This is a genomic window from Pseudomonas sp. PD9R (assembly GCF_019200975.1).
Classification (GTDB): Bacteria; Pseudomonadota; Gammaproteobacteria; order Pseudomonadales; family Pseudomonadaceae; genus Aquipseudomonas.
The window spans coordinates 55,825-113,008 of record NZ_JAHTMR010000002.1 but is presented as its reverse complement, the minus strand read 5'-3'; the positions used below and the strand labels follow the sequence as shown (position 1 = coordinate 113,008).

Sequence of the window (57,184 nt, the reverse complement as noted above, 5' to 3'; positions counted from 1 at the left end):
TTGCCTGAAAGCGACCTGCGGCGAACCGCCAAATCTGAATACGAACCCTGTAGGAGCTGCCGAAGGCTGCGATCTTTTGACGTCGATCTTAAAAAAAGAATCAAAAGCTCGCAGCCTTCGGCAGCTCCTACAGGGGCTTAGCCGGCCCTGGTTTCGTCTTTGTCTTTTACGCAGGCGAAGTCTTCTTCGCGCAGTTCGGGTAGATCCTTGGCGCAGTAGCTGCTACCCAGATCCTTCAGCGCCCCGCACATACCCTCCAAACGACCGTCGACCGCTTGCAGATGGTCAAGCAACTGATTAATGGCACGCGCCACCGGATCGGGCATGTCTTCAGTTACACCGTACGCGTCGAAACCGATTTTCTCGGCCATGGCCTTGCGCTTGGCGTCCTGCTCTTCGTCGGGCTTGACGATGATTCGTCCCGGAATACCCACCACCGTGGCACCCGGCGGAACCTCTTTAGTCACCACGGCGTTAGAGCCAACCTTGGCACCCGCACCAACAGTGAATGGCCCAAGCACCTTGGCACCGGCACCGACAACAACACCATCACCCAGCGTTGGGTGGCGCTTGCCTTTATTCCAGCTGGTACCACCGAGGGTCACGCCCTGATAAATCGTCACGTCGTCGCCGATCTCAGCGGTTTCACCAATGACAATGCCCATTCCGTGGTCAATAAAGAAGCGGCGACCGACCTTGGCTCCCGGGTGGATCTCGATTCCGGTTAACCAGCGACCAAAGTTCGACACCAGTCGCGCCAGCCATTTCAGATCCGCCCGCCACAGCATCGCCGATAAACGATGGATCCAGATGGCATGCATGCCGGGGTAGCAGGTCAGGACTTCAAAAGCGTTACGCGCCGCCGGGTCTCGGTGGAATACGCTCTGGATATCTTCACGCAAACGCTCGAACATCATTAATCCTTCCGCTTAAGGAGCTCACCACGGGCCGCTTTTTGGGTTTCCGTGAGGATGCCACGCAATATATTCATTTCCGCCCGGCTGACCAAGCTGCGTCCGTACAACCGGCGCAGGCGCGCCATCAAGTGCCGTGGCTTTTCCGGATCGAGGAACTCAATGGCCACCAGGGTTTGCTCCAGGTGCTCATAGAATCGCTCCAGCTCATCCATGGTCGCCAGCTCAGCGCTTTTGACGGATGCCACTTCTTCCTTCTCGACCTTGCTTGGCCGACCTTCGGACGCCAGCCAGGACATGCGCACTTCATAACTCAACACCTGCACCGCCGCCCCAAGGTTCAGCGAACTGAACTCAGGGTCTGATGGGATGTGCACGTGATAATGACATCGCTGCAGCTCTTCATTGGTCAGGCCGGAATCTTCACGACCAAACACCAGCGCAATCTCAGCGCCAGACGCCGCTTCCTCGACCACTTTCGTGCCGCATTCGCGCGGATCGAGCAGTGGCCAGGGAATGCGCCGGTCGCGGGCGCTGGTGCCGAGCACCAGATTGCAGCCGACCAAGGCATCTTCCAAGGTGGCGACGACTTGCGCTTTTTCAAGGATGTCACCGGCACCGGAGGCACGGGCGTCGGCCTCGTGATGCGGGAACAATCGAGGTTCAACCAGCACCAGCCGCGACAGGCCCATGTTCTTCATGGCACGAGCAGCCCCGCCGATATTGCCCGGATGGCTGGTATTGACCAAGACGACACGAATGTTTTGCAGCAAGGGAGGCGCTCTCGAACACAATAATCGGGAGCAGAATCTTACAGCGCTGCCTACCGTTAAGCTATGAAAGCGAACGTCGTCCTTCACCTGTAGAAACTTTCTGATAGAATGCTCGGCTTTCTTTAACAACCTTAGGTGACACATCCATGCAGCCCATGCTGAATATCGCGCTGCGCGCCGCCCGCAGCGCCAGTGAATTGATCTTCCGCTCCATCGAGCGCCTGGATACCATCAAGGTCGACGAAAAAGACGCCAAGGATTACGTTTCCGAGGTGGATCGCGCCGCCGAACAGAAAATTATCGACGCCCTGCGCAAGGCTTATCCGAATCACTCGATCCGCGGTGAAGAGACTGGCCTGCACGCCGGCACCGGCATCGAAGGCGAAGAGTACCTGTGGATCATCGATCCGCTGGACGGCACTACCAACTTCCTGCGCGGCATTCCTCACTTCGCTGTCAGCATCGCCTGCAAATACCGCGGTCGCCTGGAACACGCTGTAGTTCTGGACCCGGTTCGCCAGGAAGAATTCACCGCCAGCCGTGGTCGCGGCGCCCAACTGAACGGTCGTCGCCTGCGTGTAAGCGGTCGCACCAGCCTGGACGGCGCCCTGCTGGGTACCGGCTTCCCGTTCCGTGACGACCAGATGGACAACCTCGACAACTACCTGGGCATGTTCCGCGCCCTGGTTGGCCAGACCGCCGGCATCCGCCGCGCTGGCTCGGCGAGCCTGGATCTGGCCTATGTGGCCGCCGGCCGTTTCGACGCCTTCTGGGAGTCGGGCCTGTCCGAGTGGGACATGGCTGCTGGCGCCCTGCTGATTCAAGAAGCAGGTGGCCTGGTGAGCGACTTCACCGGCGGTCACGACTTCCTTGAAAAAGGCCACATCGTTGCTGGCAACACCAAATGCTTCAAGGCAGTACTGACGGCGATCCAGCCGCACCTGCCAGCCTCGCTGAAGCGCTAAGCTTCCAGCGACAGAGAAAGCACCCTTCGGGGTGCTTTTTTATGCCTGGAATTCAATCCAGAAAACACTGAAATCTCTGTAGGAGCGAGCCCGCTCGCGAAAAACCCGAGAGCGCCGCGGGGCATCAGACTCGCAGCGTCATCGATGACGACCATCGCGAGCAGGCTCGCTCCTACAGGGAATTGCGGTGGCGCATAAATCACCGCACACAAAAAAGCACCCCGCAGGGTGCTTCTTTTTTAACCTGATTTCAGCAGATCACTGACCCGACTGAGCCTGCGACAAAATCAACTTACCTTCCTTGTCGACAGGAATCTGGTTACCAGGATCGCGATCCATTCGCACTTTCCCCTCTTTGCCATCCAGCGAGTACCGCACGTCATAACCCACGACCTTGTCACTGATGTCATTCACCGTATTACAACGGGTTTGCGTCGTGGTGTAGGTGTCACGCTCCTGCATGCCCTCCTGAACCTTGTTACCGGCGTAACCGCCACCGACAGCGCCTGCGACCGTGGCAATCTTCTTGCCGGTGCCGCCGCCGATCTGGTTACCCAGCAGGCCGCCTGCCAATGCACCTACCACCGTACCGGCGATCTGATGCTGATCTTTCACCGGCGCTTGCCGGGTAACCGCTACATCCTTGCACACTTCACGTGGAGTCTTGATTTGCGTCTTGACCGGCTCAACAGCTAGCACCTGAGCAAACTCAGGACCGCTTTTTTTAACCAGGCTGTAGGTGGCCACAGCACCCCCGGCAGTCACACCGACAGCACCCAGTACCGCACCAACCAGCATCGACTTGTTCACATGAACCTCCTGACCATCACATGCGGGACATGCCCGCGCTTCTCCCAGCCTTGGAGCACAAAAAAAGGCGCGAGTTCAAAACTCGCGCCTTTCTTCTGACCACTGGAAAAACGATGGCCGTTATGGACGGTCGTCGACTTCCTTTTCAGTGTTAGCAGGAGGAATCAGATCCTCGGTGCTCAGGTTCAGCCAGATCAGCACCACGTTAGCGATGTAGATCGACGAGTAAGTACCCGCCAGCACACCGATAAACAGCGCAATGGAGAAGCCGAACAGGTTGTCGCCACCGAAGAACAGCAGTGCCGAGATCGCCAGCAACGTGGAGATCGACGTGGCCATGGTCCGCAGCAGGGTTTGCGTAGTCGAGATGTTGATGTTCTCGATCAGGCTGGCCTTGCGCAGTACCCGGAAGTTCTCACGAACCCGGTCGAATACCACGATGGTGTCGTTGAGCGAGTAACCGATGATCGCCAGCACCGCCGCCAGCACCGTCAGGTCGAAGGTGATCTGGAAGAACGACAGGATACCGATGGTCACGATCACGTCGTGGATCAGCGAAACAATGGCGCCAACCGCGAACTTCCACTGAAAGCGGAACGCCAGGTAGATCAGGATACCGCCCAGCGCCATCAGCATGCCGAGGCCGCCCTGGTCGCGCAGTTCTTCACCGACCTGCGGGCCCACGAACTCGACACGTTTGACGCTGGCCGGGTTGTCGCCGCCGACCTTCTGCAACGCGTCAGCCACCTGGTGACCCAGTTGCGGGTCTTCGCCAGGCATACGCACCAGCAGATCGGTTGTTGCACCGAAGTTCTGCACGATGGCTTCGTGATAACCAGCCGTAACCAGTTGCTCACGTACCTTGGTGACGTCGGCCGGACGCTCGTAGGTCAGCTCGATGAGCGTACCGCCGGTGAAGTCCAGGCCCCAGTTCATGCCCTTGTGGAAGACGCTGAAAATGGCCAGCGCGGTAAGGAACAATGTGACGCCGAACGCAAAGTTGCGAACGCCCATGAAGTTGATTGTACGTAACATGGCAGCCCCTTAAATCCACAACTTCTTGAAGTCACGACCGCCGAAGATCAGGTTGACCATCGCGCGGGTCACCATGATGGCCGTGAACATCGAGGTAAAGATCCCGAGGGACATGGTCACTGCAAAGCCTTTGACCGGGCCGGTGCCCATTGCAAAGAGAATCCCGCCGACCAACAGTGTTGTCAGGTTGGCGTCGAGAATCGCGGTGAATGCCCGACCGAAGCCTTCGTTGATTGCCCGTTGTACGGTCATGCCCGCAGCGATCTCTTCACGAATCCGCGAGAAGATCAGGACGTTGGCGTCGACCGCCATACCCATGGTCAATACGATACCGGCGATACCCGGCAGGGTCAGCGTTGCACCCAGCAGCGACATCAGGGCCAGCAGCAGCACCATGTTCACCGCCAGCGCGACGGTGGCGATGATGCCGAAGAAGCGGTAGATGGCGATGATGAACAGCGAGACGAACAGCATGCCCCACAGCGATGCATCGATACCTTTGGTGATGTTGTCGGCACCCAGGCTTGGGCCAATGGTGCGCTCTTCAGCGAAGTACATTGGTGCAGCCAGACCACCGGCACGCAGCAGCAGCGCCAGTTCGGACGACTCGCCCTGGCCGTTCAGGCCAGTGATGCGGAACTGAGCACCCAGCGGCGACTGGATGGTCGCCAGGCTGATGATCTTCTTCTCTTCTTTGAACGTTTGAACCGCGACGTCTTTCTCGACACCGTCGACCAATTGTTTGGTGTAGGTGGTGACAGGACGCTGCTCGATGAAGATCACCGCCATGCTGCGACCAACGTTGCTGCGCGTCGCACGACTCATCAGTTCGCCGCCGTGACCATCCAGATGGATGTTCACTTCTGGCGTGCCGTGCTCGCCGAAGCCAGCCTTGGCGTTGGTGACCTGGTCACCGGTGATGATCAGGCCACGCTCGATCTGTGCTGGCGGACGCTTGCCTTCACGGAACTCGAAAGTTTCGGAAGTGGCTTTCGAAGCACCTGGCTCAGCGGCCAGACGGAACTCAAGGTTGGCCGTCTTGCCGAGGATACGCTTGGCTTCTGCGGTGTCCTGCACGCCTGGCAGCTCAACCACGATGCGGTTGGCGCCCTGACGCTGAACGATCGGTTCGGCAACACCCAGTTCGTTGACGCGGTTACGTACCGTGGTCAAGTTCTGCTTGATGGAGTATTCACGGATTTCCGCCAGCCGAGCCGGGGTCATCGCCAGACGCAGTACCGGTTGGCCATTGAGGTCGGCCGGAACAATGTCGAAATCGTTGAAGTTCTTGCGGATCAGTGCACGGGCAGTTTCGCGGGTTGCTTCATCAGTGAAGCCCAGCTGAATGGCACCGCCCAGTTGCGGCAGGCTGCGATAGCGCAGCTTCTCTTTACGCAACAGGCTCTTGACGTCGCCTTCGTAGACTTTCAGGCGTGCGTCGAGGGCTTTGTCCATGTCCACTTCCAGCAGGAAGTGCACACCACCGGACAAGTCCAGACCCAGCTTCATCGGGTGCGCGCCCAGGCTGCGCAGCCATTGCGGAGTGGTTTGTGCCAGGTTCAGCGCAACGACGTAGTCGTCACCCAACGCCTTGCGCACAACGTCTTTGGCTGGCAACTGGTCTTCAGCCTTGGTCAGGCGAATCAGACCGCCCTTGCCATTGGCCGACAGCGTGGCTGCCTTGACGTTGATCCCGGATTCATGGAGCGCTGTGCTCACACGATCCAGATCAGCCTGATTGACCAACAGCGCAGTGCTTGCACCGCTGACCTGAATAGCCGGGTCATCAGGATATAGATTGGGAGCGGAATAAATCAGACCGACCGCCAGCACCGCCAGGATCAGAATGTATTTCCACAGAGGGTATTTGTTCAGCATCACGCCGCCCGCTTATGACGCGGGGCGCCTTGCGCGCCCCGTCGATTGAGTAGAAGTTGAAACTTAGATCGCTTTCAGCGTGCCTTTTGGCAGCGTGGCGGCAATGGCACCTTTCTGGAATTTCATTTCGACGGTGTCGGAAACTTCCAGAACGACGAAATCGTCGGCCACTTTAGTGATCTTGCCGGCGATACCACCGGTGGTCACAACTTCGTCGCCTTTTTGCAGGCTACCCAGCAGGTTCTTCTGCTCTTTGGCGCGCTTGGCCTGTGGACGCCAGATCATCAGGTAGAAGATGACCAGGAAGCCGACCAGGAAAATCCACTCAAAACCGCCACCCATTGGGCCGGCAGCAGCAGGTGCAGCAGCGTCAGCCATGGCATTAGAGATAAAAAAGCTCATTTAGCACTCCAGTTGCAAATGTTGAATCTTGGGGTCAGAAAACTCAGTCCAAAGGCGGAACAGGTAACCCGCGTTTGGCGTAGAAGGCATCGACAAAGGCGGCCAATGTACCCTGTTGAATAGCCTCACGCAAACCAGCCATAAGCACTTGATAATGACGCAAGTTATGGATGGTATTGAGCATGCTTCCCAGCATTTCGCCGCACTTGTCCAGGTGATGCAGATAAGCGCGGGAGAAGTTCTGGCAGGTGTAGCAATCGCAGGTCGGATCGAGCGGCGAATCATCATGGCGATGGAACGCGTTACGGATCTTCAGCACGCCGGTATCAATGAACAGATGCCCATTGCGGGCATTACGGGTTGGCATCACGCAATCGAACATGTCCACACCGCGGCGCACACCCTCAACCAAGTCTTCCGGTTTGCCAACGCCCATAAGGTAACGAGGTTTGTCAGCCGGCATCATGCCCGGCAGGTAATCCAGCACCTTGATCATTTCGTGCTTGGGCTCGCCCACCGACAGGCCGCCGATGGCCAGGCCATCGAAGCCGATCTTGTCGAGGCCTTCCAGGGAACGCATGCGCAGGTCCTGGTGCATGCCGCCCTGAACGATGCCGAACAGCGCCGCCGTATTCTCGCCATGGGCGTTTTTCGAGCGCTGGGCCCAACGCAGCGACAACTCCATGGAAATGCGGGCAACGTCTTCGTCAGCCGGGTACGGCGTGCATTCGTCGAAAATCATCACGATGTCGGAGCCGAGGTCTCGCTGGACCTGCATCGACTCTTCCGGGCCCATGAACACCTTGGCGCCATCAACCGGAGAAGCGAAAGTCACGCCCTCCTCCTTGATCTTGCGCATCGCGCCCAGGCTGAACACCTGGAAACCGCCGGAGTCGGTCAGGATCGGGCCTTTCCACTGCATGAAATCGTGCAGGTCGCCGTGCTTCTTGATCACTTCGGTGCCAGGACGCAGCCACAAGTGGAAAGTGTTGCCCAGAATGATTTCCGCGCCAGTGGCGACGATATCCCGTGGCAGCATGCCCTTGACCGTGCCGTACGTGCCCACCGGCATGAAAGCCGGGGTCTCGACGGTACCGCGCGGGAAGGTCAAACGACCGCGACGAGCCTTGCCATCAGTGGCAAGCAGCTCGAAAGACATACGACAGGTGCGACTCATACTGTTTCCTCTGGGCCCGATTCTTTAGGGGCAGTCGGCGCAGGATTACGTGTGATGAACATCGCATCACCGTAGCTGAAAAAGCGGTAACCGTTGTCGACGGCGGCCTTGTAGGCGGCCATGGTTTCGGGATAACCGGCGAACGCCGAAACCAGCATCAACAGCGTGGATTCAGGCAAATGAAAGTTGGTGACCAGGGCATCGACCACATGAAACGGCCGGCCCGGGAAGATGAAAATGTCAGTGTCGCCACTGAACGGCTTGAGCACGCCATCGCGCGCAGCACTTTCCAGTGAACGCACGCTGGTGGTCCCCACAGCCACCACTCGCCCACCGCGAGCGCGACAGGCTGCGACGGCATCCACCACGTCCTGGCCGACTTCCAGCCATTCAGTGTGCATGTGATGGTCTTCGAGTTTCTCGACGCGCACCGGTTGGAACGTGCCCGCGCCGACGTGCAAGGTCACGAACGCGGTTTCGACGCCCTTGGCGGCAATCGCCTCCAGCAGCGGCTGATCGAAATGCAGCCCCGCTGTTGGCGCCGCCACCGCGCCCAGGCGCTCGGCGTATACCGTCTGATAACGCTCGCGGTCCGAGCCTTCATCCGGGCGGTCTATATAAGGAGGCAACGGCATGTGCCCGACGCGGTCGAGCAGCGGCAACACTTCTTCGGCAAACCCCAGTTCGAACAACGCGTCATGGCGCGCCAGCATCTCGGCCTCGCCACCGCCGTCGATCAAAATCATCGAACCAGGCTTGGGCGATTTGCTGGAACGCACATGGGCCAGCACGCGATGACTGTCGAGCACCCGCTCCACCAGGATTTCCAGCTTGCCGCCGGAAGCCTTCTGGCCAAACAGCCGCGCCGGAATCACCCGAGTATTGTTGAACACCATCAAATCGCCCGGGCGCAAATGCTCGAGCAAATCAGTGAATTGACGGTGAGCCAGAGCGCCGCTGACCCCATCAAGGGTCAACAGGCGACTACCGCGACGCTCGGCCAAAGGGTGGCGAGCGATCAGCGAATCAGGGAGTTCAAAAGTAAAGTCAGCAACGCGCATGATGGGGTTCGTCTAGCAGGGCCGGGAAGTCTAGCGGAAATATCAAAAATTCTCCATGTACCTGATTGACCGAAGGTTATCACCTCTCTATACTCCGCGGCCATTGAGCCCTGATGGCGGAATTGGTAGACGCGGCGGATTCAAAATCCGTTTTCGCAAGAAGTGGGAGTTCGAGTCTCCCTCGGGGCACCAAAATTAAGAAAGGTCTTGCTTTGCAAGGCCTTTTTTTTCGTCTGTAGAAAAGTGACCAAGCCCCACAACCGCGTAGGAGCTGCCGAAGGCTGCGATCTTTTGATTTTGTCTTTTCGGTGCTACAGCCCCAAACCGCTCGCTAACGAATCAAGGATTCACACAATGGAATTGCCACTGGAAACCGTTGCCCTTTTCGCCCTCAAGCTGGTTTATGAGCGGGAAGGAGAAAGTCCGATTCTGCGGGATGATCCGATCATGAGTGACTATGAGCGGGAGGTGTTTGGGTTGCTGGTGCGTCGGGGGGATGTTGAGGGTATTCAGTTTAGAGTGGCGCACTGTGTAGGTTTGGTGCTGGGTGCTATAGGCGGTGTCGACACGCCGCTAGGGCGTGAACTGCATAGGTTGTCTACTGATTTCAGCAATGCGCGGACGATGGAAGAACTAGATGCGCCGCTAATTGCGCTTAGGGATTACTTGAAAGATATTCAGTGAGTAATAACGCTGCCCGAAGAGGGGAACACTCGTCCAGGGACCGCGCCTGGACGACGAGTATTGGCGAAAATGAATCTGTCACCTTTTCATGCATTGACGCTTCTAGGGCGATAGCTAGTACCCTAAGAGACGAGCAACGTAGACGCTTGCTTTGTCGCACCAAAAAAAGTGACCCTCCTCCCCTGCATTCATCTTGGCTTGATGGGCTAGACATATCGCCCGAAGAACGGTAGCGTCCTGCCACTACACACTAAAATGCATAAAAACTAGGATCTAGCAGAAATGGAATTCGATTTCTCGATACTGTACGACTCTGATGAGAAAAAGTTTGATGGCCTCGACATGTATTATGGTTCCCGTTCCCTGCAAGGAGTCGCCGAAACAATCGTAATTGCTACTCACGGCATCGTTAATGAGAAATACATATCCAAAACAAACGCCGCAAAAGGCTTTAAAAGCACTTTCAAGTCCAGTTTCGAAGGTTCATTCAAACAAAGATTTAAAATCACGTTCACCAACCCTAAAACCATTAGCAAAATCGTCACCATCACACCAAAGAGCTACATCGAACTGTTGAAGCATTCTATCCACGAAGCTATTGGCACGCCTACCGAGTTAACTCGACGAGGCTCTAAAAAAACATTCGATAAAATGTACTTTAGCGAGGATATCACACACCGATTATTCCCTTCATTGAAGGAGGTTCATGCCCCTGTTAAGCAGCAAGGGTACAAGGTGACTCTATTTGCTGCTCAGACACAAATCGCTACTTTCAATAAAAGATCATTAGAATATCTTGAAGAGGAAATTGTTAGCCCCGCACGCGAGCAACTCGTAGTAGGAATCAGCCGTTTCAACGCGAGGACTGGTACAGGCAGGCTCATTACCGATATCGATGAAGAATCATACAGCTTCATTCCTGACACAAAACTATCCAAAGTAGTAAAGCGCGCACTTATCGATAGCCTGCAAGGAGTTGCTGCGGAAGTTTTCAAACCCGTAATTGCTGAAGTAACACGCGTAACGATTAACGACGGCAGCACAAAATTCTTCATCTTACATAGTGTCATACCTGCAAGATGAAGCGCGATATCGCAATATTAATATCCACACTGCTTGGCGCACTGTATTTTATATACTTCTACTTCGCCAAAGAAGAAATAAACGCAGGGTCACTTGGAACATTAGGCGACTTTATTGGCGGAAATATTAATCCGATTTTAACATTTATATCCACCATCCTACTTATTGAAACGCTATCACTACAAAGAAAAGCAACTCAGGCTGCCGAACAAAGCGCCGAAGAGGCCAAACAAACAGTAAAAGACCAAGGGTTATTGATAAGAACACAAATATTCGAAAGTTCTTTTTTCAACCTAATAAATTTATGCTTGGAAGATTGCAAAAATTCAAAATTAAGCGACAGAAAAGACGACCATTACGGATCCAAAACTTTTTACTTCATAGAAAACATATTCAGCTTACGCAAAGAACATGGAGAGAAACCTGAGGACATAATCGAAGACCTGGAACTATTGCACGGCGACATTATCTACAGCACTATAAAATCGTTTTCCACTGCTTTTGGATTCATAAATGAAAGCGCTCCGGAAGGAAAGAAGGATCATTATGTAAGTCTTGCTACAAAACTTACGCCAGTCCCAGTAATCTATCTTATATGCATTGCAAAAATTCACACGAACTGGCCAATTCTCAAACCATTCGACAAAGCCAATTTCTTTGAAAAAAATGGAATCCGTGATCTTCTTGATGGCTATCGTTAGCATGCAAGCAAAAACTCGCTGAATATTTTGCGGGCTCTCGAATAAAATTTATCAATCTTATCCTAGATTCTCGCTCACACTACCCACCATATAAAACATTACGACTAGATAGTTTATTTACAACTTATATCCAGTCGCTTTATTCGCTAGACCAAAACTCAGCAACAGTACCATTTGATATTTTTCAGCCATGAAAGTGAACTACGGGAAGATATGCTTGGCCAGTTTGAGATGCATGCCTTCTCACTCTTGATACTATCTCAGCGAACGACATCCCTCCAGAGAGAAACAGATAAAGGTGACTTGCGTCCAACAAAAGCAAAGTCGTTTTACTACCAGACGCATCTGCAATAGCAACGCTACTGTAGCCCGATATGGACACCATAATTCCCATCGTATTATCGGCCATCTTATTAACCTTGGCTTTCAACGAGTCAATATCTGTAGCATCCGATTGAGATTTGGTAAACTTCAACTCAACCAAATAAGTAGTCCCTTCATGGGTCAGCGAGCCATCAATCTGCCTACCGTCAGTTTTGTAAGGCCTACGACTAGAGACCTCGCAATAATCAAGCATTTCATAAAACCAATGCTCAAATTTGTACCCTCCATCCTGGCTTCCTACTATGGCATGCATCTCATCAAGTTGCTGCTGCAACCTCGCCCTATCCGTCAATGTTTTTTGAATACTTTGGCGCTCTGCGCGGGCACGCTCTTGAAACTCTTGTCGTTCACTTTCAGTCTTTATTTTTTCGTCTTGCACGTATAGGTATGTTTTTAGCTCTTGAACTGACTTGTGAGCCTCCTGAATTTTTTTATCCGAATCCTCCCAATTCTGCAAATCGGGAAATGTCGTTTTCTCTGAAATATTTCGTGCAATCTGAAAAATAACTGCCTTCCCACGATCAGTCGCTTGTAACCTCAAAAACATTCGATCAAGTAAATCGCGCTTTGACTCATCAGCAGTCCATGACTCTACAAACCGCTCTGCCACATGGGAGGCGAGTAGAAATTTTTGTAATGCTTTACGACGCCAGAACGCTTTGAGCACCGCTTCATAAGTGAGTTCGATCAAGCGAGGAGTTATTTTTGCAGCCAATTTTACAATCTCTTCATGAAAGACTTAATTATGGGAGCCCATCAAATTACCAGCACTTATGAATCCGCTATTAGAAATCACTTTCAGAGCCACACTTTATCTATTTAAAAAAGGACAGGCTGAACTTTACCCTCAAGAGCTTCAGATCACTCCGATACGTCGTTTATATCATATATCTCATAAAAATTAGTAAAGCCTAAATTTTCCCATCCTGGAATATCTGGGCTCGGAGCTTTTGAAGGTTGCAGGGAAATGGTCCTCACGATACCCTCCCACCGTCGCTGCCAATTCAGCGACCGGGTGTGAGAGCCCGCAACAATCAAGGCGCAAAGCGCCCCAAAACCTGTCGTGGCGTTTTTTTTCGTCTGCGATATGGCTTTATGGCGGCTGTGCGTGGGAGACCTTCGGGTCTACCGGTTGCCTTGATTGCCGGTTTCTCACCCCGCGCACGGCTGTCACCCAAGCCCGTGAGAAGGCTCGTGGCAGCTCCTCAAATCAAGGATGTTGACCATGACTAGAAAAAATCCGTACGAAATTTGGCTTTTCCCTCTACGCAATTCCCAATCGCGTAACGCCCTCCCCGACCGCCTCTCCGTCCTCGGAGGTGGCAAATGACCGATCAACCAGAACTCAAAACCATCGGCCTGACACCCGCCATCTACTGCACGGATCAACCACTCTTCCACGTCACTCGCGGCGTTCCCCTCGGTGATGCCTTATCCATGGCTTCTGACTTTCTGTTTCTCGCCAAGAAACTGAACGAAGATGCCGCCTACGCCACAGACACCGACCGCCACGCCTGGGCCGCGCATTATCTGACGGCGATGAGTAAGGCCGTGGTGGATGATGCGGTGAAGGTTCTGAATCGGGATCGGGATAATGAGCTGGCGTCTAAGCGGGCGGGGGCGAAGGCTGAAGCTTAGTGTTTGAGGCCTGTGGGTGTGGGTGGCTTGCGAGGGTGGCAGCTGATTCAGCATTTATTTTGGCTGGGCTGGCGCTATCGCGAGCAGGCTCGCTCCCACAGGGGTTGCGGTGAGCTGACAGGGATTATTTGGCCCGAATAGGTGGCGGGGTTGTCATTGCGGTGCATCTTTAGCATTGATGGTGGCTGGGCTGGCGCTTTCGCGGGCAAGCCCGCTCCCACAGGGATTGCGGTGCACCTTTAGCATTGATGTTGGCTGATCTGGCGCTATCGCGAGCAGGCTCACTCCCACAGGGGTTGTGCGTTGGCACTGCAGGGGAATACGTCAACGCATCTGCTCCGTAGAATTGCCCATGGTTCTGATGCTTCTTCCCACCTGAAATGCTTGATATACATCAGGCATCGACAGGCCCTCTGGGCATTAGGCCAGTGGGTCAACGCCCCGTGCGGCTCTCATCTAGACTTAATGAATAGTCGTAGGCAGAACCGAACACGTCGCTTTGGTGCAGTTCAATCAAAAGCGGCGTGGCAAGCTGCCCTTTATGCCCAGTAGAGGTGCGGCAAAGACCGCGCCGGGCACAACAAGATGCCCGCCAAGGGTGCCCTGGCCAACGGCCTGAAATTGCCACGATGCCGTGACGTGGTGTGAGTGCCGCAGCCGACACTTTCGGACGACCGACAACCATCTGGTTTGTCCGTGACCGTGAGGATTGCTGAATGCCTGATGAGATGTTGCACCTGCCTGTGGTCAACAGTCTGCTGGAGCGCCATAAGGGCTCTGCGGGTGCGCTGTTGCCCATCCTTCATGATATTCAGGAACGCATCGGTTATATCCCCGATGCCGCCGTCCCCGAGATTGCCCACGCCCTCAATCAGAGTCAGGCCGAGATTCGCGGGGTGATCAGTTTTTACCATGATTTCCGTACCTCTCCGCCTGCACGGCACATTCTGCGGCTGTGTCGGGCCGAGTCGTGCAAGAGTCGCGGTGCCGAGCAGCTCGCCGCGCAGTTGCGCGAACGTCTGCAACTGGATGATCACGGTAGCAGCGCCGATGGCAGCATCAGTTTGCGGCCAGTGTATTGCCTGGGTGCCTGTGCCTGTTCGCCCGCTCTAGAATTGGATGGCCGGGTGCATGCGCGGCTTAGTGCCGAGCGGCTGGATGCATTGCTCGACGCTTGCCGGGAGGACGCGTGATGCCGACTCTTTATTTGCCTGCTGATTCGCTGGCCCGTGCCGTGGGTGCGGATGAGGTCTCCACGGCCCTGATCACTCAGGCCCGGGAACGCAATCTGCCACTGGAGCTGCAACGCACCAGTTCGCGCGGCCTGTACTGGCTGGAACCGCTGCTGGAAGTGGACAGCCCGCAAGGCCGGATCGGCTTCGGCCCGCTGACTGCGGCTGATGTGCCCTCTGTGCTCGATGCATTAAAAGCCGAGCCTTCAATGCATCCACTGGCTTTGGGTCTGGTGGAAGAGTTGCCTTATCTCAAATCTCAACAACGCCTGCTTTTTGCCCGCGCCGGCATTACCCGGCCGCTGTCGCTGGATGATTACCGCGCCCATGGCGGTTTCGAGGGCTTAACACGGGCCGTCGCCATTGGTGGCGATCAGACCGCGACAGAGGTATTCGATTCAGGCCTGCGCGGCCGTGGCGGCGCGGCCTTCCCCGCCGGGATCAAATGGCGGACGGTGCGCGCTACCGAAGCGGCGCAAAAATACATCGTGTGCAACGCCGACGAAGGCGACTCCGGCACCTTCGCCGACCGCATGTTGATGGAAGGCGACCCTTTCCTGCTGATCGAAGGCATGGCCATTGCCGGCATCACCGTCGGCGCCAGCTTCGGCTACATCTATGTACGCTCGGAATATCCGGATGCCGTCGCCACACTCCGTGCAGCACTCAACATCGCCCGCTCCGCCGGTTACCTCGGCGCCAATGTCGGCGGTAGCGGATTGGCCTTCGACATGGAAGTACGCGTCGGCGCCGGCGCTTACATCTGCGGAGAAGAAACCGCGCTGCTGGACTCTCTAGAAGGCAAGCGCGGGGTCGTCCGCGCCAAGCCGCCGATCCCGGCCTTGAAAGGATTGTTCGGCCAGCCGACGCTGGTGCACAACGTGCTGACCCTGGCCTCGGTGCCGCTGATTCTGGCCAAGGGCGCGCAGTTCTATCGCGATTACGGCATGGGCCGCTCCCTCGGCACCATGCCCTTCCAACTGGCGGGCAATATTCGTCACGGCGGCTTGGTGGAACGAGCCTTTGGCCTGACCTTGCGCGAGCTGGTGGAAGACTACGGCGGCGGCACCGCGAGTGGCCGGCCGCTGAAGGCCGCGCAAGTCGGCGGCCCGCTCGGCACTTGGGTGCCACCGTCGCAATTCGATACGCCACTGGATTACGAGGCCTTTGCCGCGATGGGCGCGATGCTCGGTCACGGCGGTGTGGTGGTGGCTGACGACAGTTTGGACATGGCTCAGATGGCGCGCTTTGCGATGCAGTTCTGCGCCGAGGAGTCCTGCGGCAAATGCACGCCTTGCCGTATCGGTTCGACTCGTGGCGTCGAGGTGATCGACCGTCTGCTGGCCGCGCCTGACCAGAGCGGTCGCGATGAGCAGGCAATCATCCTCAAGGACCTGTGCGACACGATGCAATACGGATCGCTGTGCGCCTTGGGCGGCATGGCCCCCTTTCCGGTGGTCAGCGCCCTCAAGTACTTCCCTGCCGACTTCGGTCTGCCAGCCTCGGAGGCCGAGCAATGATCACTGTATTCGACCCGAAAACCGATATCGATCTGGGCACTCCCGCCCGCGAAAGCGACGTGCAGATCACCCTGAACATCGACGGCCGCAGCATCAGCGTGCCCGAAGGCACCTCAGTGATGCGCGCCGCCGCGCTGCTGGGCACCACCATTCCCAAACTGTGCGCCACCGACAGCCTGGAAGCGTTCGGCTCCTGCCGCATGTGCCTGGTGGAGATCGACGGCATGCGCGGCTATCCCGCGTCCTGCACCACGCCGGTCAACGAAGGCATGAGCGTGCACACCCAGACGCCGAAGCTCGCCACGCTGCGCCGAAATGTCATGGAGCTGTACATCTCCGACCACCCGCTGGACTGCCTGACCTGCTCGGCCAATGGCAATTGCGAACTGCAAACCGTGGCCGGCCAAGTCGGCCTGCGCGAGGTGCGTTACGGCTATGAAGGCGAGAACCATCTCGCCGACGTCAAAGACACTTCCAACCCGTATTTCGACTACGACCCGAGCAAGTGCATCGTCTGTAACCGCTGCGTGCGCGCCTGCGAAGAAACCCAGGGCACCTTTGCCCTGACCATTACCGGGCGCGGTTTCGAATCCCGCGTGGCCGCCGCTGGCGGCGATAACTTCCTTGACTCCGAATGCGTGTCCTGCGGTGCCTGTGTGCAAGCCTGCCCGACCGCGACCCTGATGGAAAAAACCGTGGTCGAAATGGGTCAGCCGGAACGCAGCGTGATCACCACCTGCGCCTATTGCGGCGTGGGCTGCTCGTTCCGCGCCGAGATGAAAGGCGACAAGCTGGTGCGCATGGTTCCGGACAAAAACGGCCAAGCCAACCACGGCCACTCTTGCGTCAAAGGGCGCTTTGCCTGGGGCTACGCGACGCACCCGGATCGCATCACCAAACCGATGATCCGCCAGCACATCAACGACCCTTGGCAGGAAGTCAGCTGGGATGAAGCGGTGACCTACGCCGCCAGCGAATTCCGCCGTTTGCAACAAAAGTACGGCCGCGACTCCATCGGTGGCATCACCTCCAGCCGCTGCACCAACGAAGAAACTTATCTGGTGCAAAAACTGGTGCGCGCGGCGTTCGGCAACAACAACGTCGACACCTGTGCGCGGGTCTGCCATTCGCCGACCGGCTATGGCCTCAAGCAAACCCTTGGCGAGTCCGCCGGCACCCAGAGTTTCGATTCGGTGATGCAGGCCGACGTGATTCTGGTGATGGGCGCCAACCCCAGCGACGCCCACCCGGTGTTCGCTTCCCAGCTCAAACGTCGCCTGCGTGAAGGCGCACGACTGATCGTCATCGATCCACGACGCATTGATCTGGTGGACACGGTGCATGCCCGCGCCGAATTCCACCTGGCACTGCGCCCCGGCACCAACGTCGCCATGCTCAATGCCCTGGCCCACGTCATCGTCACCGAAGGCCTGCTTGACCAGACCTTTATCGACGCTCGTTGCGAGGGCACCGATTTCGCTCACTGGAGAGAGTTCGTCAGCCGCGCGGAAAACTCGCCGGAAGTGCTTGGCACCATCTGCGGCGTAGAAGCTGCGGACATCCGTGCCGCCGCTCGTCTGTATGCCAGCGCTGGCAATGCGGCGATTTATTACGGCCTGGGCGTCACCGAGCACAGTCAGGGCAGCACCGCAGTCATGGGCATCGCCAACCTGGCCATGGCCACCGGCAATATCGGCCGCGAAGGCGTGGGCGTGAACCCGCTACGTGGACAGAACAACGTTCAGGGCTCGTGCGACATGGGCTCCTTCCCCCACGAGTTGCCCGGCTATCGGCACATCTCCAACGAAGTGGTGCGGGCGCAGTTCGAACAAGCGTGGAACGTCACCTTGCAACCCGACCCGGGCCTGCGCATTCCCAACATGTTCGAGGCGGCACTGGGCGGGACCTTTAAAGGTTTGTATTGCCAGGGCGAAGACATTGCCCAGAGCGATCCCAATACCCAGCACGTGACGGCAGCGTTGTCGGCCATGGAATGCATTGTGGTGCAGGACATTTTCCTCAACGAAACCGCCAAGTTCGCCCATGTGTTCCTGCCGGGCAGTTCGTTCCTGGAAAAAGACGGCACCTTCACCAACGCCGAGCGACGCATCTCCCGCGTGCGCAAGGTCATGGAACCGCTAGGCGAAAAGGCTGACTGGGAAGGCACGGTAGCGCTGGCTAACGCTTTGGGTTACCCGATGCACTACCAGCACCCGTCAGAAATCATGGACGAAATCGCCAGCCTGACGCCGACCTTCACCAACGTCAGCTACGCCGAACTGGAGCGCCACGGCAGCCTGCAATGGCCGTGCAACGCCGCCGCACCAGACGGCACGCCGACCATGCACATCGAGCAATTCGTGCGCGGCAAGGGGCGCTTCATGCTCACCGGCTATGTGCCGACGGAAGAGAAGGTCAACGGTCGTTATCCGCTGCTGTTAACCACCGGGCGCATCCTCAGCCAGTACAACGTCGGCGCCCAGACCCGACGGACCGAAAACGTTGCCTGGCATGACGAAGACCGCCTGGAAATCCACCCGACCGACGCCGAGAGCCGTGGCATCAACGAAGGTGACTGGGTCGGCATCGGCAGCCGCGCCGGGCAGACCGTGCTGCGTGCGCGGGTCACCGAACGGGTCGCCCCGGGCGTGGTGTACACCACCTTCCACTTCCCTGAATCGGGGGCCAATGTGATTACCACCGACAATTCCGACTGGGCCACCAACTGTCCGGAGTACAAGGTCACCGCCGTCGAAGTCAGCCGCGTCTACCACCCTTCGGAGTGGCAAAAACGCTTCCAGGCATTCAGTGACGAACAGGACCGTCTGCTCAAAGACCGCCGTCACGCGAAAGCGGAGGTACGCCGATGAGCACGGCCAACCTGATCAAAATGGTCAACCAGATCGCCCAGTACTTTGCCACTGAACCCGACCAGCAACTGGCCGTGCTCGGGGTGCGCAATCATCTGCAGATGTACTGGACGCCCGGCATGCGCAAGGAATTGCTGGCCTGGCAGACGGAGCATCACGGGGAAGATTTGCACCCACTGGCGCAGGCAGCGGTCAGTGGGGCGGGTTGGGAGGCTTAGGGTCACATAATTTTGAGATTGGCTGAAATCCTGTAGGAGCGAGCCTGCTCGCGATAGCGGTGCATCAGTCAACATTGATGTTGAATGTGCTGCCGCCATCGCGAGCAGGCTCGCTCCTACAGTTATCAGATCGTCGCTATTCAATCTCAATCGGGCCCTTGGTCCCGGCATCACTGTCGGTCCAGTAATCCTCTCCCGTCAGACGACGATCACCTTGAATCGTGAAGGTGATCTTGCCCTGGCGAAATTGCAGCGTGCCATCGGTGCGCTTGGCGTTTACCCGTTTGCCGTTTACCCAGACTTGCTCTTTGGCGTCGATACGAATGGTGGCAACGGTTGCGCCTGAGTCGCTTTTGGCCACCCACTGCCCGGCATAGGGTGTCTGGGCGGTCGAGCTGTCGGCGGCGGGATTGCTGAACCCGGCCTTGGCATTTTCTGCCTTGCTCTTGTGGATATCGCAGCCTTGAGTCTCGCTCACTTGCGTGCAGCCGGATTGCTCAAGTTGTTTGCGGTACTTGTCATTGATGGCGTATGCCGGGGATTGCGCCAATATCAAAATGGCCAAAGCCGGCAGGGTGATTTTGTTCATGCGTCCTCACTTTTGATCAACGCCTTCCTGAATGCCTGTAACCAGCGTTGAAGAATCACTGTAGCTCACAAGGCTTAACAGGTCGCGGCGACGACCTGAGCTATCATCGCCACCCTGCGCACCAAGAGCCTTGACCCCGGATGCCCGTACCTTTGCCTGAAGATCATCAATCCCTGCCACCCGTTCTAGCCGGCCCGCTGTTACGGCGTCTGGAGCCTACGCGCCTGGTGCTGTGGCTGGTGGGTTCGCGGTCTTTGGGGCTGACCTTGCGTTTGCAGGATCGCGCCGACATCCGCCTCGACGCCGGGCAATGCACCGTCGTTGCAGTGGGCGAGCATGCCTTCGTGCACTTGATTGATGTGCAACTGGATGTTGCCCTGCCCTGTGATACCCCGATCGAGTACGACGTGCTGATTGATGACGCACAGACCGGCATTGCTGACTGGGCACCTCATCTGTTGTATGGCCAAGCGCACCGACCGAACTTCGTCCTGCGCTCACGCATCGATCAGCTGTTGCACGGTTCCTGCCGTAAACCGCATCACCCGGCGGCGGATGGTTTGCTGTGTGTCGATGCGTTGTTGGCAAAAACGCACGAAGCCAAGTATCGCCCGGCGCTGTTGATGATGAGCGGCGATCAGGTCTATGCAGATGACGTTGCCGGGCCGATGCTGCGGGCGATTCATGCCTTGATCGAGCGGCTGGGATTGTTCGGCGAACACCTCGAAGGCGCCGTCGTCAGCGACAGCGCCAAGCTCTACGAACACCCCGCCAGTTATTACCACCGTGCGGATTTGTTACCGGCGCTGGAGAGCAACGAGACGCTGCGCGAGCGATTTTTCGGCGGGGCACGTAAGCCGATTTTCACCAGCAGCAGCGCTGACAATCATCTGGTGACCTTCGCCGAAGTCATGGCCATGTACCTGCTGGTCTGGTCACCGACCTGCTGGACGTTGATAGCTCCGCAACCACCCTCGCTGACACCCGAAAGGCTCAAGCGTTATACGCTGGAACAGACGCACATCGACGGCTTCAAGGCCGGGCTCGGCAACGTCGCACGGGCACTGGCGCACTTGCCAACGTTGATGATTTTCGACGACCACGATATTACCGATGACTGGAATCTTTCCGCGCAATGGGAGGAAACGGCCTACGGCCATCCGTTTTCCAAACGCATCATCGGCAACGCGCTGCTCGCCTACCTGCTGTGTCAGGGCTGGGGCAACAACCCGGATGCTTTCGGCGGCGTAATGGAGCAGGCCCGCTCGTTGAGCGCCACCGGGCACGACCGCTATCTCGACAGTGATGTGCAGGACGCTTTGATCGATGAACTGCTGAAGTTTCAACACTGGCATTACGTGCTGCCCACCACCCCGGCCATCGTAGTGATCGATACCCGCACCCGACGCTGGCGCAGCGAGATGAACCTCAAGCAACCGTCGGGTTTGCTGGACTGGGAAGCCCTCAGTGAACTGCAACAGGAACTGCTGGATCACCCGTCGGCGATCATCGTTTCCCCGGCGCCGATTTTCGGCGTGAAGCTGATTGAAACCGTGCAACGGGTGTTCAGTTGGTGCGGTTATCCGCTGCTGGTGGACGCGGAAAACTGGATGGCCCATCGCGGCGCGGCGCAGGTGATCCTAAATATTTTCCGACACTCGCGTACACCGGGTAACTATGTGGTGCTGTCAGGTGATGTGCATTATTCCTTCGTCTACGAAGTACTGATCCGACACCGTAAGGCCGGCCCGCGCATCTGGCAGATCACCAGCAGCGGCATCAAGAATGAATTTCCGCGCACCTTGCTGGAGTGGTTCGACCGCCTCAACCGCTGGCTGTACTCACCGCGCTCACCGCTCAACTGGCTGACCAAACGCCGACGCATGCGCATCGTTCCGCATATTCCCGAACACGCCGAAGCGGGTGAACGGCTGTGGAATTCGGCGGGGATCGGGCAGGTGTATTTCAATGAAAAGGGTCAGCCGCAAGAGATCTACCAGCACAATTCAAACGGGTCACCCAAGACCCGAATGGTTGCGCCTGAACACGACGACTGATGCTACTTGCGATAACACGCCAGGCCATTGCCCAGATCCACCGCCAGGCAATCACCCGTTACCTCCAGCTCCAGTGTTTTGAAGATGCCCGACAAGTCACGGGCACGGGATGCGTTGAGTCGCTCGTCCCACATCAGGTCGAGCGCCCGGCTATCCGCCGCGACCTCGAACCATTGCACACTCTCCTCGCTATCACTCAACTTCACGCCGAGCTTTTTCAGGGTCTTACCGGCCAGTATCGGCGTGAGTAACTGTGCTTGCCGCGAGTCGGTCCAGCGCTGCGTTACTGACGAGCCATCGTCGAAGGACCAAAAGATATCCACAGGCTTGATCGCGGGCGGCTCGGCAAGAACGCCGTAGTTCATCGTCAGCATGTAGTTTTGGTCGATCAGTGCCAGATCGTTGGAGGCGTTGCGAAAAAAACGCTGAGACTGTGCAAGGGTCAGCTCATCAGGTTTTTCATAGGTCATGTGGCCGGTTGCGCGCTCGACTTCCCAGTTCAGTGACAGGGTGCGGGTCGTCGGGTCGATGGAAAACCATTGCATCGTCTGATCGGCACCGGTCTGGAAACCGATTCGGGTGAGCGTTCGCTGGTCGCCGTACGGCAGGTAAAGCTGCCGACCCTGGGCGTTGTTCCACAGCAACTGGACTGTTGGCCCTTGATTGAACTCAAACGACACCATCACAGGGGCGATACTCGGAACGGGGGTGGATCGTGCGTAGCGCAGGTTCAAGATGTAGCTGTTCTGCGCCTGTAGGAACCTTTCACCGCCGTCGGGCCGTTGCGCATCTTTCAGTCCCACCAGACTGCGGGTACGGCTTAAATCGAACAGCAAATTTTCAGCGGGCGGCACGACGGCGTCACTGGTCAACGTCAGGGTGTTGCCGACAAGTGTCCAGCGCCCTTCAGCTGAACCTTGCGCACCGGCGTAAACGATCATGGCTTTGAAAGAGTTGTCGGGCTCCAGCAACAACTGCGAGCCGATTTCCCTGGCTTGCAGGTAGTAATGCCCAGCAATATCCGCTGGCGCAGTGGCAGCATTTACGCCCGAAGTCATGGCCAGCATCATGAGAAACAGTGATCTTACCCACAACTGATGGAGCTCCTTCCCCTTGAATAAGCGGCAATTCTGCGGGTTCTGTCGGTGGTACTCCAGCGAATGAAAATGAAATCGAGAAGCCCGCACAGATTGGACCTGACCCGAACCCTGCTCATCGGCAATTCAGGCTCGGGCAAGAGTTGGCTGGCGCAACGGCTGGCCGAGCACTTGCGGGTGCCCTGGATTGATCTTGACCGGATTCACTGGCTGTCGGACGAATACAACATTGCTCGTCCGCAAGGCGAAGCGTTAGGCATGGCGCGAATTGCGGCCGATGAGGAACGCTGGGTGATCGAAGGGATTTATGGCGGGATCGTCAGCGAAATCATTCACCGCGCCACGACGCTGATCTGGCTGTGCATCGAGGATGAAGAGTGCGTAGCGAATATTCGCCAACGGGAAGTGAACGACGACGAGCGATTGATGGCATTGCTGGAGTGGGCCGGCAGTTATCGACTGCGTGATGAGTCCAGCGGATTTGCCGCTCACCAGCGTTTATTCGAAGGGTTTACCGGTTCGAAAATTCAATTGATGGACCGGTTTGAAACCACCAACTTCGCAACACAAATCACCCCCCTGTAGGAGCTGCCGAAGGCTGCGATCTTTTGATCTTAACGATTCCGACCTTGCTGAAAATCAAGATCAAAAGATCGCAGCCTTCGGCAGCTCCTACATGTTTCATGCGGTTTTCAGTATTCGGGTTATGCCTCTGACTATCATCTCTACTTCCCGTTCATCAATCGTCAGTGGTGGCAGCAGGCGAATGGTCTGGCCGCGGGTCACGTTGATTAGCAAACCATGCTCCCGGGCGGCGATCATTGTCAGGTCGCGGATGGGTTGTTTGAGTTCGATGCCGATCATCAAGCCCTGACCGCGGATCGCCAATACGTTCGGGTCGTCTGCCAATTCCATGCGCAGTCTGGTTAACAGGCGTTCGCCCTGTTCGCGGGCGTTTTCCCGCAGGTGCTGTTCTTCGATAATTTCCAGCACGGTGCAAGCCACGCGGCAAGCCAACGGATTACCGCCGAAGGTGCTGCCATGGCTTCCCGGCGTAAACAAATCCGCAGCCTTGCCCCGCGCCAGACAGGCGCCAATCGGGATGCCGTTGCCCAGGCCTTTGGCCAGGGTCATGACGTCCGGCACGATGCCTTCGTGCTGAAAAGCAAACCACTGGCCGGTACGGCCGATGCCGGTCTGGATTTCGTCGAGCATCAACAACCAGCCCCAGCGTTTGCACAGATCGCGCACCGCTTTGAGATAGCCCGACGGCGCCAGTTGAACGCCGCTTTCACCCTGGATCGGTTCCATCAGAACCGCCACGATGCGCGAGCCATGAGCCTTTCGTACGTGCTCCAGTGCATTGAGATCGCCGAACGGAACCTTGACGAAGTCCCCCGGCAATTTGTTGAACCCCAGGCGCACGGCCGGGCCATCACTGGCGGACAGGGTGCCGAGGGTCCGGCCGTGGAAGGCGTTCTCCATGACCACCACCAGCGGTTGCTCGATGCCTTTTTTCCAGCCATGCAGCCGTGCGATTTTCAGCGCGGTTTCGTTGGCCTCGGCACCGGAGTTGTTGAAAAACGCCCGGTCCATGCCGGCCAGCCGAGTCAGCTTCTGCGCCAATTGCCGCTGCCAGTCGATGCTGTACAGGTTCGAGGTATGCAACAACAATCCGGCCTGTTCGCTGATCGCCGCGACAATTTTCGGGTGGGAATGACCAACGTTCGTCACCGCGACACCGGCGACTGCATCCAGGTACTCACGACCGTCCTGATCCCACAGTCGCGTGCCCAGGCCTTTATTGAAACTCAAGGCCAAGGGTTGGTAAGTGCTCATCAGGCAGGCGGCGGTCATGGCATCAAGCTCCATCTATGGTGGGTGTTTTTGCAGTATGGTTGGCCACCTGAGCTGGATAAACGCTGCAAAACTTCGATCATTTTAAAGCTGAGCTTGATAATGGACTTATTCCAGGCAATGACCGTGTACGTGAGAGTGGTGGAAGCCGGCAGCATGACGGCCGCCGCATCGCAGTGCGAAATGTCCACAACCATGGTAGGTAATCACCTCAAGGCGTTGGAGCAACGCCTGGGGGTGCGCCTGCTCAACCGTACGACACGGCGCCAGCGCCTGACGGAATTTGGCACCGCGTATTATCAACGCTGTCTTGACGTGTTAGGGCTGGTAGCGGATTCCGAGCGACTGGCGGAACAAGCCCTCGACGAACCGAATGGCACGCTGCGGATCACCGCACCGCTGACCTTTGGCACCGAACGCCTGGCGCCCGCGCTGAGTGAGTTCAGCTTGCAAAACCCGCGAGTGAAACTGGACGTGATGCTGACCAACGGGCGCCCGGACTTGCTGGATCATGGTTTGGACGTGGCGTTTCGCCTGGGCGCACTCGAACCTTCCAATCTGATTGCCCGCCCACTGATCGACTACACCCTGACCATGTGCGCCTCGAAGGAGTATCTGGCGCGCCGTGGCACCCCGGAGAAACCCGACGACCTGCAACACCACGACTGCCTGGCCTTCGCCTATCCCGCGGGCGATGACTGGCAAGCCGTGGCGCGGCAATGGCGTCTGAATAGCCCCGAAGGCGAAGTGTTGGTGGCGGTCAGCGGGCCGATGCTGATCAACAGTTCGGCCGGTTTGCATCAAGCAGCGCGCACCGGCATGGGCATCGTCATGGTGCCCGATGCACTGGTCGAGCAAGACCTCAAGGACGGCAAACTGGTTGCCCTGATGCCGGACTATCAACTGCCGAGCCGACCGATGCATCTGGTTTATGCCCAGGACCGCTACCGCCTGCCGAAACTGCGTCGTTTCGTCGACTTCGCCGTGCAGATGTGGGGCAAACACTAGCCGGCCCGATGCACCATGCACTAATCTGCGCGGCAGGCATTTCATTTTGATATCAGGCCGCCAGGGAGAGCAGCGATGGGTGAGGCATCGAACATCGAACCGTTGAAGTTCAACGCGTCGGACTTGAGCGACGACATGCTGCATACCATTCTGGAACTGGTCAGCGACGGCATCTGGGACTGGAACGCCAACACCGGTTTCGTCTACCGCAATCCGCGCTGGTACGAAATGCTCGGCTACCCTCCCCATTCCCTGGACAACAACGTGTTCACCTGGGAAAACGTGATCCATCCCGACGATTTCCCGCAAGTCATGGCGCAGTTTGATGCCTATCTGGCGCAACAGGCACCAGGCTATCAAGCCGAGTATCGCTGCCGCATGCAGGATGGCAGTTACACCTGGATCGAAGATCGCGGCTACATCCTGGCACGCAATGCGGACGGTTCGGTGGCACGGATGGTCGGCGCGCACCGCAGCATTGAAGACAAGAAACGCCTGCTGGAAGAACTCGAACGGCGCAATCACTCCCTTGAAGCCATCGTTGAAGAACGCACCCGAGAGTTATCCCGGGTCAATCAGCAACTGCAAATTCAACTCGAAGAAAACCGCAAACTGGCGGAAACCGACGTACTGACATCGGTCGCCAATCGTTACCGTCTGGAAAAAACACTGCCCCAGGCCTGCGAACGCTCCCAACGCTTTCGTCAGCCGCTGTCGCTGATCGCCATGGACATCGACGACTTCAAGAACATCAACGATCACTACGGCCATGCCCTCGGTGACGCCGCATTGGTGCAGGTGGTCGAGAGCGTGAAGCGTTGCGTGCACGAAGGGGATCTGTTGGCGCGCTGGGGCGGTGACGAGTTCATCGTGATCCTGCCTGACACCTCGCTAGTCGATGCCCGGCACCTGGCTGAGAGAATCCGCCACAGCCTGGAAGGTTTGCCGCCCGTGGGGGATTTCCAGATCACCATGAGTTTCGGCGTGGTACAGCGTTTCGACGAAGAGCAGCAGACCGGCCTGATGGCCCGAGCCGATCAGGCGCTGTATCGGTCGAAGATCGCCGGCAAGAATGTGATCTCCGGATAACCGTCCTCCCCTTCACATCCCCGCCTTCACCAATACCGGTTTGTCCTGATAGCGATCCGGGTACAACTGCTTGAGCTGCGCCACCTTCGGCAAATCGTTGATCACGATGTAGGGATAGGTCGGGTGATCCGTCAGGAAGTCCTGATGTTCTTCCTCCGCCGGGTAGAAACCGTTGAAGGTTTCCAGCTTGGTCACAATCGGTTTATTGAACGAATGAGCGGCGTCGAGCTGGCTGATGTAAGCCTGGGCGACACGTTGCTGTTCAGTGTTTTTGGTAAAGATCGCCGAGCGATACTGGGTGCCGCTGTCAGGTCCCTGACGGTTGAGTTCAGTCGGGTTGTGCGCCACTGAAAAGTAGATTTGCAGCAAGGTGCCATAGCTGACCTGGTTCGGGTCGAAGGTGACTTCGACTGATTCTGCATGACCGGTATTGCCGTCGCTGACCCGCTCGTATTGTGCGGTGTTGGCCGCACCACCCGCGTAACCCGAGACAGCGTTCTTCACGCCTTTGACATGCTGGAACACCCCTTGAACGCCCCAGAAGCAACCCCCGGCGAAAACCGCCGTTTCGCTGTGGGCCTGGGTGGTTTCGTCGAGGGTCGGAGGCGGAAGCAGCACCGCCTCTTCAGCACCGAACGAGAAGGCCGAGCATTGGCCAATGGCACCGGCTGCGGCCAGCGCCAACAAGGTGCGGCGCCAGGTGAATTTGGGTTTCATGGGGCTGACTCCTGAAAAATTGAATGCTGATTAACCGAAGGTGAAGGCATAGGCCGACGCGCCCGGATCAAGAAACTCGATGCTGAAGGTCCGGTCCGTCACGCCGCCGGTTTGTCGCACCAATTGATACAAGCGCTGTTCCGTCACGCTGCCGCTGCCATCGGGTGCCACGTCCATGCCATGGGCATCGCCGGGGGCCTTGCCGTCGATCAGCACCTTGAAGCGCACGGGTTTGCCATCCGCTCCTGGGCCGAGCACCAGGTGCAGGTCGCGGGCGTGAAAGCGGTAAACAATGCGGCTGGCCGGTGCACTGGCGGTGGCCCGCTCCGAACCGACGTGCCACTGTCCGCCCAGGCTCCAGTCATTGAGTGCCAGTTTTTCCGGAGGGTTGTAGGCCGCTACCTTGTCTGGCACCAATGCGGTTTCCGGTACGAAGTGCTCGGCACGCTGGTAGCCAACATAGGTTTCCGGCGATTGCACTTCGTTGCTGTCCGGGGCCAGTTGCACACCCTTGGCGTCGGCATTGATCAGGCCGTCCGAGACCTTGGTGGCGCCGGCCTCACGCAGCAGTTGCTGAATCACACGCTCCGACTCTGCGTACTCGCCTTCGCCAAAGTGGTGATAACGAATACGACCCTGGGCATCAGCGAAGTAGTGCGCCGGCCAGTATTCGTTGTTGAAAGCGCGCCAGATCTTGAAGTCGTTGTCGATGGCCACCGGGTAATTGATGCCCAGGTCCTTCATGGCTTTGGTGACATTGCTGACGTCACGCTCGAAAGCGAATTCCGGAGCATGCACGCCGATCACCACCAGCCCCTGATCACGATATTTCTCGGCCCAGGCTTTCACATACGGCAGCGTGCGCAAGCAGTTGATGCAGGAGTAAGTCCAGAAATCCACCAGCACCACCTTGCCCTTCAACGCCTGGGCATCGAGGGGTGGCGAGTTGAGCCATTGCACGGCGCCGTTCAGTGGTGGAAGGCTGCCCTCGACCGGCAAGGTGCCGGGGGTTTTGTCGGCTACTTGCATCACGCCTTCGGAGGACGGGTTCTGCGCCATCATCGTCCCATCGTCGCGCGGCGATTTGCCGGCCAAGCGCCCCACTAGTGCCTGTTCGATTCCGCCGGTGGAGGCCGATGAAAACCGCGCCAGAATCCCGGTATCGAGGCCCAGGGCAATGGCCGCCACACCGGCCAGCATCGCTGCGCCGAGGCCGCGACGCACCCACTCCCCGGCACCAATCGAGCGCTTCATTGCAGCGAAGACTTTGCCACCCAGCAGCAGCGCCACAGCGAGAGAAGTCGCGGCACCGGCGGCATAGGCCAGCAACAACAAGGTGGTCTGGATGCTCGCACCTTGCAATGCCGCACCGGTCAATAACAGGCCCAGGATCGGCCCGGCACAAGGCGCCCATAGCAAGCCGGTGGCAACGCCGATCAGGAACGATGCGCCGGGACGTGGTCGGGCATCAGCCCCCGCCGCCTCTGACAAACGACTGCCTGCTGCCACCAGCGGCCGGGTCAAGCGCTCAGACAGTTGCGGCAGCAACAGCGTCAGCCCGAACAGCGCTACGAACACCAGCGCGAGCCAGCGCCCATATTGATTGAGTTGCACCACCCAACCACCGCCCACCGCCGCCAAGGTGGCAACGAGCGCAAACGTCAGCGCCATCCCCGCCAACAGTGGCAAGCCGCTTTTCATGAACGGCTGCCCGGTGCGGGCGAAGACAAAGGGCAGTACCGGCAGAATGCACGGGCTGACAATCGTCAACACACCGCCAAGGTAAGCGAGGATCAGAAGCCACATAGCGTCTACCTGCAAAAGTCGAGTGGAAGGAATCAAGCCGTTTTCGGTTCGAACTTCATTGCCAGGCCATTCATGCAATAGCGCAGCCCGGTGGGTTTTGGTCCGTCATCGAAGACATGGCCCAAATGCCCGCCACAGCGGCGGCAGTGAACTTCTTCACGCAGCACCCCGAAGGAACGGTCCTGACGGGTGGCCACTGCCTTGTCCAACGGCTGCCAGAAACTCGGCCATCCGGTGCGGCTGTCGAACTTGGTCGTCGAGGAAAACAGCGGCAGATCACAGCCGGCACAGGCGAACGTACCGTCGCGGTGCTCGTTGTTCAGTGGACTGCTGTAAGCCCGTTCGGTGCCTTCTTCGCGAAGGATGTCGAACTGCTCGTCGCTCAAAATGGTGTGCCATTCACTGTCGCTGTGGGTCACTTCGAACACCTGCGCCGCACTGGCATCGCTGATCAGTGCAGAACTTGCGGAAAATTTTGGCAATACACCGATCGCCAGGGCCGCAACCCCCAGCCCGCCGCTCGCTACAAGAAATTGCCGTCTTGAAAACATGCTCGTCTCCGAAAAATCCTGGGGCCTTTCATGGAACACAGCCTAGGCTTGGGTTGATCGCCAAATCCTCACGGAGAGTTAAATAATTCGTGATAACTCAAGCCCCGAAAAACCCGCACAATGGGTACGACATCCACTGTAGGAGCGAGCTTGCTCGCGATGGTGTGTCAGGTACACAGGTGTCGACTGACACACCCTCGCGAGCAAGCTCGCTCCTACGATGAGCGGTATTTCGCACAATGCGCTCATTGCGCCGAAGGATTGAGCCGGATGGAACAAACCAAACGTGTCCTCGTGGTCGAGGACGACCTGCATATTGCCGACCTTATCTGCCTGCACCTGCGTGATGAGCAGTTCGAAGTGGTGCATTGCGCCGATGGCAATGAAGGCATGCGCCTGCTGCAGCAAGGCAGCTGGGATGCGCTGATCCTCGACCTGATGCTGCCCGGCGTCGATGGCCTGGAAATCTGCCGGCGCGCCCGCGCCATGGCCCGCTACACGCCGATCATCATCACCAGCGCCCGCTCCAGCGAAGTGCACCGGATTCTCGGGCTTGAACTCGGCGCCGACGACTATCTGGCCAAGCCGTTTTCCATGCTCGAACTGGTGGCCCGGGTCAAAGCGCTGTTGCGTCGGGTCGATGCGATGGCGCGCAACCTGAAAATGGACGCCGGCAGCCTGCTCATCGACGGCCTGGCCATCGACCCGATCACCCGCGAAGTGACCCTCGACAATCGCCGCCTCGACCTCACGCCGCGGGAGTTCGACTTGCTGTACTTCTTCGCCCGCCAGCCCGGCAAGGTGTTTTCACGCATGGACCTGCTCAACGCCGTGTGGGGCTACAGCCATGAAGGCTACGAACACACGGTCAACACTCACATCAACCGCCTGCGCGCGAAGATCGAGACCGATCCGGCGCAACCGGTACGCATCCTCACCGTTTGGGGTCGTGGATATAAATTTGCCACTGGCGAGGAGCCGCAGCCATGAGGCTGACCCTGACACAACGCCTGTCCCTGGTGTTCGCCGTTTTGTTGCTGGTGTGCTGCGGCACGTCGGCGTGGATGCAGGTGCGCTCCAATCAGATGCATGAACAGGAAGTGGTGCAAGGGCTGTCGCGGGATCTGGCGCAACACATCGCCCGCGACACGGTGCTGATGGACACCCAGGGCCTGATGCCCAATGCCGTGCGCGATTTGTTCAGCCAATTGATGCTGGTCAACCCCAGTGTCGAGGTGTACCTGCTGGACACCGAGGGCAAGATTGTCGGCAGTGCCGCGCCCGAAGGTCGGATTCGTCGGGAGCGGGTCGACCTGGCACCGATCCAGCGCCTGCTCAGGGGCGATGCCTTGCCGATTCCCGGTGACGACCCGCGCAGTATCGACGGCCGCAAGGTATTCAGCGCCGCGCCGCTCAAGGTCGACGGCAAGCCGGCCGGTTATCTCTACGTGGTCTTGCTTGGTGAAGACCACGACCGTATCGCTGAACGCGGTGCCACCAGCGCCGCGCTCAATACCGCCCTGTTGTCCATCGGGCTGGTGGCGTTGTTGTGCCTGATCGCCGGTCTCACGGCGTTCGCCTTGATTACCCGACCGTTGCGACGCCTGACCGAAACCGTCAGCCAGTTCGACATCGACGGCGTCCCGGTCACACCGCCACCTATGCCGGAGGGCAAAGCCGCCAGCCATGATGAAATCGCCATCCTCGATGCGACTTTCCGGCAGATGCAGGCGCGTCTCGGCGAGCAATGGCGCACCCTGACCCGCCAGGATCAGGAGCGCCGCGAACTGGTGGCGAACATTTCCCACGACCTGCGCACGCCGCTGGCTTCACTGCATGGTTATCTGGAAACCCTGTCGCTCAAGGACTCCACACTGTCCCCCGCCGACCGCCGGCGCTACCTGGGTATTGCGCTGGATCAAAGCCGCAAGGTCGGCGGGCTGGCGCAGTCTCTGCTGGAGTTGGTGCGGCTCGAACACGGTTTCGTGCAGCCGATTCTGGAGCGCTTCTCCCTGACCGATCTTGCGCAGGACATTTTCCAGAAATTCGAACTGACCGCCGAAGCACGACAGGTCGAACTGAAGGCGACGTTCGCCCCCAATGTGTCTGCTGCCTGCGCGGACCTGGGGTTGATTGAACGGGTGCTGACCAACCTGTTCGACAATGCTCTGCGCCATACGCCACAAGGTGGGGAAATCGAACTGGGCTTGCGCCCGCAAGGATCATTTATTGAAGTCACTGTCAGCGACACCGGCCCAGGCATCGCCCCCGAGCTGCGCGAAGGATTGTTCCTGCGGCCCTTCAACATTGGGGGCGCGCGGCGCGATGGCGGGTTGGGATTGCGGATCGTGCATCGCATCCTGCAACTGCATGGCCGGGAGATTCAGTTGATTGATGTTCCGGGGCGCGGCGCGACGTTCCGTTTCACGCTGGCGGTGGAAGAAGCGACTGCGTCGGCATTGGCCGTGCGTTCGATGAACCTGAACACACCGGGGCATGCCTGACAGAACGCGGTGCCTGCATCGCGGGCAAGCCTCGCTCCTACAGGAGAACCACTGTCCCTGTAGGAGCGAGGCTTGCCCGTGAAGAGGCCCGTCAATTCAATCGCGATACCCCGGCGCCACACGATCCAGCAATCTCAACAACGCCGCCCAAGCCAATTGCATGGCATCCGGGTCATTGAGTTCTGCCTCCTCCAGCGGCCGTCCCGGGTCATTGAACTGACGCTCGGTATGCGCACAAACCTCATGCGGCGGCAGCACCAACTCACCCGCTGCCTGTGCAGCCAACTGTATGTCGCAAGCCTTTTCCAGGTAATACATGCGCATGAATGCCTGGCCAACCGTCTCGCCAACCGTCAGCAAACCATGGTTGCGCAGCATCAACACCGGCTTATCACCGATGTCCTGCACCAGCCGCTGCTGCTCGCTCATGTCCAGCGCCACACCTTCGTAATCGTGGTACGCGACGCGGCCGTAGAACTCCATGGAGATCTGATTTACCGGCAACAAACCGCACTTCAACGCGGCAACTGCGCAACCGGACTTGGTATGAGTGTGCAGCACGCATTGCGCGTCTTCACGGGCAGCGTGAATCGCGCTGTGAATCACAAAACCTGCCGGGTTCACCGGGTATGGCGACGGCTCCACGGCCCGACCATCGAGGTCGATTTTCACCAGGTTGGACGCCGTGATCTCATCAAACATCAGCCCATAAGGGTTGATCAGGAAATGATGCTCCGGCCCCGGCAAACGCACCGAGATGTGGGTGAAAATCAGGTCGGTCATGCGAAAGTGCGCGACCAGTCGATAACAGGCGGCCAGTTCTTCACGCAGGCGTTGTTCGATCGGATTCATCGGCGAGCGGCCTCTTTCACTGTGCAGGCTTGCAGCCCCTGACCCAACGCTTCCCAGCCGTCAAAGCCACGGCGAGCGATAAACACCAACCGCGTCGCACTGGCCTGCCCCTCATCGGTGGCCGGCAGAAACTGACTGCGCGTGCCGACATGTTGCAACCAGTGCGCCTTGCCACCCTGCGCCAGCACCACCAGCCCTTTGACCCGGAACACATCCGCAGGCAACGCCTTCAACCAACCACGCAAACCATCGACGTCCAGCGCCGTGTTGCTTTGCCACAACCAACTGCTGAACATTTCGCTGTGATCGTCGTCGGAAACCCGCGTCAGTGGTTTCTGTGCTCGCGGCTCAAGGTCCAGATCAGTATCCAGCCACAACGCATCAGGCAATTGCGCCTGCACACTTTCATGGACCCGAGTCCTGACGCCCAATGCATCGCGCAAGCCCTGCAACTGCTGCTCGTCAACCAGATCGGTCTTGTTCAACAGCAGCAAGTCGGCGGCAGCCACCTGGGCTCTGGCCAGGCGCGCATATTCACCGTCGAGTTGCAGATGCCGGGTGGCGTCGACCACGGTGATCACCATGTCCAGTTGCATCTGGCTGCGCAGTTGCGGGTAGGCCAGGGTTTGCACGATGCGCTGCGGATCGGACACGCCGCTGCACTCGATAACGATGCGTTCAAGCCGGGGCTCCAACTGCGCCAGGCTGACCAGTTGCGCCAGCAAGTCTTCTTGCACGGTGCAGCAGATACAGCCGTTTTGCAGGCTGTACACCGCATCGGTGACTTCGGAAACGATGGCCGCATCGATGTTCAGCTCACCGAAATCGTTGACGATAACCGCCAACCGGCTGCCCTCCGCACGGCGCACCATGCGGTTGAGCAATGTTGTTTTACCGGCACCGAGAAAGCCCGAAACAACGGTCACGGCGATTCGTGGGGAAGTCATTTGGCCTTGCCCTCCAGCACCGGTGGCTCGCCCTGCCAGACCGCTTTGAGCCCCATCGACGCCAATGTCGAATGACGGTCATACACCAACTGCCCTTCGACAAACGTCAGCAGCACTTGAGTCTTGTGGATGTAATTGCGCGCCGGTTCAGCGAACAGGTCGCGGTCGATCACGATCAGGTCCGCGGCCTTGCCGACTTCCAGGCTGCCGGTGGTTTTTTCCAGGCCCATGGCGATAGCGCCGTTGCTGGTAATCACGTTTAACGCCTGTTCGAGGCTGATCGGATCACCGAAGCATGCAGGGTCGTCGTTCCACGGGTTCTGCCGGGTGACCATGGTTTCCAGCGCCAGCCAAGGGTCGATAGACGCCACCGGCCAGTCGGTACCCATGACGGCGGTGCCACCGGCTTCGAGTACGCCTTTGAAGTCGTAAATGCGCTTGAGTCGTTCCTGGCCATAACCGGAGCGCGCGCCGCTGGCGAATGGCGTCGGATACCAGGCCGCCGGGGAAAACTCGGCGATGACGTTCAGTTCCTTGAAACGCGGCAGGTTGCCTGGGTGCAGCAAGGTGCTGTGAGCGCACTGGTGGCGCACGCCACTGAAACCATTGCGGCGTCGGGCTTCGGCTACGGCATCGAGGAACACATCGGACGCGCCGTCACCGGTGCAGTGGGCAATCACGCGAATACCCTTGCGGTCCATGTCCACCACCATGTCGGTAATGTGTTCAGGCGTGAGGTTGAGCTTGCCGCGCCAGCTCTTTTCCTGCGGCCACGGGGTCAGCAGGTACGAAGATTTCGGCTCTACGGTTCCGTCGAAATGGAACTTCACCGCGTTGGCACTCAAGCGCGCACTGCGGTAGTAGTGACGCTCACCGGCCAGCAATTCCCAACGACGACGCACCGGGAAAATATCGTCCTGCCAACTGATGGCGGCTTCGATGCGGACGGTCAGTTCACCGCTGTCATCGAGCTCCTTCAACGCTTGCAAACGCTGCTCACAGACGTGCACGTATTTGCTCGCGGTGACACCGCGCGAACTCTGGAAATGCACGCCATCGCGATAGGCGCGGCGCAGTACGCTGACCGGGGTCGGCGGCATCGCGGCGTGGATCATCGCGTAGGCGCCGTCGATCATCAGGCCGGTCGGTTCGCCGGTCAGTTCGTCACGTTCAAAATAACCGTTGCGCGGGTCAGCGGTATGGCTGTCGATGCCGGCCAGCTCCAGGGCCTTGGAGTTGACCATCATGGTGCCCCACATGCGATCGAGCAGCGCCACCGGGCGGTCCGGCATGACGCTGTCGAGCCACGCCCGGCCTGGGGTCAAACCCGCCTCGCGGAAGGTGTAGCGCACCCAGTACTGACCGTAGATCCAGCCGCCACCCGGGTGGCTGTCGGCATAGGCGAGGATGCTTTCGCGCAGTTGTTCCGGGGTCGGGTCTTCGATGCCCACGTCGAGATCGTCGCTGTAGCGCGGAGCCAGCGCGAGATCAGGATGGGTGTGCATGTCATGCAGGCCCGGCATGCAGAACGCGCCTTGCAGATCATGCACCCGAGTGTTCGGGCCCTTGAACGTCTCAAGTTCGCCGAGGCTGGCGACACCGATCAACTTGCCGTCGCGGATGGCGACGGCCTCGGCCCATGGGTTCGCCGGATCCTGAGTGTAGATGCGACCGTTGGCCAGGATCAGATCGGCATAGGTGCCTTGCACGGAATGGGTAGAAGAAAAGTTGTCGGACTCAGCCATGTAAGCCACCTTTGAGTTCAGGGCAGTAGAAAGGTCCACGGTGCGTTCTGCACTTCGGGGACCTGAAAAATTGTTGTTGTTTTAGTCAGCAGCGCGAAGCGCCTGAGCACAACGGGTCATGCGTCACTTCTACGATGAAGGGCCGGACCGACCTGATGACAAGTTGGACTAGTATTGTTGAACCAACCGATACAACAATCGATTTTTTTTGGCCTGACTGTTCAATTTACGTCACCATATGTGCCACATCCACCCACAGCGGAATGATTTATGCGCTTTCCTTCGATGACAGCCCTGCGCGCGCTGGACGCGGTTGCCCGCCTGGGCAGCGTGTCGGTCGCCGCCCGTGAACTGAACCTGACCCGTAGTGCCATCAGCCATCAGATCAGCAAGCTGGAGGAATGCGTCGGTTTCGCCCTGACCGAGCGCATCGGTCGCGGCATTGGCCTGACCTATCAAGGCGAACGCTATGCCCGCGAGGTGCACGGCATTTTGTTGAACCTGCTCGATGCCGGTCAGCTCGTCGGTGACCAGGAAGTTTCCGGGCGGCTGTGCATAAGTTGTGCCCCCGGGTTCGCCACCTATTGGTTGTGCCACCACATTGGCGCGTTCCTTCGTCAGTACCCGCAGGTGCAATTGCAGCTGATTTCGCCCCGGACTCCGGACGACACCCACAACTCCAACGTCGATCTGTTCATTGCGTATGGCATTGGTGACTGGCCGGAGATGGTGGTTGAAGAGATCGCCGCATTGCGCTTCTTCCCGGTGTGCAGCCCGCGCTTGATCAATGCATTGGGCGGGTTGAAAAACCCGCAGGAGCTCAGCACCTACCCGCTGCTGCACATGACCGACTACTCGGACTGGCGCGTCTGGCTGACGGCTGCTGGCGCCTCAGGGGTCAACGCGGTCAGCGGCATTCTGTTTTCCGATGCGCATTGCGCGCAGTCGGCCTGCATTGCCGGCCAAGGTATCGCCATCGGCGACAACCTGATCAGCGGCGATGCCCTGTCCAAGGGTTTGCTGGTGCGTCCGTTCGACATCACCATCGACCTGCACCGTGGCTATTACCTGGCCGCCGACCCGCTGAAGGCTGAGCGCGCGGTGGTTCAGGCCTTCAGCAACTGGGTCAAGACGCAGCTGCAATCGTCGCATCAGACCTGGCAAGACACCCTTTAAACCCTGTGACACACCCCCTGTAGGAGCGAGCCTGCTCGCGATGAGGCCATCACATTCAACATTCATGCTGCCTGAAAAATTGCTATCGCGAGCAGGCTCGCTCCTACAGGTCAGGGCTCTGTTTCAAGGCTCTGAGGCAGTGTGAAAAACACAATCGAATTGAGTAATAAAACTAACCAATACCAGCAAAATAATTCCATTGATGTAGCGATATTTTTAACAATAATAAGCCCAAAGCCCATTTCGGATTCGCATCCGTCCTCGTACGTTTTATGGGCAATAAAAAGAGGAACTCCATAGTGTCCAGCCGTTCAGCGATTCAGCTCAGCGCACAAGGTATCAGCCAGTATTACGGTCGTTTCGCGGCGCTGGATAACGTCGATCTTGACGTTCGCCAAGGCGAATTCCTTACCCTGCTGGGTCCCTCCGGCTCGGGCAAAACCACCTTGCTGATGATCCTGGCCGGTTTCCTCAGCCCGACGTCGGGCAAGCTGATGGAGCAAGGCGTCGACATCATCAAGCGCTCCGCCGAGAAGCGGAACTACGGCATGGTGTTCCAGGGTTATGCGCTGTTCCCGCACATGAGCGTGGCGGACAACGTGGCCTACCCGCTGCGCATCCGCAAAGTCGCAGCCGACGAGCGCCAGCGTCGGGTCAAGCACATCCTTGAAGTGGTCGGCCTCGGTGCGCACATGCACAAGAAGCCTTCCGAACTGTCGGGCGGTCAGCAACAGCGCGTGGCGATTGCCCGAGCGCTGGTGTTCGAACCGGAACTGCTGCTGCTCGATGAGCCGCTGTCGGCGCTGGACAAAAACCTGCGCGAACAGCTGCAAACCGAGCTGCAACGCATCCACCGTCAGGTCGGCACCAGTTTCGTTTTCGTCACCCACGACCAGAACGAAGCCTTGGCGCTGTCGTCGCGCATCGCGATTTTCAATCACGGCAAGCTGACCCAGGTCGATACCCCGGAAAACATCTACAACCGCCCCGAGAGCCGCTTCGTCGCCGAATTCCTCGGCAAGATGAACCTGTTCCCGCTCGACAACCTGGCCCGCAACGGCCAAACCGCCAGCGGTCGCTGTGGTACCAGCGTCCTGCACGCCTTGGCCCCGAACGCCTTGAGCAATGCACCGATCGTGCTGGCCGTGCGCCCCGAGCACATGGAACTGCACAGCGAGTGCCCGACCCGGGACGGCTACAACGTGATGCCCGCACAACTCACCGACAAGGTCTATCAGGGTTCCAGCACCCATCTGGCGCTCAAGGTTGGCGGCGATACCCTGCCGATCAACCTGTCCGTGCCCGGCAATCACCCTGGCGCGCTGATGCCCAGCGGTGCGCCGGTGTGGCTGAGCTGGCCGGTACAGCAAAGCTTCCTGTTGCAGGCCTGACACCATAAAAAATTGCGTCACAAAGCTCTCTTCCAATGACAACAAAAAGGCCGGTGCCCACGCAGGCACCCGCCGACTGAGGACTTGCCCATGCGCCAGGATCACCAACAAGACTGCATCGAAGTGCTTATCGAAAAGGCCCGCGACGGCCAGATCAACCGCCGCACCTTCATCCAGGCCATGGGCCTGCTGGCGGCGGTGCCACTGGCGCTGCGCAGCGGCATCAGTTGGTCGGCGGACAAGCCGCTGGTGGTGGTCAACTGGGGTGGCGATGCCCTGAATGCGTTCCGCTCGGCGTGGACCGACACCTTCACCAAGAACACCGGCATCCAGGTGCGCATCGACGGCGCCGGCCCGACCGAAGGCGCGATCCGCTCGCAACTGGCCAGCGGTCAGCCAAGCTGGGACGTGGTCGATGTCGAGAGCTACAGCGCCCTCGTGCTGGGCCGCGAAAAAATCCTGCAACCGCTCGATTACAGCGTGATCAAGCGCGATCAGGTTGCCCCGTCGCTCGCTTCCGATTTCGGCATCGCCAGCTACCAGTTCAGCTATGTCATGGCCTGGGACAGCGCCAAGTTCGGCGACAACGGGCCGAAGACCTGGGCCGATTTCTGGGATGTGAAGAAATTCCCCGGCAAGCGCACGCTGTACAAGTGGATGAACGGCATGCTCGAAGCGGCGTTGCTGGCTGACGGCGTACCGGCCGATCAGCTCTACCCGCTGGACGTGCCACGGGCGATGAAAAAGATCGACGAGATCAAACCCCACGTGCTGTCGTTCTGGAGTTCGGGTGCCGAGAGCCAGCAACTGATGGTCGACGGCGAAGTGTCGGTCGGTGCGATCTGGCACACCCGCGCCAAGCTGCTCAGCGAAGACACCGACAATCGCGTGCGCTGGAGCTTCGACAACGGCTTCATCAACTCCAGCAGTTGGGCGGTGCTGACCGGCAACCCGGCCGGCACACAACCGGCGATGCAGTTCATCCAGCACGCGCTGCAACCCGAAGGCCAGCTCAAACTGTTTGAGTTGCTGGGCAACGGGCCGTCGAACAGCGCCACGGAAAAATTGATGTCGGCCAAGCAACTGGAAGCTAACTGCGGCTCTGAAGCGAACCTGAAAAAACAGATCGCCCTCAATGCCCAGTGGTACGCCGATAACTACTCGAAAGCCTTGGAAGAGTATCTGACGCGGTTGTCCAAGTGAGCCTTTGACCATGACTACGACCCTGACCTCAACCCTCAGCAAACCCAAGCCACGCTTCAGCTCGCCCGGGCTTGAGCGCGGTTTGCTGCTGTTTCCGCTGCCGGTGTTGCTGCTGATTTTCTACGTGCTGCCGTTTCTTGGCGTGGTCGGCTGGAGCTTCTCGCTGCCAACGCCAGGTATCGAGCAGTACCAGCGCATCGCCACGGACCCGGCGATCCACGAGATGCTCTGGCGCACCTTGCGTCTGTGCCTGACTGTCAGCTGCCTGGCCTTGTTGATCGGTTATCTGCTGGCGTACTGCTGGGTGTTCAGCCCGCCGTTCTGGCAGCGCGTGGTGGAGATCTGCATCTTCATTCCGTTCTGGATTTCCGTGCTGGTCCGGGCCTTCGGCTGGTTGATCGCCCTGCGCAGCAACGGTGTGCTCAATAACGGCTTGATGGGCATGGGCCTGATCGATCAGCCCCTGCAACTGAGCCGAAACGAGATCGGGGTGGTCATCGGCATGCTCCACGTGATGATCCCGTACGCGGTGTTCCCGCTGCTGTCGAGCATGCGCCAGCTGGACCAGCGCATTCTCATGGCCTCACGCGGCCTGGGTGCCGGTGCCTTGCGCACCTTCTGGCAAGTGCTGCTGCCGCAGACCCTGCCGGGCATGTTGGGCGCGTTCATCATGGTCTTCGTGTTCTGCCTGGGCTTCTTCATCACCCCGGTGCTGTTGGGTGGCGGGCAAACGGTGATGATCGCCGAGTACGTGTTCCTGCAAATGTTCCAGACCAGCAACTGGGGTCTTGGGGCGGCGCTCAGCGTGGTGCTGCTGGCCCTGGTCAGCGCGTTGATCTGGGTGTTGCTGAAAATGACCCGCGTGAACCGACTGGTAGGCTGAGGAAATTATGAATACTCATCGCACGAGCCTGAGTACCCGGCTGCTGGCCGTGGTCGCCATGGCCTTTATGCTGTTCCCGCTGCTGACGGTCATTCCGGTGTCGTTCACCAGCAAACGCTTCCTGTCGATGCCGGAAGGCAACTGGTCGCTGCGTCACTACGAGGCGCTGATCAGCAATCCGGACTGGTTCCATGCCATCAGCCAGAGCCTGACCATCGCCTTCGCCACCAGCATCATCGCTACGCTGCTGGCCGCCAGTTTCAGCCTGGGCATCTGGTACATGCGCTCGAAGCTGGCCACGGCGCTGATCGGCCTGGTGCTGCTGCCGATGGCGATTCCGCCGGTGATCTCCGCGCTGGTGCTGTACTTCATGGAAACCAAACTCGGCCGTTACGCACCGGGTATGGGTTACGACACCCTGACTGGCGTTGTGATTGCCCACGTGATCATGGTAGTGCCGTACGGCGTGGTGACCATGCTGGTCGCGCTCAGCCAGATAGACCGGCGCATTGAACTGGCCTCGCGCAACCTCGGTGCCAGCCTGATGCAGACCACGTTCATGGTGATTTTGCCGAACCTGAAGCTGGGTTTGGCTTCCACTGCGCTGCTGGGTTTTGCCCTGTCGTGGGAAGAAGTGGCGGTGACGCTGTTTATCACCAGCGTCAACGTCGACACCCTGCCGAAGCGCATTTGGAGCGGTCTGCGCGATAACGTTGACCCGAGCGTCGCGGCGATTTCGGTGTTGCTGATTTCGCTGACGTTGCTGGTGTTGATCGGACGGTTGGTGGTGCAACATTTGGCCGATAAACGGGCGCAGAGGTTGCTGCATCCGTAAACGTAAAAACCTTCAAGTGAAAAGCCCTGTCCTGGTGACGGGGCTTTTTATTTTCATAATCAAAAGATCGCAGCCTTCGGCAGCACCTGCATGCGCCCCCTGTAGGAGCTGCCGAAGGCTGCGATCTTTTGATTATGATTTTTAAGCAGGGTTTGCTTTGTCCGCTCGCCTGTTGGGCCGTGACAACGTCGCCGCGGTCCAATAGATTAGTCAGCCTGAAAAAGCCCCCGAGCTTTCTCGCCCCAATTCAAGTTAAAAAAGTAGTGAAATTTCAATGTCCGATTCCAACACCGCTGAATCCGTAGTCACCTTGTCGTCCAAAGCGGAATACGAAAACTCCATCAATCTTTCACAACACGTGTCCCAGGCCAAAACCATCAGCGAGATGGTCCTGGACGCTTTCCAGTCCACCCGTGAAAGCGACCAGATCCGCGAACTGCGCACCGCGATTCGTCAGGCCCACGACAGCTTCGACGACGATAAAGCCTACGCACTGATGGGCGAACTCAAGCAACTCAAGGACGCCGAAGCGGCCGACATTTCGGCCCTGGAAGACCTGAGCAGCAAATTTTCGATCAGCCGCATTCTCTCCAGCTTCAAAGACGACCCGGCGTTTCAGGAAATCGTTTATGGCTTGGCGTTGAAGGTGCTGAACCAGACGCACCAGGCCATCAGCAACCCGAGCAGCGGCAAGAGCAAGGCGGCACGGGTCAAGAAAGACGTCGAAGTGTTTACCATCAGCAAGGACGGCATGAGCGTCACCTTGCCGCTGCGCACTCCGCGTTCGCGCTTGAACGTCGACCGCGAGGCCCTGGAATTCCTCGGTTTCACCTTTGTCGGCGAAGGCGATGAGGCGGAGCTGGAAAGCGAGACGTTCCTCGACAACACCGGCGCCGAACAGGCGACCAATCGCAAGAACATCATTACCGCCCTGCAGCAACAAACCGCGTTCGACGGCTACAGCATCGCCGCGCAGTAAAGCAAACCCCTGTGGCGAGCGAGCTTGCTCGCGTCGGGCTGCGTAGCGGCCCCAAAAATCCAAGTACACATATAGATTTTTTGTGAGTGCTGCGCACTCAAGCGGGAGCAAGCTCCCTCGCCACAGAGGCCTCACCGCCTCACAAATGAGCCCCGCCATCGTGCGGGGCTTTTTATTGCCCGTGATTCCCCTCAAACCGCGATTACTCTTCCAGTATCGACGCCAGAAACACTTCCCTAACCCTTCAGCACCACGGGTCCGCCTGCGGGGAGCGTCAACTCACTTTCCAGCCCAAGACCTCGGTGGTGCGATTGCTGAGGTCATCATGAACACGACGCCCCTCTACCGTCAGTTGGCCAACCATTACCTGGACGCCATCCGCAGCGGCACCCTGAAAACCGGTGAACGCTTTCCCTCGATTCGATTGATGATGGAAAAACACGCCGTCAGCCTGTCGACTGCGGTGCAGGTGTGCCGCGAGCTGGAAGACTGTGGCGTACTGGAAGCCCGGCCACGTTCGGGCAACTACATTCGCCAGCCCGATACACCGGCCAAACCCGTTCCGGCCACCCTGCCCCCGCTGCTGGATACCGGAGTCTACGTCGGCATCCATGAACAGGTGTCCTCGGTGCTCAAGGCCAGTCAGCGGGCGACGATCAAGGTCAATTTCGCCAGCGCCTATTGCGCCCCGGAGCTGTACCCACTGAAAACCCTGCAAGACAACATGATCAAGGCGCTGCGCCACGATCAGCACCTCTTCGGTGCGGCGGGTTCGACCAGTGGCAACAGCGCGCTGCGCAACATCCTTGCCCGACGGGCGCTGACCGCCAAGGCCCACCTCACAGCCGATCGTATCGTCATCACCAACGGCGCCACCGAAGCGATCAACCTGGCCTTGCGCGCAGTCACCCGCCCCGGCGACGCGGTGGCAGTGGAATCGCCGACCTTTTACGGCCTGCTGCAAATTCTTGAAAGCCTGAACCTGCGAGTGCTGGAAGTCCCGGCCTCGACACGCAGCGGCATCAATCTGCTAGCCCTCGAACAACTGCTGCAAGGTCCTGAACGAATCAAGGCGCTGATCGTCATTCCCAATCTGCACAACCCGTTGGGCAGCATCATGCCCGACGCCAACAAGGCGCGGCTGGTACAGCTATGCACCGAATACAACACGGTACTGATTGAAGACGACACCTACGGCGACCTGGTGGACACCGAGCAACCGTTGTCGACGCTCAAACACTGGGACCGCACGGGCAACCTGATCTATTGCGCCTCGCTGAACAAAACCCTCGCACCGGGCATGCGCCTGGGCTGGATCAGCGCAGGCAAATGGCACGACCGCGTGGAAATGCTCAAGCACACCCAGTCCCGTGGTTGCGAAGCGTTGTCGCAATTAGCCGTCAGTGCGTTCATGGGGACACCGTCCTACGAACGTTACCTACGGCGATTGAGGAAAACCCTGACGCAGCAGCGCCAGCAGATGAGCGCGGCGATTACTCGCTACTTTCCCGCAGGCACTGGCGTGACCAACCCGCAGGGCGGGACGTTGCTGTGGGTAGAACTGCCGCGTGAGCATTCGTCCATGGCGTTTTTCCATGAGGCGTTGAAGGTCGGCATCCAGATTTCACCTGGGGATATCTTTTCCAATGCCAAGCGTTTTAATCACTTTGTGCGCATTGGCTGCGGGGCCCCGTATTCGCCGAGGATTGATGAAGCTGTGGCGACCTTGGGCCAAATCCTCAAAAACCAGGGCTAACCACATTCCCTGTAGGAGCTGCCGCAGGCTGCGGTCTTTTGATCTTAAAAAATCAACATCAAAAGATCGCAGCCTGCGGCAGCTCCTACAGTGGTTTAGCGGGGTGTTTGGTGCAGACAGATGATGTGCGGGTCGTCGTACCAGTGGGGGAAGCGTTCGGCGATCAGTGGGTCGTGGCCGGGGATCACGTGGTCTTCGCTGTCGGCCAGGCGATCGATTTCGATGAACGCTTCAAGTGTCTGCGCCAGATCATCCAGAATCGGAAACGGGCTGCGCTGGCGGATATTCATCCACAAATGTGCGGCGTCGGAGGCCAACACAATCCAGCCGCGCGCGGTGTTCACCCGAACCACCTGGCTGCCGGGTGTATGCCCGCCCACCGGATGCAGCGTGACACCCGGCTTCACCTCGACGGTGCCCTTGTGCAAGCGCATCCGCCCTTCGAACAACGGCGGCAACGCCGACATCACGTCCTCGACTTCGTAGGTTTTGTTGACTGTGCGATGGGCCATTTTCGGCCCGGTGCAAAAGCGCAATTCTGCCTCTTGCAGATGCACCGTCGCTCCCGGAAACAGCCCCAGATTGCCGGCATGATCCCAATGCAGATGCGTGAGGATCAGGTGCTCGACCTGCGCAGGATCGATGTCCAGTTGGCGCAGCGATTCTTCCGGCAGGCGATACATCTGACGGTTGCGTCGATCAGCCGTGGCCGGTTGAAAGCAGGTGTCGACCACGATCACCTGCTGCCCGTTACGAATGACCCAGAAGTAGTAATCCAGCGGCATCGACGCATTCGGATCACCACAGCAGGCGTCGTAAAGAAAATTCTCTTTGGCAGTGCGCTGGGCATTGGCGCCGACACGAATCGCGAACACTTCATACACAGGAACGGACATACGCACCTCCTGGTTCAGGCCGCTGCGGTGGCTTTGAGGGTCGGACGAAAATCGAAATCGATCTGCTCGCTGATGCCCAGGTCCTGCGCCAGACGATGCAGGCCGCTGTAGTCGCGCATGATCGTCGCGTTCTTGTTGTTCTCACGGGTGTCGGCAATGATCAGCGCCGCCTCCTCGACCCCCAGCTGCGTCAGAATCGCCTCCCACATCGAGTAGTCCTGGGCGATAAAGGCACTCAGCGCCACCGACAAGTTACGTGCGAAAAATTCCCGCTGGGCCGGTTGCATGTTCGCGTACATGACCTTGGCCACTTCGGCCAGCACCTTGCTATGGGCGTATTCGTCGCGGTTGTGCTGATCGGCCACGCGCCGGTTTTGCGGTTGAATCGTTTGATCGTCTGCCAGCAAGTCCAGATAAGCGTTGACGCTGATTTCGGCCACTACAGCAAAGGTGATCGCAGCCAAATCCCGCTGCCACTGCTCGGTCAGCGTTTCACGCAAGGCGATCAGTCGCAGATAAGTGACTGACGGCGGCAAATCCAGATCCTGATCGAGCGCCCGCTCAAGCTTGGTCCGCTCGATCGCCCGCAGGTGCATGAGCGTGTGGTAGTGCTCGTCGATCAGCGTTTGTTGCATAGCCTCGCGAAAATGCCAGTCGTCCTTGCCCAGGTATTGATTGGCAATGACGCTAAGCGCCGGATTGACGATATGTTCTTCGGCGGTCACGGTGCGCAGGTTGTAGCCGATCCAGCCCCAGGTCACCACGCTGCTTTTGAGTTCTTCACTCAAGGCCTGGAATGTCGGATGGTGGAAAAACGGCACCATGCACTCCGGGTAATCCGGGCGCGCCGGGTCGAACACTTCGTCGATGTTTGCCCTGTCCGGCGAGCAGACCGTGGCGCGCTTGGTCCAAGCCTGATTGAGCCGCACGATCAGTTGATGATCGACCTTGGCGATCTCGATTGCTGTTTGCATGACGCGATACCTGTAGGACGCGTACCCGCCACGGGGTACGCCAATTGAATTAGGGGCGACGGAAAATTCAAGCCAGCCAATAGCGGGTCAGGTTGCGCGCCGGGTCAGTGTATCGACTGCGCGCATGAATCATTCGCCAGTTGTCCCAAATCAGCATGCATCCGTCGGGTATCAGCACCGGAATGTTGTGCTCGACGAAGAACGCTTCACCAAGCACGGCAAACCTGGCCAGGGGTGAAGTGCTGTTGGCGACTTGGGATTGCTGCAAGGCTTCCTTCGACGGATTCACATCGCCGTAGTGAAACTGGTTGTAGCTGAAGCGGAAAATATCCCCGTCTTCTGTAGGCGTCAGGATGTATTCCTTGACCCGACGTTGCCCGGGCTCGCCGGGTTTGGCCGTGGCGACGAACTCCACCGGCGTGTCATCCAGCCATTCGCGCAGTTCTGGTTCGCTGTGCTCAAGGGATTTCAAAAACTCATAACCATCCACCAGCCCCGTATGCCCGCCCCCGCAGGCGGCCTGTTTATGGCAATGCAGCGCGAGGTAGCGTGGCGGCGGTCCATAGACTGGTGCTTCGGTGTGCGGGCCTATGCCGTTCATGCTTTGGGAATACGGCAAATCCTCATAACCCGGCTTGCGAGTAATGGCAAAAGCCATCTGCCCATTGAACTGCGGAATGACCGGGCCGAACTCGTGCAATGTGCGGACTACGTCGTGGGAAAATTCCCCTGGTGTCAGCACCGTCCAGCCTCGCACCGACAATTCTTCATGGCGATGGCCCAGTGATACGTAAGGTTTAGAGGCAACAATCCCTTGATCTGGCATGGTGAGATTCCTGGCTGTTTATCCGGCGTTTACGGTTGAGGTGTAGGCGGCAATCAACTCGGCGCAGGCGTTGCCCGGTCGATAGTGCTGCTCATCGATGCTCTGCACGGGCGTGATTTCAGCGGCGGTGCCCGTCAGAAAACACTCGTCAAAGTCGCCCAGTTGCGTAGGCAAAATCGTTGTTTCGATCACCTGGTAATCCAGGGCCCTGGCCAGTTCGATGACGGTCTGCCGGGTAATGCCGTTGAGAAAACAATCCGGCACAGGCGTGTACAAAGTCCGACCTTTGGCGAAGAACACATTGGCGCTGGTGGCTTCGGCGACATGGCCGCGCCAGTCGAGCATCAACGCATCGTGATAGCCGTAGTTTTCCGCGTCGTGCTTGCTCAGCGTGGCGATCTGGTAATGCCCGGAGGCCTTGGCTTCGAAGGGGCTGCTGTTCGGTGGCGGACGACGCCACGTGGCGGTTTTCAAGCGGATGCCGGCCATCCGCGCCGCCGGGTCGAAATAGCTCGGCCATTGCCAGCAGGCGATCGCCACGTGTACGCGGTTGAAACGCGCCGAGGTGGATATCATCTCGCTGCCGCGCCAGGCCACCGGCCGCAGGTAACCGTCGACCACATTGTTACGCTGCAGCAGTTCATAACTGGCCGCCTCCAGTTCCTCAAGCTCAAATGGGATGGCGAAATCCATCAACTGTGCCGAGCGATACAGCCGCTCGCTGTGTTCGCGCAATTTAAAGATCTTGCCGTTGTACACGCGCTCGCCTTCGTACACCGTGCCTGCGTAATGCAGGCCGTGAGTCAGCACATGCAGGCGCGCCTCGGACCACTCGACGAACTCGCCGTCCAGCCAGATCCTTCCTTCGCGTTGATCAAATGGAATACCGCTCATGTCCCTACTCCTGTGAATTGTCCTACGCCGTTTGCAGCAGCACCGGTATCAATTCCGGCGTTGCGACGGTCTCGGTCTGAAAGAAAAATGCACGCTCGCCGAAGGCTGGGCGCAAGTCATCGAACCAGGTCACGTGAGGGTCGAAGCGTGCATAGAAAGTGCGCAACACCCATTGCGGATTGCGCGCCTGGAGGAACTGCAAGACGAAGACTTTTTCCCCGGCGACGGTCTCGATGCCGTTGATCAAGACCTTGCCGTAGAAGGTGCTCATGGACGGACCGCGCACCGTACGCGCCAGCCCGGACACCGTGCGATACGCCGCCTGAAAGATCTCGAATGCCCGGGCCAATGGCATCGCGAAATAGTGGCTGGGGCCGGTGTCGCGTTCGACGAACATGTAATAAGGCACCGCCCCCAGCCGCACGCCTTCGGTCCACAACGCCGCCCAATCGGCCGGGTTTTCGTTGATGTGGCGGATCACGGGCGCCTGCATGCGCAGGGTCGCGCCGGTGGAACGAATGCACTCGACCGCCTGCCGGGCGATGTTCTGGCGAATCTCAACCGGGTGGTTGTAGTGGCCCATGATCGACAGATTTTTCCCTGCCGCGACGATGCGCTTAAACAGTTCCAGCAGCTCGGGTGCATCCTTGTCACTGACAAACCGCTGCGGCCAATACGCCACGGATTTGGTGCCGATGCGGATGTTTTGCAGGTGTGGCAGCTCCAGCAACGGTTCGACGTAACCCGCCAGCGAGCGCGTGTTCATGATCAGCGGGTCGCCCCCGGTGATCAGCACATCGGTGACTTCGGTGTGCACCCGCAAGTAACTCACCAGCTCCTGGGATTCACGGGCGTTGAACTTGAGTTCTTCTTCGCCAATGAACTGCGCCCAGCGGAAACAGAAGGTGCAATACGCGTGACAGGTCTGACCGGCACCGGGGAAAAACAACACGGTCTCGCGGTACTTGTGCTGAATGCCCGCCAGGATTTTTCCGTCGAGGGTCACGCCGTTGTGCGTCAACTGGCCTGCCGGGTGTGGGTTCATCCGCAGCCAGATTGCCTCGATCCGGCGCTTGATGGCGGCGCTGTCGTCCTGGTCAATCAGATACTTGAGTGACGCATATTCTTCCGGTAGCAACATGTCCTTGTGAGGAAAGGTCATGCGGAAAATCGGATCGTCCGGAATGTTGCTCCAATCGATCAGCGTCCCAAGAACGTATTCGTTGGTGCGAAATGGCATGACCCGAGCCACGACGGTCATGGCCTCCTGCAACGCGGGCGTCAGCTTATGCCAGTACGGTGTCTCGCGGATGGTGCGTGAGTTATAGGGTTTATATTTTTCCTGCTCCGACATTCCCTGCATGGCAGTGCTCCCGATGTGTGCTGGCCGTTATGACTGGATGGCTGGCGCTACGCGCTCTATGTCCATCCATGCCCGAACGCTGTCGCGATCCCACTGCCGACGGACATACGCCGCCAGCCGCGCAGGCACCTGATCGCCATTGGCGACCAGCCGGTTGAGCATGATGGCCAGGTCGGTGTCGGCGATGCTCCAGTCACCGAACAGATGCTCGGCACCCTCTGGCAGCAAGCGATCCGCGACAAAAAACAAACGCTCGACCGCCGCACGGGCGTCATCGGACAGCGCAGTGTCCTTTTTGCCGAAGTACACGAGATCAAACGGGCGCTCTTTGCGCACAACCAGCAAATCACTGCGCAACCAGGCCTGCAGTTGACGGGCACGGGCGCGTTGCTTGATGTCCTGTGGGAAGAGCCTGTTATGCCCTGGCGTGAGTTCGTCGAGGTATTCGGCGATGGCCGATGATTCCGACAGCGCAAAACCTTCGTGAACTAATGTTGGAATCTTGCAGGTCAGCGAAACATCACGATAACTGGCCTGATAGTTCTGCCGAGCTTTTAAATTCAGGGTGATAAATTCAAACGAAAGTTGCTTTTCCTTGAGCGCTACAAAAGCCGACATCGCAAAGGCACTGACAAAGTCCGCACCCACATAAAGTTTGAGCTTGTTGTTTTCCATAGAACACTCCATTGCAATGGCTGCATGATTAACCTGCATTGGAAGTGATCGTAGTAAGTTGATTCGAGGCTGGATAGATACAGAATTTGCTTGTTTCAATCGATACAGAAAGTTGTTTTTTGGTCTGCCGGTGGTCAGGTGATTGCCCCGCAAAACGCCAAAAAAACAAAAGGGAGCCAGCGAATGCTGGCTCCCTTGAGGGGAAAATGGAGGGGTTATGCCGGGGTGGTGATCAGCCCGTGGCTGTCGGCGAAATTCGAGAGCAGCGCCATTTGCGGCATGTTGCTCATGTTCAGCATGGCCAGTGGCGTATCCACGCTGGTGTTGACGAAGCCGTGCCTGGTCCAGGCCGGGACCAGCAACACGTCGCCGCTGCTGACGTTGACCTCATCGGCATCACCCAGGGTCAACAAACCGTTGCCGGACTGGATGACAAACAGATGCCACCAGGAATGGGCGTGCCCATTGAGTACTACACCCGGCTTCAGCCATTGCATGGCGATCGCCATGCCGGGTGTCACTTCGCAGCCTTCGATATTCTTGTCGTGGGCTAACGCAACGATATCGACCTCACTGGCCTCCAGTGCCTGGGGTAGTCCCGCCAGTTCCGCGCCCTTCCAAACCTTTGGACTTGTTGGCTGATGATGCAAACTCTGACGAAAATCCTTATATGAAAAAAACGCACCTTGAAAGTTATCCATTCGCACGTTCCTTCTTATTTTATAAACATGAACGCTGAACCTTATGTGAACGGTTCAGCGCTGTAAAGCCAAGCGATTTACTTATAACGCTGATGGACGCAGTGCCGCGATCATATCGACTTCTATCGCCGCGTTTTTTGGCAATTGATAAACACCGATGGTTGTACGCGTATGTTTCCCGGCATCCCCCAATACATGACTGAAGACATCCGAGGCACCGTTGGCCACTTCGCTGAGGTCGACAAAGTCTGCGGTGGACTTCACATACACTGTTACCCGAATCAGTGACTTGATCTTGTCCAGTGAACCAATGGCATCGACGATCAGCGCCAAGCCGCGCATCGCGCTGATGCTGGCGGCGGCTTGCGCATCGGCCATGCTGAGGTCGAGTCCGACTCGGCCAGGGTAGTGAATTTTACCGTTCATGCGCGGCACCAGCCCGCTGATATACAGCTCATCGTGGTGGCGGATCAGCGGCGCATAATGCCCGCCTGCAGTGTTTTCGCCATAGATGTCATACCCGAACTCCTGCGCCAGGGCGATGAAGCGCTCGTCGCAGGTCATGTGCTCAATCATTTACAAACCCTCTTGATCAATACTGCAAAAAACATCGATCCCTGCAATCAACCCACCGCCCTTTCAGGCGGTGCCAGGTTGGTGATCCCGATCCTTGATTCGATGGCCTCGGCCAGCCGCAACAGGTCATTGCTGAGCTGCCCGTAGTGTTCGTTGAACAACACGACGTGGCCGATAAACGAGGTGTTGTCCTGCACCAGAGCGCAGACCGAATCACCGATGCGCTTGGCCAGCACCGCTTCTACCAGTTCAATGTTCAACGACCGGGCTAGCGCCTGGACGTCTGGTACGGAGCGCAAGATGCCGCCAGCCGGGGCCCGGAGCAGACGGATGCCGCAGTAGCCGCGCGGAACCGGATCGTGCTGTTCGACCTGGCCTTCCACAGCCCAGCGGACCCAACGCTCCCACGGGTTGAAATCGAAGAACGCCCGGCGCGCCAGGTCCCAGATGTGCATGCCACCGGGGCGCATATTGGTTTCCACGGCCGACGTCAATTGATCGGCCCGGTGGAACACTTCGTTGTGCCAGGCGCCGTTGTCCTGCGACACCAGCCCGGCCATGTGGCGACCAGCAGCCATGAGTCGAGATTGCGCGTCTGCTGACAACGGCGCGGGCACCACTTGCTGGATCTCTGCGCGGTAGGCGCCTTCGGTGGTGGTCTTTTCGGTGATCCAGGTGCTGCCGGCCACGTAATCCCAGCTGTATTCACGGGCGTTCTGGACGAGTTCTTCGAGAACGATGCCGCCTTCGCGGTACGGCTTGAGCGCGTGCCAGGCCTCGTCGCATTCGGACGGGTGATGGATGACGCGACAACCGCGGCTGGCACCTTCGCAGGCCGGTTTGATGAAGGCCTTGCCACCCAGTTCAACCACTCGCTGACGCAGTTCGGGCAGGCTCTCGACGCGAGCGGAAAACACCGGGCGGTAGTCCTCGGGAGAGCTGGCGGCAGTCGCTTCGAGTTGGCGAAAAATCTGCTTGTCCAACCCGGCCCGCGCTTCAGTCGGGGTAATACCGGGCAGGCCGAAATGATTGGCCAATGCGGCACCCAACAGCACGCCGCGATCAGAGAACGGCAACACGCCGATGAGTTTCCAGCGGTCGGCGTTCAGGCAACCGACCACCAGTTCCAGGGAAGACGCCACGTCTTTCTCGGCCAGCGAGGTGCTGCAGACGTGATCGGCGACTTGATCGTCATAAGGTTGAATCTGCTCGACCAGCAGAATCAGGCGGGCGTCGTACAGCGACTTGCACAGCTCGCGCAGCTTCTGGATATCGTGAACCCGATTGCCGTTGTACCCGACCACTACTACACATGAAGTCGTATTCATACTGCCCCCGACCTGCAAAGTGAAAACCGAAACGGCGATGACTCAGTCGTGCAATGACGCATTGGATTTACGGTTCAGCCAGTACCAGGCCAGAATCCCCCCGGCACCAATGACAGCCAGAACCAACGCGTTGTAGGGCGGTGGTGCGACCCGCATGATCAACACTGTCAGGCCCGCACCGACGCCCAAGGACACTTCCTTGACGAACATGTTGTTTTGCTTGACCGAGAAGTAATCGAGGTAGCTGAACGCGCATTCGGCAATGGACAGCAGCGCCACCCAGACCAGCGCGCCAGCGAGGGTTTCGACGTGGAAAGCGGCGGGCGACGACAGCACCGCGAAGCCGCCGACGATGATCCCGATCACCGCCACCACCTTGAAGCGCCCGGTGCGTTCGATCAGCTTCATCACCGGCACCTGGGCGAAGACCACCACGGCGCTGTTGAGGATCAGCATCAGGCCGTACCAGGCCGGCAGTTCACCGGTTTTGAGCAGGATCGCTTGGGGCAGGATCGAGAACACGCCAAACAACTTGATGCCCATGATGATCCCGGCGATCACCCACGGCAGTTTGCTGCGCCAGTGGCTGCCGTCCTGGGTCGCGGGACGCGCAACCACCGGTTCCGTGGTGAAGGTCGCACCGAGGGCAATCGGCAGGCACAGCAGCACGAAACTCGCCGCGCCGAGGAAAAACATTGTCGGGGTGAGCAGCGGCGACAGCAGAATCAGCCCCGCCACCAGACTGCCCATGTTCATGGCGACGCGGTTGTACGCCGCGCCTTCCTTGGTCTGCGCCGCTTCGCTCTTGATCAGGTAACCGGCAATTGCAATGCCGTAGGCAAACAACGCGGCGGCAAACATCACCAAGCCCTGGTTGCTGGTAACCGCCAGCAGCACTAACCCGAGGGCGGCGCACAGCAGCGTGACACTCAGCGAACGGCGGCCGAGCACCAGCAAAGTCAGCGGCAACAGCAACAACAAGGCCCGATACCCGAGGGCCAAAATACTGTTGGTGGCGGTGTCGAGCCAGACGTTGGCCTTGCCCAGCACCGCGAACAGCGAGACCGCCGTGATGATTCGGATGGTGAACAACCGCAGGTTGATGACCGGTTTGGCCACCGCGACCGTTGTTTCGACACTCATGCAGCACCTCATAAACCGGGTGATGGTCGGACCGGGCAGGGTCGACCATCAGAAAAGTCTGTAAGGGCATGGTAGAGAGAGGGGGTTGTCTTGATCAGAGCAAGTTCGTATAGAATCCAACGAACTTTACTGCCGGAGAGACCAGTAAAATGCAGGTTCAACGCGCAGTCATCAAAGCGGTCGAATTCCAGCCCGGCGTACCGCTGGTGCAGCAGATCGTCGATCAGCTGTCCCAGGCGATCAGCACCGGCGGATTGCCTCATGGCGCCAAGCTGCCGCCGATTCGCGAACTCTCCGACTTGATGAACGTGGGCAAGTCCACGGTGGTGGACGCTCTCGACCGCTTGCGGGCCAAGGGTCTGGTGGTGTCGCGCCAGGGCTCGGGGCATTACGTGCATCGCGCTGCCACTTCGCTGCCGGGTGGCACCGGCCCCGATCTGCAACCCCAGGACACCCTCAGCGTGGTCCGTCGCGCCCTGTTGCTGGACAACGGCGCCCTGCGCCCCGGCTGTGGTTTCCTGCCCACCTCGTGGCTGCCGGCCGATGAACTGCTCAAAGCCGTGCGCGGTACTTTGCGCGCGACGTCGTTGCGCATGGGCGAGTACGGCGTGGCGGGTGGTTACTTGCCGTTGCGCCAGGCGTTGCGGGTCAAACTGGCGACCTTCGGCATCGAAGTGCCGGTGGACCAGATCATCACCACCGCCAACACCATGCAGGCCATCGACCTGCTGATGCGCCTGCTGGTCAAACCCGGCGACACCGTGCTGCTCGACGATCCGTGCTACTTCAACATGCACGCCAACCTGGCGCTGCATGGGGCCAAGGTCATTACCATCGCCCGGGATTGCGACGGCATGGACCTGGAGGCGTTCGAGCAACTGCTGATCGCCCACAAGCCCGTGCTCTACATGACCAACAGCACGCTGCACAACCCGACCGGGCACTCGTTCTCCCCGGCGCAAGTTTATCGTTTGCTGGAGCTGAGCCATCGCTATGGCTTTCACATTCTGGAAGACGATTTGTACTGCGACATCCAGCAACGCCGCACCCCGCGTCTGGCGGCAAGCGGCCTGGACAATGTCACCTACATCTCCGGCTTCTCCAAAACCCTCACCGCCAACAGTCGCGTCAGCTATGCGGTGCTGTCACCGCAACTGGCGGCACGGTTGGTTGCGCTGAAAATGGCCTGTGGCGGCGTGACCTCGGAACTGGCGGAGCACATCACCTGCACGATGCTCAGCGACGGCAGCTACGCCAAACATGCGCGGCGCACGGTGGATCGGCTGTATGAATCCAATAGCCGCGTAGCGGGTTGGCTGGAAGAGGCTGGGTGTTCAGCGTCGTCGTTGCCGGGCGAAGGCTTGTTTATCTGGACGCGGCTGCCGGAAGGGTTGCATGCCGAAACGTTGGCCCGCAGAGGACTGGAAAACAACCTCGTACTCGCGCCCGGCACCTTGCTCAGCAAAGGGCCTGATGCCAGTCACTACCTGCGGTTCAACGTCGCGCACAGTGATCACTTGCAAGTGCGTGAGCGCTTCTTCCGATTGCTTGATACACCCCATAAATAGCTGACCGCCCCAGAACCTGTGGGAGCGAGCTTGCTCGCGAAGAGGCCGTCACATTCAGCATTGATGTTGCCTGTCATGCAGCCATCGCGAGCAAGCTCGCTCCCACAGGGATTGCGGTGATACCCGAAACATTGGCGGCAACACGGTCCAACAGAAAAATCCAACAAAAAGCCCCGCTCTTCTCTCGAAGGCGGGGCTTTTCAATTCAGCATCTAAACCTTAAGGCGCGTAAGTCAGCAACAACTCAGTCGGCACTTTAAAATCCAGGGACATCATCACGCTCAACGCGGTAATGGTGAAGATCGAGAACACGAACAGCTTGCGTGCCCAGACCGTGTCATCCACTGCCTTGTAGCCGGTCCAGGCCATGTACAGCCAGTACATGCCCATGGCCGCGGCGACGGCGAGGTAGCTCATGCCGGCGTAGCCGCTGAAGGTCAGCATCAAGGTCGCCACGAGGAAGGCCAGGATGTAGATCAGGATGTGCTTCTTGGCCACTTGAATCCCGCGCTTCACTGGCAGCACCGGAATCGATGCGGCCAGGTAATCGTTGAAGCGGAAGATCGCGATGGCGTAGGAATGCGGCATCTGCCACAGGCTGAACATCACCAGCAGGGTCAGCGCGGCCATGTCGAAGGTGTTGCTGACGGCGACGTAACCGATCACCGGCGGCATCGCGCCCGACAGACTGCCCACCAGCGTGCCGTGAACCGACTTGCGCTTGAGGTACAGGCTGTAGAAGCCGACGTAGATGACGAAACCGATGACGGCGAACAGTGCGGCCAATGGATTAGCCACCTTGTACAACAGTGCAACGCCGGCGACACCGAGGACGGTCGCATAGATCAGGGCCAGTTTCAGGGAGATCAAGCCCTGGACCAGCACCCGGTTCTTGGTGCGCTCCATCTTCAGGTCGATGTCGCGGTCGATGCAGTTGTTGAACACGCAACCGGAGGCAACCACCAGGGACGTGCCGATCATGGCGGCCAGGAAGATGGCCAGATCAACATGCCCTTTCGAAGCAAGGAAAAATCCGCCTGCCACCGAAAGCACGTTACCGAAAATGATCCCCGGTTTGGTGATTTGGATAAAGTGCTTAAGGGACATGCGGACTTACCTCACTTCGCCATCATGAACGTGTGGATGCTGAACATGATCCACAGCGACAGACCAACCAACAGGACAATCACGATCGCGGCGAAGACAAACGCAATCACGTTGTTTCGCTGTGCGGCCGAACGGTCCAGGTGGAGGAAGTACACCAGGTGCACCAGCACCTGGATGACTGCGAACGCGACGACGACCATCAGGGTGACCGACTTCGGCAGCGTCGGGTACATCACCAGACCGAACGGGATCAGGGTCAGGATCACCGACAGGATAAAACCGATGCCGTAGGACTTGACGCTGCCGTGGCCGGCGTCGTGGCTGTCGTGGCCGTGTTGGGAATGAGCGTTAGCCATTACATAGTCCCCATCAGATAAACAACGGTGAATACGCAGATCCACACAACGTCCAGGAAGTGCCAGAACAGGCTCAGGCAGCTCAGACGGGTCTTGTTGGTCGCCGTCAGGCCGTTTTTCTGAACCTGATACATCATGATCGCCATCCAGATCAGACCGCTGGTCACGTGCAGACCGTGGGTGCCGACCAGGGTGAAGAACCCGGACAGGAAGCCTGAACGGCTAGGGCCGTAGCCTTCGGAAATCAACATGTGGAACTCGTTGATTTCCATGCCGATGAAGCCGGCACCGAAGACGAAGGTCAGGGCCAGCCAGCCCAGGACCTGCTTCTTGTTACCACGGAAGAACGCCAGCATGGCGAAGCCGTAGGTGATCGAACTGAACAGCAGC

General features: G+C 58.4%; 54 protein-coding genes and 1 tRNA gene (1 of these 55 cut by a window edge). 24 read left to right on the top strand and 31 right to left on the bottom strand.

All coding sequences use genetic code 11. The features are described from left to right. Window positions 1–137: 137 nt before the first annotated feature. Together cysE and trmJ are read right to left on the bottom strand one after the other, a co-directional pair. Window positions 138–914, bottom strand: coding sequence for a serine O-acetyltransferase (gene cysE, locus KUF73_RS05025; protein WP_218436965.1), 777 nt, complete (start codon window positions 912–914; stop codon window positions 138–140). A 2-nt stretch (window positions 915–916) separates the two neighbouring features. Beyond that, on the bottom strand, window positions 917–1,687 hold the full coding sequence (trmJ, locus tag KUF73_RS05020) for a tRNA (cytosine(32)/uridine(32)-2'-O)-methyltransferase TrmJ (RefSeq protein ID WP_218436964.1): 771 nt from the start codon (window positions 1,685–1,687) through the stop codon (window positions 917–919). A 146-nt stretch (window positions 1,688–1,833) separates the two neighbouring features. Between trmJ and suhB the strand changes: the two genes are divergently transcribed. Continuing rightward, window positions 1,834–2,652, top strand: a complete 819-nt coding sequence (suhB, locus tag KUF73_RS05015; RefSeq protein WP_016984379.1) for an inositol-phosphate phosphatase — start codon at window positions 1,834–1,836, stop codon at window positions 2,650–2,652. Between the two features lie 258 nt (window positions 2,653–2,910). On the opposite strand, the gene KUF73_RS05010 is transcribed toward suhB, so the two are convergent. From KUF73_RS05010 to queA, 6 genes are all read right to left on the bottom strand, one after another. After that, window positions 2,911–3,462, bottom strand: a complete 552-nt coding sequence (locus KUF73_RS05010; protein ID WP_218436963.1) for a glycine zipper 2TM domain-containing protein — start codon at window positions 3,460–3,462, stop codon at window positions 2,911–2,913. A gap of 120 nt (window positions 3,463–3,582) precedes the next feature. Continuing rightward, window positions 3,583–4,497, bottom strand: coding sequence for a protein translocase subunit SecF (secF, locus tag KUF73_RS05005; protein WP_218436962.1), 915 nt, complete (start codon window positions 4,495–4,497; stop codon window positions 3,583–3,585). A 9-nt stretch (window positions 4,498–4,506) separates the two neighbouring features. After that, window positions 4,507–6,375, bottom strand: coding sequence for a protein translocase subunit SecD (gene secD, locus KUF73_RS05000; protein WP_218436961.1), 1,869 nt, complete (start codon window positions 6,373–6,375; stop codon window positions 4,507–4,509). A gap of 63 nt (window positions 6,376–6,438) precedes the next feature. Further along, window positions 6,439–6,777, bottom strand: coding sequence for a preprotein translocase subunit YajC (gene yajC / locus KUF73_RS04995; protein ID WP_003185175.1), 339 nt, complete (start codon window positions 6,775–6,777; stop codon window positions 6,439–6,441). A gap of 43 nt (window positions 6,778–6,820) precedes the next feature. Continuing rightward, on the bottom strand, window positions 6,821–7,936 hold the full coding sequence (gene tgt, locus KUF73_RS04990; RefSeq protein WP_218437434.1) for a tRNA guanosine(34) transglycosylase Tgt: 1,116 nt from the start codon (window positions 7,934–7,936) through the stop codon (window positions 6,821–6,823). A gap of 14 nt (window positions 7,937–7,950) precedes the next feature. Beyond that, window positions 7,951–9,015: a tRNA preQ1(34) S-adenosylmethionine ribosyltransferase-isomerase QueA gene (gene queA, locus KUF73_RS04985; protein WP_218436960.1), complete on the bottom strand. Its 1,065-nt coding sequence runs from the start codon at window positions 9,013–9,015 to the stop codon at window positions 7,951–7,953. A 107-nt stretch (window positions 9,016–9,122) separates the two neighbouring features. Here queA and KUF73_RS04980 point away from each other — a divergent pair. From KUF73_RS04980 to KUF73_RS04965, 4 genes are all read left to right on the top strand, one after another. Beyond that, window positions 9,123–9,207: transfer RNA gene (locus KUF73_RS04980), tRNA-Leu, on the top strand. 162 nt (window positions 9,208–9,369) lie between these two features. Then, entirely contained in the window at window positions 9,370–9,699 is a 330-nt protein-coding gene (locus tag KUF73_RS04975) for a hypothetical protein (protein WP_218436959.1), read from the top strand. Window positions 9,700–9,981: 282 nt separating this feature from the next. Next, entirely contained in the window at window positions 9,982–10,782 is an 801-nt protein-coding gene (locus tag KUF73_RS04970) for a hypothetical protein (RefSeq protein WP_218436958.1), read from the top strand. Beyond that, window positions 10,779–11,483: a hypothetical protein gene (locus KUF73_RS04965; RefSeq protein ID WP_218436957.1), complete on the top strand. Its 705-nt coding sequence runs from the start codon at window positions 10,779–10,781 to the stop codon at window positions 11,481–11,483. Before KUF73_RS04970 ends, KUF73_RS04965 begins: the two co-directional genes overlap by 4 nt. A 184-nt stretch (window positions 11,484–11,667) precedes the next feature. Here KUF73_RS04965 and KUF73_RS04960 read toward each other — a convergent pair whose 3' ends face one another. Continuing rightward, a complete protein-coding gene (locus KUF73_RS04960) occupies window positions 11,668–12,582 on the bottom strand; it encodes a hypothetical protein (RefSeq protein ID WP_256345398.1) in 915 nt (304 codons plus the stop codon). Between the two features lie 611 nt (window positions 12,583–13,193). On the opposite strand from KUF73_RS04960, the gene KUF73_RS04955 reads away from it, so the two are divergent. The 5 genes from KUF73_RS04955 to KUF73_RS04935 all read left to right on the top strand — a co-directional run bounded on the left by KUF73_RS04955 (window position 13,194) and on the right by KUF73_RS04935 (window position 19,345). Further along, window positions 13,194–13,505 (top strand): DUF3077 domain-containing protein, encoded by a 312-nt coding sequence (locus tag KUF73_RS04955; RefSeq protein ID WP_218436956.1) that lies wholly within the window; start codon window positions 13,194–13,196, stop codon window positions 13,503–13,505. Window positions 13,506–14,221: 716 nt separating this feature from the next. Next, window positions 14,222–14,698: a formate dehydrogenase subunit gamma gene (locus KUF73_RS04950; protein WP_218436955.1), complete on the top strand. Its 477-nt coding sequence runs from the start codon at window positions 14,222–14,224 to the stop codon at window positions 14,696–14,698. After that, a complete protein-coding gene (locus KUF73_RS04945; protein WP_218436954.1) occupies window positions 14,698–16,257 on the top strand; it encodes an NADH-quinone oxidoreductase subunit NuoF in 1,560 nt (519 codons plus the stop codon). Before KUF73_RS04950 ends, KUF73_RS04945 begins: the two co-directional genes overlap by 1 nt. Further along, a complete protein-coding gene (gene fdhF, locus KUF73_RS04940; protein WP_218436953.1) occupies window positions 16,254–19,127 on the top strand; it encodes a formate dehydrogenase subunit alpha in 2,874 nt (957 codons plus the stop codon). The genes KUF73_RS04945 and fdhF overlap by 4 nt, the downstream gene beginning before the upstream one ends. Then, the gene (locus tag KUF73_RS04935) at window positions 19,124–19,345 is read left to right on the top strand and encodes a formate dehydrogenase subunit delta (RefSeq protein WP_133840487.1); all 222 of its coding nucleotides are present in this window, start codon (window positions 19,124–19,126) and stop codon (window positions 19,343–19,345) included. The genes fdhF and KUF73_RS04935 overlap by 4 nt, the downstream gene beginning before the upstream one ends. Before the next feature lie 136 nt (window positions 19,346–19,481). Here KUF73_RS04935 and KUF73_RS04930 read toward each other — a convergent pair whose 3' ends face one another. After that, window positions 19,482–19,934, bottom strand: a complete 453-nt coding sequence (locus KUF73_RS04930) for a hypothetical protein (protein ID WP_218436952.1) — start codon at window positions 19,932–19,934, stop codon at window positions 19,482–19,484. A 140-nt stretch (window positions 19,935–20,074) separates the two neighbouring features. On the opposite strand from KUF73_RS04930, the gene KUF73_RS04925 reads away from it, so the two are divergent. Then, complete coding sequence (locus KUF73_RS04925) at window positions 20,075–21,991, top strand: alkaline phosphatase D family protein (protein ID WP_218436951.1); 1,917 nt, start codon at window positions 20,075–20,077, stop codon at window positions 21,989–21,991. A gap of 2 nt (window positions 21,992–21,993) precedes the next feature. On the opposite strand, the gene KUF73_RS04920 is transcribed toward KUF73_RS04925, so the two are convergent. Beyond that, a complete protein-coding gene (locus KUF73_RS04920; RefSeq protein ID WP_218436950.1) occupies window positions 21,994–23,049 on the bottom strand; it encodes a hypothetical protein in 1,056 nt (351 codons plus the stop codon). Between the two features lie 132 nt (window positions 23,050–23,181). Here KUF73_RS04920 and KUF73_RS04915 point away from each other — a divergent pair, with 132 nt between their 5' ends. Continuing rightward, window positions 23,182–23,673, top strand: coding sequence for an AAA family ATPase (locus tag KUF73_RS04915; RefSeq protein ID WP_218437432.1), 492 nt, complete (start codon window positions 23,182–23,184; stop codon window positions 23,671–23,673). A 96-nt stretch (window positions 23,674–23,769) separates the two neighbouring features. Here KUF73_RS04915 and KUF73_RS04910 read toward each other — a convergent pair whose 3' ends face one another. Continuing rightward, complete coding sequence (locus KUF73_RS04910) at window positions 23,770–24,945, bottom strand: acetylornithine transaminase (RefSeq protein ID WP_218436949.1); 1,176 nt, start codon at window positions 24,943–24,945, stop codon at window positions 23,770–23,772. A gap of 102 nt (window positions 24,946–25,047) precedes the next feature. Between KUF73_RS04910 and KUF73_RS04905 the strand changes: the two genes are divergently transcribed. Together KUF73_RS04905 and KUF73_RS04900 are read left to right on the top strand one after the other, a co-directional pair. Continuing rightward, window positions 25,048–25,953 (top strand): LysR family transcriptional regulator, encoded by a 906-nt coding sequence (locus KUF73_RS04905; RefSeq protein ID WP_218436948.1) that lies wholly within the window; start codon window positions 25,048–25,050, stop codon window positions 25,951–25,953. 75 nt (window positions 25,954–26,028) lie between these two features. Next, the gene (locus KUF73_RS04900) at window positions 26,029–27,042 is read left to right on the top strand and encodes a sensor domain-containing diguanylate cyclase (protein WP_218436947.1); all 1,014 of its coding nucleotides are present in this window, start codon (window positions 26,029–26,031) and stop codon (window positions 27,040–27,042) included. 12 nt (window positions 27,043–27,054) lie between these two features. Here KUF73_RS04900 and msrA read toward each other — a convergent pair whose 3' ends face one another. From msrA to msrB, 3 genes are read right to left on the bottom strand one after another with little or no spacing between them, the layout of a single operon-like run. Then, window positions 27,055–27,759, bottom strand: a complete 705-nt coding sequence (gene msrA, locus KUF73_RS04895) for a peptide-methionine (S)-S-oxide reductase MsrA (protein ID WP_218436946.1) — start codon at window positions 27,757–27,759, stop codon at window positions 27,055–27,057. 30 nt (window positions 27,760–27,789) lie between these two features. Next, window positions 27,790–29,565 (bottom strand): cytochrome c biogenesis protein DipZ, encoded by a 1,776-nt coding sequence (locus KUF73_RS04890; RefSeq protein WP_218436945.1) that lies wholly within the window; start codon window positions 29,563–29,565, stop codon window positions 27,790–27,792. Window positions 29,566–29,597: 32 nt separating this feature from the next. Next, window positions 29,598–30,116 carry a peptide-methionine (R)-S-oxide reductase MsrB gene (gene msrB, locus KUF73_RS04885; protein ID WP_218436944.1) on the bottom strand — a complete coding sequence of 173 codons (519 nt, stop codon included), beginning with the start codon at window positions 30,114–30,116 and terminating at the stop codon, window positions 29,598–29,600. Window positions 30,117–30,386: 270 nt separating this feature from the next. Here msrB and KUF73_RS04880 point away from each other — a divergent pair, with 270 nt between their 5' ends. Together KUF73_RS04880 and KUF73_RS04875 are read left to right on the top strand one after the other, a co-directional pair. Further along, window positions 30,387–31,106, top strand: a complete 720-nt coding sequence (locus KUF73_RS04880; RefSeq protein WP_218436943.1) for a response regulator transcription factor — start codon at window positions 30,387–30,389, stop codon at window positions 31,104–31,106. Then, a complete protein-coding gene (locus tag KUF73_RS04875; protein ID WP_218436942.1) occupies window positions 31,103–32,620 on the top strand; it encodes a HAMP domain-containing sensor histidine kinase in 1,518 nt (505 codons plus the stop codon). Before KUF73_RS04880 ends, KUF73_RS04875 begins: the two co-directional genes overlap by 4 nt. Before the next feature lie 96 nt (window positions 32,621–32,716). Here KUF73_RS04875 and KUF73_RS04870 read toward each other — a convergent pair whose 3' ends face one another. Genes KUF73_RS04870 through KUF73_RS04860 form a run of 3 tightly spaced genes read right to left on the bottom strand, consistent with a single transcriptional unit; the run spans window position 32,717 to window position 36,164 of the window. Continuing rightward, window positions 32,717–33,472, bottom strand: a complete 756-nt coding sequence (locus KUF73_RS04870) for a class II aldolase/adducin family protein (protein ID WP_218436941.1) — start codon at window positions 33,470–33,472, stop codon at window positions 32,717–32,719. After that, window positions 33,469–34,419: a GTP-binding protein gene (locus KUF73_RS04865; protein WP_218436940.1), complete on the bottom strand. Its 951-nt coding sequence runs from the start codon at window positions 34,417–34,419 to the stop codon at window positions 33,469–33,471. Before KUF73_RS04865 ends, KUF73_RS04870 begins: the two co-directional genes overlap by 4 nt. After that, window positions 34,416–36,164 carry an amidohydrolase gene (locus KUF73_RS04860; protein WP_218436939.1) on the bottom strand — a complete coding sequence of 583 codons (1,749 nt, stop codon included), beginning with the start codon at window positions 36,162–36,164 and terminating at the stop codon, window positions 34,416–34,418. Before KUF73_RS04860 ends, KUF73_RS04865 begins: the two co-directional genes overlap by 4 nt. 270 nt (window positions 36,165–36,434) lie before the next feature. Here KUF73_RS04860 and KUF73_RS04855 point away from each other — a divergent pair, with 270 nt between their 5' ends. From KUF73_RS04855 to KUF73_RS04825, 7 genes are all read left to right on the top strand, one after another. After that, window positions 36,435–37,340 (top strand): LysR substrate-binding domain-containing protein, encoded by a 906-nt coding sequence (locus tag KUF73_RS04855; RefSeq protein WP_218436938.1) that lies wholly within the window; start codon window positions 36,435–36,437, stop codon window positions 37,338–37,340. A 299-nt stretch (window positions 37,341–37,639) separates the two neighbouring features. Then, window positions 37,640–38,731, top strand: a complete 1,092-nt coding sequence (locus KUF73_RS04850) for an ABC transporter ATP-binding protein (RefSeq protein WP_218436937.1) — start codon at window positions 37,640–37,642, stop codon at window positions 38,729–38,731. A gap of 90 nt (window positions 38,732–38,821) precedes the next feature. Then, window positions 38,822–39,934: an ABC transporter substrate-binding protein gene (locus KUF73_RS04845; RefSeq protein WP_218436936.1), complete on the top strand. Its 1,113-nt coding sequence runs from the start codon at window positions 38,822–38,824 to the stop codon at window positions 39,932–39,934. Window positions 39,935–39,944: 10 nt separating this feature from the next. Beyond that, entirely contained in the window at window positions 39,945–40,817 is an 873-nt protein-coding gene (locus tag KUF73_RS04840; protein WP_218436935.1) for an ABC transporter permease, read from the top strand. A gap of 7 nt (window positions 40,818–40,824) precedes the next feature. Then, window positions 40,825–41,652 (top strand): ABC transporter permease, encoded by an 828-nt coding sequence (locus tag KUF73_RS04835; RefSeq protein WP_218436934.1) that lies wholly within the window; start codon window positions 40,825–40,827, stop codon window positions 41,650–41,652. 274 nt (window positions 41,653–41,926) lie between these two features. Next, window positions 41,927–42,631, top strand: coding sequence for a hypothetical protein (locus KUF73_RS04830; protein ID WP_218436933.1), 705 nt, complete (start codon window positions 41,927–41,929; stop codon window positions 42,629–42,631). 325 nt (window positions 42,632–42,956) lie between these two features. Beyond that, entirely contained in the window at window positions 42,957–44,387 is a 1,431-nt protein-coding gene (locus tag KUF73_RS04825) for a PLP-dependent aminotransferase family protein (protein WP_218436932.1), read from the top strand. 95 nt (window positions 44,388–44,482) lie between these two features. On the opposite strand, the gene KUF73_RS04820 is transcribed toward KUF73_RS04825, so the two are convergent. The 10 genes from KUF73_RS04820 to KUF73_RS04775 all read right to left on the bottom strand — a co-directional run bounded on the left by KUF73_RS04820 (window position 44,483) and on the right by KUF73_RS04775 (window position 53,763). Beyond that, window positions 44,483–45,283, bottom strand: a complete 801-nt coding sequence (locus tag KUF73_RS04820; protein ID WP_218436931.1) for an N-acyl homoserine lactonase family protein — start codon at window positions 45,281–45,283, stop codon at window positions 44,483–44,485. A gap of 14 nt (window positions 45,284–45,297) precedes the next feature. Further along, window positions 45,298–46,257: a diiron oxygenase gene (locus tag KUF73_RS04815; RefSeq protein WP_218436930.1), complete on the bottom strand. Its 960-nt coding sequence runs from the start codon at window positions 46,255–46,257 to the stop codon at window positions 45,298–45,300. A gap of 67 nt (window positions 46,258–46,324) precedes the next feature. Then, window positions 46,325–47,083 carry a TauD/TfdA family dioxygenase gene (locus KUF73_RS04810; RefSeq protein ID WP_218436929.1) on the bottom strand — a complete coding sequence of 253 codons (759 nt, stop codon included), beginning with the start codon at window positions 47,081–47,083 and terminating at the stop codon, window positions 46,325–46,327. Between the two features lie 18 nt (window positions 47,084–47,101). Continuing rightward, window positions 47,102–47,977 (bottom strand): branched-chain amino acid aminotransferase, encoded by an 876-nt coding sequence (locus tag KUF73_RS04805; protein ID WP_218436928.1) that lies wholly within the window; start codon window positions 47,975–47,977, stop codon window positions 47,102–47,104. A 22-nt stretch (window positions 47,978–47,999) separates the two neighbouring features. Beyond that, window positions 48,000–49,340 carry a KamA family radical SAM protein gene (locus KUF73_RS04800; protein ID WP_218436927.1) on the bottom strand — a complete coding sequence of 447 codons (1,341 nt, stop codon included), beginning with the start codon at window positions 49,338–49,340 and terminating at the stop codon, window positions 48,000–48,002. 27 nt (window positions 49,341–49,367) lie between these two features. Next, complete coding sequence (gene yfcF, locus KUF73_RS04795) at window positions 49,368–50,015, bottom strand: glutathione transferase (RefSeq protein WP_218436926.1); 648 nt, start codon at window positions 50,013–50,015, stop codon at window positions 49,368–49,370. A gap of 215 nt (window positions 50,016–50,230) precedes the next feature. Then, window positions 50,231–50,716, bottom strand: a complete 486-nt coding sequence (locus KUF73_RS04790) for a cupin domain-containing protein (protein ID WP_218436925.1) — start codon at window positions 50,714–50,716, stop codon at window positions 50,231–50,233. An 81-nt stretch (window positions 50,717–50,797) separates the two neighbouring features. Next, entirely contained in the window at window positions 50,798–51,292 is a 495-nt protein-coding gene (locus KUF73_RS04785; protein ID WP_218436924.1) for a RidA family protein, read from the bottom strand. A gap of 47 nt (window positions 51,293–51,339) precedes the next feature. Next, window positions 51,340–52,620, bottom strand: a complete 1,281-nt coding sequence (locus tag KUF73_RS04780) for an acetyl-CoA carboxylase biotin carboxylase subunit family protein (RefSeq protein ID WP_218436923.1) — start codon at window positions 52,618–52,620, stop codon at window positions 51,340–51,342. A 42-nt stretch (window positions 52,621–52,662) separates the two neighbouring features. Further along, window positions 52,663–53,763, bottom strand: a complete 1,101-nt coding sequence (locus tag KUF73_RS04775; protein ID WP_218436922.1) for a hypothetical protein — start codon at window positions 53,761–53,763, stop codon at window positions 52,663–52,665. Window positions 53,764–53,912: 149 nt separating this feature from the next. On the opposite strand from KUF73_RS04775, the gene KUF73_RS04770 reads away from it, so the two are divergent. Further along, a complete protein-coding gene (locus KUF73_RS04770; RefSeq protein WP_218436921.1) occupies window positions 53,913–55,331 on the top strand; it encodes a PLP-dependent aminotransferase family protein in 1,419 nt (472 codons plus the stop codon). A gap of 219 nt (window positions 55,332–55,550) precedes the next feature. Here the strand turns inward: KUF73_RS04770 and cyoE are convergent, their stop codons facing one another. The 3 genes in view from cyoE to KUF73_RS04755 are tightly spaced (at most 11 nt apart) and all read right to left on the bottom strand, a layout consistent with a single transcriptional unit that may run on beyond the window. Continuing rightward, on the bottom strand, window positions 55,551–56,438 hold the full coding sequence (gene cyoE, locus KUF73_RS04765) for a heme o synthase (RefSeq protein ID WP_007986830.1): 888 nt from the start codon (window positions 56,436–56,438) through the stop codon (window positions 55,551–55,553). Window positions 56,439–56,449: 11 nt separating this feature from the next. After that, a complete protein-coding gene (cyoD, locus tag KUF73_RS04760; protein WP_218436920.1) occupies window positions 56,450–56,794 on the bottom strand; it encodes a cytochrome o ubiquinol oxidase subunit IV in 345 nt (114 codons plus the stop codon). Then, window positions 56,794–57,184, bottom strand: partial view of a cytochrome o ubiquinol oxidase subunit III gene (locus tag KUF73_RS04755; protein WP_218436919.1) — the 3' portion only. 236 nt of this gene lie beyond the right edge of the window; 391 of the gene's 627 nt are visible here — the last part of the coding sequence; its start codon lies off the right edge, out of view; it ends in the stop codon at window positions 56,794–56,796. Before KUF73_RS04755 ends, cyoD begins: the two co-directional genes overlap by 1 nt.

Coding starts and splice junctions, on each gene's coding strand:
- cysE (WP_218436965.1), bottom strand. CDS start 914: ATGTTCGAGCGTTTGCGTGAAGATATCCAGAGCGTATTCCACCGAGAC.
- suhB (WP_016984379.1), top strand. CDS start 1,834: ATGCAGCCCATGCTGAATATCGCGCTGCGCGCCGCCCGCAGCGCCAGT.
- secF (WP_218436962.1), bottom strand. CDS start 4,497: ATGTTACGTACAATCAACTTCATGGGCGTTCGCAACTTTGCGTTCGGC.
- secD (WP_218436961.1), bottom strand. CDS start 6,375: ATGCTGAACAAATACCCTCTGTGGAAATACATTCTGATCCTGGCGGTG.
- yajC (WP_003185175.1), bottom strand. CDS start 6,777: ATGAGCTTTTTTATCTCTAATGCCATGGCTGACGCTGCTGCACCTGCT.
- tgt (WP_218437434.1), bottom strand. CDS start 7,936: ATGTCTTTCGAGCTGCTTGCCACTGATGGCAAGGCTCGTCGCGGTCGT.
- queA (WP_218436960.1), bottom strand. CDS start 9,015: ATGCGCGTTGCTGACTTTACTTTTGAACTCCCTGATTCGCTGATCGCT.
- KUF73_RS04975 (WP_218436959.1), top strand. CDS start 9,370: ATGGAATTGCCACTGGAAACCGTTGCCCTTTTCGCCCTCAAGCTGGTT.
- KUF73_RS04970 (WP_218436958.1), top strand. CDS start 9,982: ATGGAATTCGATTTCTCGATACTGTACGACTCTGATGAGAAAAAGTTT.
- KUF73_RS04965 (WP_218436957.1), top strand. CDS start 10,779: ATGAAGCGCGATATCGCAATATTAATATCCACACTGCTTGGCGCACTG.
- KUF73_RS04955 (WP_218436956.1), top strand. CDS start 13,194: ATGACCGATCAACCAGAACTCAAAACCATCGGCCTGACACCCGCCATC.
- KUF73_RS04950 (WP_218436955.1), top strand. CDS start 14,222: ATGCCTGATGAGATGTTGCACCTGCCTGTGGTCAACAGTCTGCTGGAG.
- KUF73_RS04945 (WP_218436954.1), top strand. CDS start 14,698: ATGCCGACTCTTTATTTGCCTGCTGATTCGCTGGCCCGTGCCGTGGGT.
- fdhF (WP_218436953.1), top strand. CDS start 16,254: ATGATCACTGTATTCGACCCGAAAACCGATATCGATCTGGGCACTCCC.
- KUF73_RS04935 (WP_133840487.1), top strand. CDS start 19,124: ATGAGCACGGCCAACCTGATCAAAATGGTCAACCAGATCGCCCAGTAC.
- KUF73_RS04930 (WP_218436952.1), bottom strand. CDS start 19,934: ATGAACAAAATCACCCTGCCGGCTTTGGCCATTTTGATATTGGCGCAA.
- KUF73_RS04925 (WP_218436951.1), top strand. CDS start 20,075: ATGCCCGTACCTTTGCCTGAAGATCATCAATCCCTGCCACCCGTTCTA.
- KUF73_RS04920 (WP_218436950.1), bottom strand. CDS start 23,049: ATGACTTCGGGCGTAAATGCTGCCACTGCGCCAGCGGATATTGCTGGG.
- KUF73_RS04910 (WP_218436949.1), bottom strand. CDS start 24,945: ATGACCGCCGCCTGCCTGATGAGCACTTACCAACCCTTGGCCTTGAGT.
- KUF73_RS04905 (WP_218436948.1), top strand. CDS start 25,048: ATGGACTTATTCCAGGCAATGACCGTGTACGTGAGAGTGGTGGAAGCC.
- KUF73_RS04900 (WP_218436947.1), top strand. CDS start 26,029: ATGGGTGAGGCATCGAACATCGAACCGTTGAAGTTCAACGCGTCGGAC.
- msrA (WP_218436946.1), bottom strand. CDS start 27,759: ATGAAACCCAAATTCACCTGGCGCCGCACCTTGTTGGCGCTGGCCGCA.
- KUF73_RS04890 (WP_218436945.1), bottom strand. CDS start 29,565: ATGTGGCTTCTGATCCTCGCTTACCTTGGCGGTGTGTTGACGATTGTC.
- msrB (WP_218436944.1), bottom strand. CDS start 30,116: ATGTTTTCAAGACGGCAATTTCTTGTAGCGAGCGGCGGGCTGGGGGTT.
- KUF73_RS04880 (WP_218436943.1), top strand. CDS start 30,387: ATGGAACAAACCAAACGTGTCCTCGTGGTCGAGGACGACCTGCATATT.
- KUF73_RS04875 (WP_218436942.1), top strand. CDS start 31,103: ATGAGGCTGACCCTGACACAACGCCTGTCCCTGGTGTTCGCCGTTTTG.
- KUF73_RS04870 (WP_218436941.1), bottom strand. CDS start 33,472: ATGAATCCGATCGAACAACGCCTGCGTGAAGAACTGGCCGCCTGTTAT.
- KUF73_RS04865 (WP_218436940.1), bottom strand. CDS start 34,419: ATGACTTCCCCACGAATCGCCGTGACCGTTGTTTCGGGCTTTCTCGGT.
- KUF73_RS04860 (WP_218436939.1), bottom strand. CDS start 36,164: ATGGCTGAGTCCGACAACTTTTCTTCTACCCATTCCGTGCAAGGCACC.
- KUF73_RS04855 (WP_218436938.1), top strand. CDS start 36,435: ATGCGCTTTCCTTCGATGACAGCCCTGCGCGCGCTGGACGCGGTTGCC.
- KUF73_RS04845 (WP_218436936.1), top strand. CDS start 38,822: ATGCGCCAGGATCACCAACAAGACTGCATCGAAGTGCTTATCGAAAAG.
- KUF73_RS04840 (WP_218436935.1), top strand. CDS start 39,945: ATGACTACGACCCTGACCTCAACCCTCAGCAAACCCAAGCCACGCTTC.
- KUF73_RS04835 (WP_218436934.1), top strand. CDS start 40,825: ATGAATACTCATCGCACGAGCCTGAGTACCCGGCTGCTGGCCGTGGTC.
- KUF73_RS04830 (WP_218436933.1), top strand. CDS start 41,927: ATGTCCGATTCCAACACCGCTGAATCCGTAGTCACCTTGTCGTCCAAA.
- KUF73_RS04825 (WP_218436932.1), top strand. CDS start 42,957: ATGAACACGACGCCCCTCTACCGTCAGTTGGCCAACCATTACCTGGAC.
- KUF73_RS04820 (WP_218436931.1), bottom strand. CDS start 45,283: ATGTCCGTTCCTGTGTATGAAGTGTTCGCGATTCGTGTCGGCGCCAAT.
- KUF73_RS04815 (WP_218436930.1), bottom strand. CDS start 46,257: ATGCAAACAGCAATCGAGATCGCCAAGGTCGATCATCAACTGATCGTG.
- KUF73_RS04810 (WP_218436929.1), bottom strand. CDS start 47,083: ATGCCAGATCAAGGGATTGTTGCCTCTAAACCTTACGTATCACTGGGC.
- KUF73_RS04805 (WP_218436928.1), bottom strand. CDS start 47,977: ATGAGCGGTATTCCATTTGATCAACGCGAAGGAAGGATCTGGCTGGAC.
- KUF73_RS04800 (WP_218436927.1), bottom strand. CDS start 49,340: ATGCAGGGAATGTCGGAGCAGGAAAAATATAAACCCTATAACTCACGC.
- yfcF (WP_218436926.1), bottom strand. CDS start 50,015: ATGGAAAACAACAAGCTCAAACTTTATGTGGGTGCGGACTTTGTCAGT.
- KUF73_RS04790 (WP_218436925.1), bottom strand. CDS start 50,716: ATGGATAACTTTCAAGGTGCGTTTTTTTCATATAAGGATTTTCGTCAG.
- KUF73_RS04785 (WP_218436924.1), bottom strand. CDS start 51,292: ATGATTGAGCACATGACCTGCGACGAGCGCTTCATCGCCCTGGCGCAG.
- KUF73_RS04780 (WP_218436923.1), bottom strand. CDS start 52,620: ATGAATACGACTTCATGTGTAGTAGTGGTCGGGTACAACGGCAATCGG.
- KUF73_RS04775 (WP_218436922.1), bottom strand. CDS start 53,763: ATGAGTGTCGAAACAACGGTCGCGGTGGCCAAACCGGTCATCAACCTG.
- KUF73_RS04770 (WP_218436921.1), top strand. CDS start 53,913: ATGCAGGTTCAACGCGCAGTCATCAAAGCGGTCGAATTCCAGCCCGGC.
- cyoE (WP_007986830.1), bottom strand. CDS start 56,438: ATGTCCCTTAAGCACTTTATCCAAATCACCAAACCGGGGATCATTTTC.
- cyoD (WP_218436920.1), bottom strand. CDS start 56,794: ATGGCTAACGCTCATTCCCAACACGGCCACGACAGCCACGACGCCGGC.